Annotated in this window: 50 protein-coding genes and 1 riboswitch; of the genes, 21 read left to right on the top strand and 29 right to left on the bottom strand. The window is 67.9% G+C overall.

The genetic code is table 11. The annotated features are described in order from the left end of the window. Positions 1–9 precede the first annotated feature (9 nt). The 3 genes from rpsU to SNOV_RS03225 all read left to right on the top strand — a co-directional run bounded on the left by rpsU (position 10) and on the right by SNOV_RS03225 (position 1028). Positions 10–285, top strand: coding sequence for a 30S ribosomal protein S21 (gene rpsU / locus SNOV_RS03235; RefSeq protein WP_013165479.1), 276 nt, complete (start codon positions 10–12; stop codon positions 283–285). A 182-nt stretch (positions 286–467) separates the two neighbouring features. After that, positions 468–677, top strand: a complete 210-nt coding sequence (locus SNOV_RS03230; RefSeq protein ID WP_013165478.1) for a cold-shock protein — start codon at positions 468–470, stop codon at positions 675–677. A 126-nt stretch (positions 678–803) separates the two neighbouring features. After that, a complete protein-coding gene (locus tag SNOV_RS03225; protein ID WP_013165477.1) occupies positions 804–1028 on the top strand; it encodes a hypothetical protein in 225 nt (74 codons plus the stop codon). A 2-nt stretch (positions 1029–1030) separates the two neighbouring features. Here the strand turns inward: SNOV_RS03225 and SNOV_RS03220 are convergent, their stop codons facing one another. The 3 genes from SNOV_RS03220 to SNOV_RS03210 form a co-directional block, all read right to left on the bottom strand. After that, positions 1031–1180: a hypothetical protein gene (locus SNOV_RS03220; RefSeq protein WP_013165476.1), complete on the bottom strand. Its 150-nt coding sequence runs from the start codon at positions 1178–1180 to the stop codon at positions 1031–1033. Positions 1181–1292: 112 nt separating this feature from the next. After that, the gene (locus SNOV_RS03215) at positions 1293–1673 is read right to left on the bottom strand and encodes a lysozyme inhibitor LprI family protein (RefSeq protein WP_013165475.1); all 381 of its coding nucleotides are present in this window, start codon (positions 1671–1673) and stop codon (positions 1293–1295) included. Between the two features lie 96 nt (positions 1674–1769). After that, complete coding sequence (locus tag SNOV_RS03210; protein WP_013165474.1) at positions 1770–2603, bottom strand: universal stress protein; 834 nt, start codon at positions 2601–2603, stop codon at positions 1770–1772. A gap of 165 nt (positions 2604–2768) precedes the next feature. Here SNOV_RS03210 and SNOV_RS03205 point away from each other — a divergent pair, with 165 nt between their 5' ends. The 6 genes from SNOV_RS03205 (at position 2769) to clcA (ending at position 9351) form a co-directional block, all read left to right on the top strand. Next, a complete protein-coding gene (locus SNOV_RS03205) occupies positions 2769–3521 on the top strand; it encodes an ABC transporter permease (protein WP_013165473.1) in 753 nt (250 codons plus the stop codon). 91 nt (positions 3522–3612) lie between these two features. Further along, the gene (locus SNOV_RS03200; protein ID WP_013165472.1) at positions 3613–4515 is read left to right on the top strand and encodes a sensor domain-containing diguanylate cyclase; all 903 of its coding nucleotides are present in this window, start codon (positions 3613–3615) and stop codon (positions 4513–4515) included. Beyond that, on the top strand, positions 4512–5702 hold the full coding sequence (locus tag SNOV_RS03195; RefSeq protein WP_013165471.1) for a winged helix-turn-helix domain-containing protein: 1191 nt from the start codon (positions 4512–4514) through the stop codon (positions 5700–5702). The genes SNOV_RS03200 and SNOV_RS03195 overlap by 4 nt, the downstream gene beginning before the upstream one ends. 50 nt (positions 5703–5752) lie before the next feature. Then, positions 5753–5868, top strand: a riboswitch (TPP riboswitch). Between the two features lie 65 nt (positions 5869–5933). After that, a complete protein-coding gene (locus tag SNOV_RS03190) occupies positions 5934–6884 on the top strand; it encodes an ABC transporter substrate-binding protein (RefSeq protein ID WP_013165470.1) in 951 nt (316 codons plus the stop codon). Positions 6885–7086: 202 nt separating this feature from the next. Then, complete coding sequence (locus tag SNOV_RS03185) at positions 7087–7887, top strand: phytanoyl-CoA dioxygenase family protein (protein ID WP_013165469.1); 801 nt, start codon at positions 7087–7089, stop codon at positions 7885–7887. A gap of 171 nt (positions 7888–8058) precedes the next feature. Next, positions 8059–9351 carry a H(+)/Cl(-) exchange transporter ClcA gene (gene clcA / locus SNOV_RS03180; protein WP_244412843.1) on the top strand — a complete coding sequence of 431 codons (1293 nt, stop codon included), beginning with the start codon at positions 8059–8061 and terminating at the stop codon, positions 9349–9351. Positions 9352–9357: 6 nt separating this feature from the next. On the opposite strand, the gene SNOV_RS03175 is transcribed toward clcA, so the two are convergent. The 4 genes from SNOV_RS03175 to phnC form a co-directional block, all read right to left on the bottom strand. Then, entirely contained in the window at positions 9358–11109 is a 1752-nt protein-coding gene (locus SNOV_RS03175) for an ABC transporter ATP-binding protein/permease (protein ID WP_013165467.1), read from the bottom strand. A 266-nt stretch (positions 11110–11375) separates the two neighbouring features. Further along, on the bottom strand, positions 11376–12197 hold the full coding sequence (phnE, locus tag SNOV_RS03170; RefSeq protein ID WP_013165466.1) for a phosphonate ABC transporter, permease protein PhnE: 822 nt from the start codon (positions 12195–12197) through the stop codon (positions 11376–11378). 144 nt (positions 12198–12341) lie between these two features. After that, complete coding sequence (gene phnD / locus SNOV_RS03165; protein WP_013165465.1) at positions 12342–13343, bottom strand: phosphonate ABC transporter substrate-binding protein; 1002 nt, start codon at positions 13341–13343, stop codon at positions 12342–12344. Between the two features lie 15 nt (positions 13344–13358). Continuing rightward, positions 13359–14216 carry a phosphonate ABC transporter ATP-binding protein gene (gene phnC, locus SNOV_RS03160; protein WP_013165464.1) on the bottom strand — a complete coding sequence of 286 codons (858 nt, stop codon included), beginning with the start codon at positions 14214–14216 and terminating at the stop codon, positions 13359–13361. 322 nt (positions 14217–14538) lie between these two features. Here phnC and SNOV_RS03155 point away from each other — a divergent pair, with 322 nt between their 5' ends. Next, the gene (locus SNOV_RS03155) at positions 14539–15000 is read left to right on the top strand and encodes a DUF6790 family protein (protein WP_013165463.1); all 462 of its coding nucleotides are present in this window, start codon (positions 14539–14541) and stop codon (positions 14998–15000) included. Here the strand turns inward: SNOV_RS03155 and SNOV_RS03150 are convergent. From SNOV_RS03150 to SNOV_RS03140, 3 genes are read right to left on the bottom strand one after another with little or no spacing between them, the layout of a single operon-like run. Next, entirely contained in the window at positions 14997–15878 is an 882-nt protein-coding gene (locus SNOV_RS03150) for an alpha/beta hydrolase (protein ID WP_013165462.1), read from the bottom strand. The genes SNOV_RS03155 and SNOV_RS03150 overlap by 4 nt on opposite strands. Before the next feature lie 60 nt (positions 15879–15938). Further along, positions 15939–16961 (bottom strand): hypothetical protein, encoded by a 1023-nt coding sequence (locus SNOV_RS24000; RefSeq protein WP_013165461.1) that lies wholly within the window; start codon positions 16959–16961, stop codon positions 15939–15941. Positions 16962–16968: 7 nt separating this feature from the next. Next, positions 16969–18654 carry an electron transfer flavoprotein-ubiquinone oxidoreductase gene (locus tag SNOV_RS03140; protein WP_013165460.1) on the bottom strand — a complete coding sequence of 562 codons (1686 nt, stop codon included), beginning with the start codon at positions 18652–18654 and terminating at the stop codon, positions 16969–16971. A 101-nt stretch (positions 18655–18755) separates the two neighbouring features. On the opposite strand from SNOV_RS03140, the gene SNOV_RS03135 reads away from it, so the two are divergent. The 4 genes from SNOV_RS03135 to SNOV_RS03120 all read left to right on the top strand — a co-directional run bounded on the left by SNOV_RS03135 (position 18756) and on the right by SNOV_RS03120 (position 22962). Continuing rightward, positions 18756–19643 carry a uracil-DNA glycosylase gene (locus tag SNOV_RS03135; protein WP_013165459.1) on the top strand — a complete coding sequence of 296 codons (888 nt, stop codon included), beginning with the start codon at positions 18756–18758 and terminating at the stop codon, positions 19641–19643. Between the two features lie 315 nt (positions 19644–19958). Then, a complete protein-coding gene (locus tag SNOV_RS03130) occupies positions 19959–21368 on the top strand; it encodes a cytochrome ubiquinol oxidase subunit I (protein ID WP_013165458.1) in 1410 nt (469 codons plus the stop codon). A 3-nt stretch (positions 21369–21371) separates the two neighbouring features. Next, positions 21372–22394 carry a cytochrome d ubiquinol oxidase subunit II gene (gene cydB, locus SNOV_RS03125; RefSeq protein WP_013165457.1) on the top strand — a complete coding sequence of 341 codons (1023 nt, stop codon included), beginning with the start codon at positions 21372–21374 and terminating at the stop codon, positions 22392–22394. A 124-nt stretch (positions 22395–22518) separates the two neighbouring features. Continuing rightward, positions 22519–22962: an SRPBCC family protein gene (locus tag SNOV_RS03120; RefSeq protein ID WP_013165456.1), complete on the top strand. Its 444-nt coding sequence runs from the start codon at positions 22519–22521 to the stop codon at positions 22960–22962. Between the two features lie 3 nt (positions 22963–22965). Here SNOV_RS03120 and SNOV_RS03115 read toward each other — a convergent pair whose 3' ends face one another. Next, positions 22966–23631, bottom strand: a complete 666-nt coding sequence (locus SNOV_RS03115; protein ID WP_013165455.1) for a ribonuclease HII — start codon at positions 23629–23631, stop codon at positions 22966–22968. Positions 23632–23784: 153 nt separating this feature from the next. Here SNOV_RS03115 and SNOV_RS03110 point away from each other — a divergent pair, with 153 nt between their 5' ends. Continuing rightward, the gene (locus tag SNOV_RS03110) at positions 23785–24408 is read left to right on the top strand and encodes a MarC family protein (protein WP_013165454.1); all 624 of its coding nucleotides are present in this window, start codon (positions 23785–23787) and stop codon (positions 24406–24408) included. 6 nt (positions 24409–24414) lie between these two features. Here SNOV_RS03110 and SNOV_RS03105 read toward each other — a convergent pair whose 3' ends face one another. From SNOV_RS03105 to SNOV_RS03085, 5 genes are all read right to left on the bottom strand, one after another. Beyond that, entirely contained in the window at positions 24415–25296 is an 882-nt protein-coding gene (locus tag SNOV_RS03105) for a dienelactone hydrolase family protein (RefSeq protein WP_013165453.1), read from the bottom strand. 718 nt (positions 25297–26014) lie between these two features. Continuing rightward, complete coding sequence (gene groL, locus SNOV_RS03100) at positions 26015–27652, bottom strand: chaperonin GroEL (protein ID WP_013165452.1); 1638 nt, start codon at positions 27650–27652, stop codon at positions 26015–26017. Positions 27653–27698: 46 nt separating this feature from the next. Further along, a complete protein-coding gene (gene groES / locus SNOV_RS03095; RefSeq protein ID WP_013165451.1) occupies positions 27699–27995 on the bottom strand; it encodes a co-chaperone GroES in 297 nt (98 codons plus the stop codon). Between the two features lie 235 nt (positions 27996–28230). Then, positions 28231–28740, bottom strand: coding sequence for a phasin (locus tag SNOV_RS03090; protein ID WP_013165450.1), 510 nt, complete (start codon positions 28738–28740; stop codon positions 28231–28233). Between the two features lie 235 nt (positions 28741–28975). Continuing rightward, on the bottom strand, positions 28976–29344 hold the full coding sequence (locus SNOV_RS03085) for a phasin family protein (protein WP_013165449.1): 369 nt from the start codon (positions 29342–29344) through the stop codon (positions 28976–28978). A 330-nt stretch (positions 29345–29674) separates the two neighbouring features. Here SNOV_RS03085 and SNOV_RS03080 point away from each other — a divergent pair, with 330 nt between their 5' ends. Beyond that, positions 29675–32299, top strand: a complete 2625-nt coding sequence (locus SNOV_RS03080; protein WP_013165448.1) for a PAS domain-containing sensor histidine kinase — start codon at positions 29675–29677, stop codon at positions 32297–32299. Positions 32300–32368: 69 nt separating this feature from the next. Further along, positions 32369–33985 carry a DUF6538 domain-containing protein gene (locus SNOV_RS22505; protein WP_013165447.1) on the top strand — a complete coding sequence of 539 codons (1617 nt, stop codon included), beginning with the start codon at positions 32369–32371 and terminating at the stop codon, positions 33983–33985. 159 nt (positions 33986–34144) lie between these two features. Here the strand turns inward: SNOV_RS22505 and SNOV_RS03070 are convergent, their stop codons facing one another. From SNOV_RS03070 to SNOV_RS03055, 4 genes are all read right to left on the bottom strand, one after another. Then, positions 34145–34972, bottom strand: coding sequence for a ParB/RepB/Spo0J family partition protein (locus SNOV_RS03070; RefSeq protein WP_013165446.1), 828 nt, complete (start codon positions 34970–34972; stop codon positions 34145–34147). Continuing rightward, a complete protein-coding gene (locus SNOV_RS23705) occupies positions 34969–35628 on the bottom strand; it encodes a hypothetical protein (protein WP_013165445.1) in 660 nt (219 codons plus the stop codon). The genes SNOV_RS03070 and SNOV_RS23705 overlap by 4 nt, the downstream gene beginning before the upstream one ends. A gap of 93 nt (positions 35629–35721) precedes the next feature. After that, positions 35722–39192: a class I SAM-dependent DNA methyltransferase gene (locus SNOV_RS03060; protein ID WP_013165444.1), complete on the bottom strand. Its 3471-nt coding sequence runs from the start codon at positions 39190–39192 to the stop codon at positions 35722–35724. A 44-nt stretch (positions 39193–39236) separates the two neighbouring features. After that, positions 39237–39998, bottom strand: a complete 762-nt coding sequence (locus tag SNOV_RS03055; protein WP_335328977.1) for a recombinase family protein — start codon at positions 39996–39998, stop codon at positions 39237–39239. 106 nt (positions 39999–40104) lie between these two features. Here SNOV_RS03055 and SNOV_RS03050 point away from each other — a divergent pair, with 106 nt between their 5' ends. Together SNOV_RS03050 and SNOV_RS03045 are read left to right on the top strand one after the other, a co-directional pair. After that, entirely contained in the window at positions 40105–40947 is an 843-nt protein-coding gene (locus SNOV_RS03050; RefSeq protein ID WP_144295931.1) for a hypothetical protein, read from the top strand. A 277-nt stretch (positions 40948–41224) separates the two neighbouring features. Further along, positions 41225–41665 carry a YqaA family protein gene (locus SNOV_RS03045; protein WP_041782770.1) on the top strand — a complete coding sequence of 147 codons (441 nt, stop codon included), beginning with the start codon at positions 41225–41227 and terminating at the stop codon, positions 41663–41665. 13 nt (positions 41666–41678) lie between these two features. Here the strand turns inward: SNOV_RS03045 and SNOV_RS03040 are convergent, their stop codons facing one another. After that, the gene (locus SNOV_RS03040; RefSeq protein ID WP_013165440.1) at positions 41679–42341 is read right to left on the bottom strand and encodes a methyltransferase family protein; all 663 of its coding nucleotides are present in this window, start codon (positions 42339–42341) and stop codon (positions 41679–41681) included. Between the two features lie 145 nt (positions 42342–42486). Between SNOV_RS03040 and SNOV_RS03035 the strand changes: the two genes are divergently transcribed. Further along, positions 42487–43338, top strand: coding sequence for a LytTR family DNA-binding domain-containing protein (locus SNOV_RS03035; protein WP_013165439.1), 852 nt, complete (start codon positions 42487–42489; stop codon positions 43336–43338). A gap of 219 nt (positions 43339–43557) precedes the next feature. Here SNOV_RS03035 and SNOV_RS03030 read toward each other — a convergent pair whose 3' ends face one another. Then, positions 43558–45402 (bottom strand): AsmA family protein, encoded by a 1845-nt coding sequence (locus tag SNOV_RS03030; RefSeq protein WP_013165438.1) that lies wholly within the window; start codon positions 45400–45402, stop codon positions 43558–43560. Between the two features lie 224 nt (positions 45403–45626). On the opposite strand from SNOV_RS03030, the gene SNOV_RS03025 reads away from it, so the two are divergent. After that, positions 45627–47594 (top strand): acetoacetate--CoA ligase, encoded by a 1968-nt coding sequence (locus SNOV_RS03025; RefSeq protein ID WP_013165437.1) that lies wholly within the window; start codon positions 45627–45629, stop codon positions 47592–47594. Between the two features lie 138 nt (positions 47595–47732). Here the strand turns inward: SNOV_RS03025 and SNOV_RS03020 are convergent, their stop codons facing one another. The 7 genes from SNOV_RS03020 to thrC all read right to left on the bottom strand — a co-directional run bounded on the left by SNOV_RS03020 (position 47733) and on the right by thrC (position 55334). Beyond that, a complete protein-coding gene (locus tag SNOV_RS03020) occupies positions 47733–49397 on the bottom strand; it encodes an ABC transporter permease (RefSeq protein WP_013165436.1) in 1665 nt (554 codons plus the stop codon). A gap of 73 nt (positions 49398–49470) precedes the next feature. Further along, complete coding sequence (locus SNOV_RS03015; RefSeq protein ID WP_013165435.1) at positions 49471–50520, bottom strand: extracellular solute-binding protein; 1050 nt, start codon at positions 50518–50520, stop codon at positions 49471–49473. 268 nt (positions 50521–50788) lie between these two features. Continuing rightward, entirely contained in the window at positions 50789–51268 is a 480-nt protein-coding gene (gene bfr, locus SNOV_RS03010) for a bacterioferritin (RefSeq protein ID WP_013165434.1), read from the bottom strand. Positions 51269–51566: 298 nt separating this feature from the next. Next, positions 51567–51797 carry a (2Fe-2S)-binding protein gene (locus tag SNOV_RS03005; protein ID WP_013165433.1) on the bottom strand — a complete coding sequence of 77 codons (231 nt, stop codon included), beginning with the start codon at positions 51795–51797 and terminating at the stop codon, positions 51567–51569. A 167-nt stretch (positions 51798–51964) separates the two neighbouring features. After that, the gene (locus SNOV_RS03000) at positions 51965–52621 is read right to left on the bottom strand and encodes a GNAT family N-acetyltransferase (protein WP_013165432.1); all 657 of its coding nucleotides are present in this window, start codon (positions 52619–52621) and stop codon (positions 51965–51967) included. Between the two features lie 20 nt (positions 52622–52641). Further along, positions 52642–53928: a M16 family metallopeptidase gene (locus SNOV_RS02995; protein WP_013165431.1), complete on the bottom strand. Its 1287-nt coding sequence runs from the start codon at positions 53926–53928 to the stop codon at positions 52642–52644. Continuing rightward, positions 53925–55334 (bottom strand): threonine synthase, encoded by a 1410-nt coding sequence (thrC, locus tag SNOV_RS02990; protein ID WP_013165430.1) that lies wholly within the window; start codon positions 55332–55334, stop codon positions 53925–53927. Before thrC ends, SNOV_RS02995 begins: the two co-directional genes overlap by 4 nt. Between the last annotated feature and the right edge of the window lie 114 nt (positions 55335–55448).

Raw genomic sequence — 55448 nt, 5'->3', positions numbered from 1 at the left:
GGATGTAGTTTGCAAGTTCTGGTACGCGACAACAATGTCGATCAGGCACTGCGAGTGCTGAAGAAGAAGATGCAGCGCGAGGGCGTCTTTCGCGAGATGAAGGCACGTCGTGCCTATGAGAAGCCCTCCGAGCGCAAGACGCGGGAGAAGGCCGAGGCGGTTCGCCGGGCGCGCAAGGCCGCGCGCAAGCAGGCCGTCCGCGAAGGCCTCATCGCCGCGCCGAAGAAGCGGGTCGTTGCCGGTCGCCCGGCGCCGCGCGGCACGGAACAGACCGCTGCGAAATGATATTTCGCGCCTCCCTTGAAGGAAGCGCGTGAATACCCTATGTTGAAGACATCGATCTTGGACGTTGAAATTTGTCCTGCGCCATGTGCGCCGTTGCGAACTTCCTCTCAAATCGATGCAAAATGAGCGTTCGTCGACGTGGCGGACGATCGGTTATCTATGTCGACTGAAAGGATTTCGTCATGGCGACAGGTACTGTGAAGTGGTTCAACAGCCAGAAGGGCTACGGCTTCATTCAGCCGGACGCGGGCAGCAGCGATGTGTTCGTGCACATCTCGGCGGTGGAACGCGCCGGCCTGAGCACGCTCAACGAGGGCCAGAAGGTTTCCTACGAGGTCGAAGCCGACCGTCGTACCGGCAAGTCTTCCGCCGCCAATCTTCGGGCGCTCTGAACGGCTGCTTCCGGCCTTTGACCACGGATGTACTGGCATTGGCCGTGTAGGCGATCTGGAGCGTTAGGCTCTTGCGAGAAGGTCGGGGGAACCCGGCCTTTTTTCGTTTCGAAGGAGACAGACATTATGGAGAAGATCACCCGGGAGACCGCTTTCAAGCCCGCGCCGTCGAAGAGTGAAAGCAAGGCCGACGCGATCTCCAAGGCCGCGCTCGCCATCATCGACCAGGAAGTCGCGGCCCGCGACGAGAAGACTGCCCGGCTGCGTGAGGCCCGGCTGGCCAAGGAAGCCGCCGAACGCGCCGCCGAGACCGCCGCCAAGCGCCCGCACAAGGCCGTGAGACCGCGCTGAGCCTATCGCGCGTCGCAGATGTAGAGCGCCATGTCGGCGCCCGCCTCGCGCAACTCCGTCCATACATCCGGACGCACGCGGATGCGCGTGCCCATCTTGCGCGCATAGGCCATGGCGAACCTGTCCGCCGCCCGCGCCCTTTCCACCGACATGATCGATCTCCCTCTTCCGGCGAGAGGGTCCATGCAAGCACGCGGCCAGCGCCGGTGGCGGCTCAGTTCGCCGACGGGATGCGGGCGAGCAGCTCCTGCCTGCGCGATTGCGTCAGCGCCAGCACGCATTGCTGCTACGCGGCCGTGGTGCCGCTGCCGAAATGCCATTCCGCACCGATAGGTCGAACTTGCAGTTGGCGTCGCGGTAAGCGATCCAGGCGCGCTGGGCGGCGACGAGATTGTCGCGCCAGGTCGCCTTCGGGTCGGACGGTGTCGCGTCCTGGTCGATCGCCGCCAGCATCTTCTGATAGGCGGCGTTCAGCGCCTTGTCGGCCTCCGCCGCCTCCTTGGTGAGGCAATCCTCCATGGCGTAGCCGTCGAGCTTGTCGCAGTTCGTTTGCGGGTTCCACTGCGCCCATACCGGGCGCGGCGCCGCCCATGCGAGCATCGCCGCAGCGGCAAGGCAGCACAAGCGCGACAGATGGCCGGACATTCTTCCCTCCCCAAACGCGAACGGGCCGGTCACACGGACCGGCCCGCCAGAACCAACCGCTTCCGGTGTCAGCGCAACAACGCGCTGCAACCGCCATCAGTGCGCCAGGAAGAGCGGCACCGTCATGCGCTCGAGGATGTCGCGCGTGACGCCGCCGAGCACGAATTCGCGCAGGCGCGAATGGCCGTAGCCGCCCATCACCACGAGGTCGATGTCGCGCGCCGCCACTTCCTTGAGCAGCACGTCGACGATGCCCTCGTCGCCCGACGGCACCAGCCGGCGCAGCTCGACCGTCTTCTCGTGCCGCGCCAGATGGCGGGCGAGGTCGGCGCCGGGCAGCTCATCGGCCTTCTTCTTGCCGGTGACGACCACCGCCGCCTCGACGAGGTTGGCATGGGCGAGCAGCGGACGCGCCTCGGCTACCGCCCGTGCTGCGGCGCGGCCGCCGTCCCAGGCGACGAGGATGCGCTTGGCCGAGAACGGCTTCTGATAATTGCGCGGCACCAGCAGCACCGGCCGGCCGGAATCGAACAACACGGCCTCGGTGATCACCTCCTCCGCGCCCATGCGCTCGGGATCGGCCTGGCTGACGATGGCGAGGTCGTAGAGCCGCGCCATCACACCGATCTGCTCCGCCGCGCCGCCCGGCGTGCCGTCGACCGTGCGGATCTCGCCGGGCAAGCCGAGCGAACGCGCCGCCTCGCCGAAACGCTCCACCGCCAGCTGCGCCAGCCGCTGGCTTTCCACCCGCTGCGCCTCGATGAAATCGGTCGAGAAGGCCTCGGTGTAGACCGGCGGCACGTCGATCTCGTAGCTGACGGCGACGCCGGTAAGGTGCGCGCCGAGCGCCGCGGCGGCCGAGGCGGCATAATCCACCGCCGTGTCCGGGCCTTCGCCGATGCGCAGGCTGACGAGAATGTCCTTGATCATCTGTTTCCTCCACTCATTACCTTCGACCACGCTGCTCATAGACAAGTGTGGCCGCATTGACGGGCGTCAAGTAGTACCGCGGCTCGGCGGCGGGCATAGCGGCAACGGTCGCGCAGCCGCGGCCTCGCGGCTATAAGGGCGGAAACGGATGCAGGGATTCACCGGATGGCCGCCATAGGGCGCGCGTTCGCCGTTACCGCCCTTCTGCTCGGCCTATGGGAGGCGGCGGTACGACTTCTCAATGTGCCGGCCTATATCCTGCCGGGCCCGCTACGCATCGGCGCGGCTCTCTGGGACAATGCCGCCATCCTCGCCCACAACGCCGCCATCACGCTCGGCGAGATGCTGCTCGGACTCGTCTGCGGCTCGGTGCTCGGCATCGCCTGCGCGCTCGCCATGGCGGCCTCGCCGCTGGCACGCCGCATGATGCGCCCGGTGCTGCTGGTGGCCCAGGCTCTGCCCGTCTTCGCCATCGCGCCGCTCTTGGTGATCTGGTTCGGCTTCGGCCTCGCCTCCAAGATCGTCATGGCGAGCCTGATCATCTTCTTCCCCGTCGCCTCCGCCTTCCATGACGGGCTCGCCCGCGCCGAGCAGAGCCTCGTCGACATCGCCCGGCTGCACGGGGCCGGCACGCTGGCGACGCTGCGCTACATCCGCATCCCCTCCGCCCTGCCCGCTCTCGCTTCTGGCCTGCGCGTCGCCACCGCCGTCGCGCCCATCGGCGCGGTGGTCGGCGAATGGGTCGGCGCGTCGGCGGGGCTCGGCTATCTGATGATCTATTCCAACGCCCGCATGCAGACCGACATGGTGTTCGCGGCCCTCGCCATATTGCTCGCCGTCGCGCTGCTGCTCTTCGCCTTCGTCGACAAGGCGCTGACCCGCCTCGTGCCCTGGGCGCCGGAGACCGTGCCGGCCTGAGAAGCGCACATATGAGGAGCGCAGAGCGGTGGGCTTGCACGGCATCGACCTTGCGTGGACGATATTGTCGTTGCCGATCCTGTGAGGATCCATGATCTCGCGCCAGGTCATCTATGAAGCGCTTGTCGACGTGTTCGAGCTCTCGCCGGTGGCCATCTGCATTTCGACGGCGGAACATGTCTCGCGCTACATCATGGCCAATCCGGCCTATCTCGCCATGATCGGACGAAGCTGGGAGGAGATCGCCGGCCAGCCCATGTATCTCGATACGGTGCGGGCCCTCGATGACCCGGCGCGGCTGCGCCGCATCCACGCGTTGGACACGGTGGGCCTGTACGAACTCGAGGAGGTCGACCTGCGGCATTCCTCCGGCCGCATCGTGCCGACGCTCATCTCGACGCAGCGCCGCACCATCGATGGCGAGCGGTTCGACATCGAGATCATCATCGACAACTCCCAGCGGAAGGCATTCGAGCGGAGCCTGCTCGAAGCCGCCTATACCGATGTGCTCACGGGCCTGCCGAACCGCGCCGCCTTCGACCACCGGCTGAGCACGTTGCTGGAGCAGCGACCGCCCGGCGAGGGCATCTGCCTCGCCTATATCGACCTCAACGGCTTCAAGTCGATCAATGACGGCCACGGCCACGCCACCGGCGACCGCGTCCTGCGCCAAATCGCCGACCGGCTGCGCTCCCATGCCGATCCGCAGCACTTCATGGCACGGATTGGCGGCGACGAGTTCGTGCTGCTCTCCACCTTCGCGCAAGAGAGCGCACCCTGCATCGAGGACATGCAGATCCTGGCCGAGGCGCTCTGCGCGGTGATGGACACGGACGGACAGCGGCTCGCCATCGGCGCCGCCATGGGTGTCGTCATCACCCGCGAGGCGATCGACGCCGATGCGCTGATGCGCGGGGCCGATGCGCTGATGTACGCCGCCAAGGCGACGGGCCGAACCGTCGCGGTGAACCTGAACTGGATCGGCAACGCGTGAGCCTGCACCTCTCCAACGTCGACGCCCGCCGCATCTTCCTCGCCAAGCAGGGCCTGAGCCGTCCCCGCGGCCCGCTCACCAAGGCGGGGCTGCTGGAGCTCATCACCGACCTCGGCTTCGTGCAGGTCGACAGCATCGCGACGGTCGAGCGCGCGCACCACCACATCCTGTTCGCCCGCAACCCGAACTACAGACGCGAGCAGCTTTCCCGCCTGATCGAGAAGGACGGAGAGCTTTTCGAGCATTGGACGCATGACGCGTCCATCATTCCCAGCGCCTTCTTCCCCTATTGGAAGCACCGCTTCGCCCGCTCCCGCGAGACGCTCGCCGCGCGCTGGCGTCAATGGCACGAGAACGGCTTCGAGACCTACATCGACCACGTATTCGAGCGGGTGAAGACCGAAGGCCGCCTGATGGCGCGCGACTTCGAAGCGGAAAAGCGCCCGCCCGGCGGATGGTGGAACTGGCACCCGGAGAAGACCGCGCTCGAATATCACTGGCGCACCGGCAATTTCGCCATCGCCGGCCGCGAGGGCTTCCAGAAGGTCTACGACCTCGCCGAGCGGGTCATCCCCGCACGCTATTATGCCGGCGAGGTCTCGCGCGAGGAGTTCGTCGACTGGGCCTGCACCTCGGCGCTGGAGCGGCTCGGCTTCGCCACCCATGGCGAGATCGCCGCCTTCTGGGGCCTGCTCACCCCGGATGAAGCGCGTGCCTGGGTGGCAGCGAATGCCAGGCGGCTTGAACCCGTGCTGATCGCCCCGGCCGACGGCACACGCCCGCGCGCCTCGCATGCGTTCAAAGGCAGCGGCGACGCCTTCGCCGCCCTGCCCGCGCCGCCGCCGCGTCTGCGGGTGCTCAACCCTTTCGACCCGCTGCTGCGCGATCGCAACCGCACGGAGCGCCTGTTCGGCTTCAACTACCGCATCGAGGTGTTCGTCCCCGCGGAAAAGCGGGTCTGGGGCTATTACGTCTTCCCGCTGCTGGAGGGTGACCGGCTGGTCGGGCGCATCGACATGAAGGCCGACCGCAAGGCCGGCACGCTCGACGTGCGCCGGCTCTGGCTGGAGAAGGGCGTGCGCGCCTCCAAGGCCCGCCTCGCCGCCCTCGACACTGAACTCGCCCGCCTCGGCACGTTCGCCGGGGTCGAGCGGACGGTGTATCTGGACGGGTGGCTGGGGGAGTAGCCCTCCCCTTAGCCGGCAATTGCCCTGGCATGTCAGCGATGCTAGCGTGCCGCGCATCCGAGGGGTGTCCCGCCGACCGCAAGGTCCAGGGGCTGAGATGGCATCCGCCAGACCCTTTGAACCTGATCCGGGTCATGCCGGCGAAGGGACGGAACGACGGCCGGGTCGCATCGCGCCCGAGCGGATTCCCCCGAAAGCTCATGCGCCGGATCTCCGAATGGGAGGAGATCCATGTTCAAGACCATCGCCCAGACCGCTGCGGGTTGCGCCGTGGCCCTCGCCTTGTCGCTCGCCCCCGCAAGTGCCGCCGACAAGCTCACCGTACTGCTCGACTGGTACATCAACCCCGACCACGCGCCGCTGATCGTCGCCAAGGAGAAGGGCTTCTTCCAGGCGCACGACCTCGACGTCGAGCTCGTCGCCCCGGCCGATCCCTCCGCCCCGCCGCGCCTCGTCGCCGCCGGACAGGCGGACGTCGCGGTGAGCTACCAGCCCAGCCTCTACCTCTCGGTGAAGGAAGGCCTGCCGCTGGTGCGCTTCGGCACGCTCGTCTCGACACCCCTCACGGCGCTCGTGGTGCTGAAGGACGGCCCGATCAAGTCCATCGCCGACCTCAAGGGCAAGACGGTCGGCTATTCGGTGGCGGGGCTGGAGGACGCGCTGCTCGGCACCATGCTGGCGAGCGCCGGGCTGAAGCCGACCGACGTCACCATGATCAACGTCAACTTCGCCCTCTCCCCGGCGCTCGCCGCCGGCAAGGTCGACGCCGTGATCGGCGCCTACCGCAATTTCGAGCTCACCCAGATCAAGCTTGAGGGCAAGGAGGGCCGCGCCTTCTTCCCCGAGGAGCACGGCGTGCCGGTGTTCGACGAACTGATCTATGTCGCCCACAAGGACAAGCTCGCCGATCCGCGGCTCAAGCGCTTCCTCGCCGCGGTCGAGGACGCGACCATCTATGTGCTCAACCACCCGGACGAGGCGTGGGGCGTGTTCGTGAAGGCCAACCCCAAGCTCGACGACGAACTCAACCGTACCGCCTGGACCGACACGCTGCGCCGCTTCGCCCATGCGCCGGCGGCGCTGGACGCTGGCCGTTATGCCCGCTTCGGCGAGTTCATGAAGAGCCATGGGCTGATCGACAAGGTCGAGCCGGTGGCGACCTACGCGCCGGCGCTGCCGTGAGCCGACCTCTGTTTCTCCCGGTTGCCCCAGCGGCAATCGGGAGCTAGGTTGCACCCGCCATGATGATGATCCGCAACATTCGCGCCGTCTTCCAGCTCGGCTGATCCCGCTTCTCCGCGCACCGAGAACCGGATCGGCGCGTCCTGCGCGCCGCGAATGCCGCCTGCCGCGCGCGCTGCGCCGGCACTCATCAGGTGATCTCATGCCGAACGACTTCTCTTGTCCCCGCCTCGGCGCGGCGGATATCGAACGCTTCATCGCGGACGGCCTCGTCCGCATCGACCACGCCTTCCCGACGGAATTGGCTGCCGATTGCCGCGCCATCCTCTGGCGTGCCACCGGCTGCGACCCGAACGACCCCACGAGCTGGACGCAGCCGGTCATCCGCATCGGCCACCTCGCACTGCCGCCCTTCCGCGCGGCGGTGAACACCCCGACACTGCACGCGGCCTTCGATGCCCTGGTCGGGCCGGGCCGCTGGCTGCCATGCGGCGGCCTCGGCACCTTCCCGATCCGCTTCCCCTCGCCCGACGATCCGGGCGACGACGGCTGGCACATCGATGTGAGCTTCGGCACCGAGGCGCCGGACTTCATGCAGTGGCGCGCCAATGTCCACTCGAAGGGACGGGCACTGCTCATGCTGTTCCTGCTCTCCGACGTCGGCGAGGCGGATGCGCCGACGCGCCTGCGCCCCGGTTCGCATCTCGACATCGCCCGCCGGCTCGCACCGCATGGCGAGGACGGGCTGACGCTCGGCGAGCTGGCGGCGAGCGGCTTCGAGGATGCGCCCGGCCATGGCGAGGTCCTCGCCACCGGTGCGGCGGGCACGGTCTATCTGTGCCATCCCTTCCTCGTCCACGCGGCACAACCACATCGGGGCATGCGGCCGCGCTTTCTCGCGCAGCCGCCGCTGCTGCCGGCGGCGGAGTTGCGGATCGACCGGGAGAGCGGCGATTTCTCGCCAGTCGAGCGGGCGACGCGGCGCGCGCTCGGCCTCGGCTGATGTCGTTGGAGGGCGCTCAGGCGCCCTCCACTTGGCTTCCCCAACGGATAGGGCGTTCCGATCGCCCGGAATGACCGTTGCGTGCTTCCGGCTCCCGCCCGCCGATGCTACCCATGGCCGAGGCTCGAACGACCGCGAGGGGCAGGAATGGGGAACGGGGGATATCATGTCGTGGCCGCGCTGGTCGGTGCGGCGGTCGGCGTCCTCGGCTCCGCCTTCCATCTCAGCGTCGAAGGCCTGATGACGGGCTGGCCCGCCTTCCTGCGCGACACGCTCCAGCTTTCCGGCCCGGGGCTCTATGTCGCCGGCGGCCTCGCCGCCGCCGCGATGACGGTCGTCGCGCTCTGGCTGGTGCGCGCCTTCGCACCCGAGGCGAGCGGCTCCGGCGTGCCGGAGATCGAAGGCGCGATGGAAGGGCTGCGCGAGGTCCGCTGGCATCGCGTGCTGCCGGTGAAGTTCGTCGGCGGCGTGCTCTCGCTCGGCTCCGGCCTCGTGCTCGGCCGCGAGGGGCCGACCATCCATATCGGCGCCTCCGTCGCCAAGGCCGCCGCCGATCTCTCGCGCCTGTCCGGCACCGACATGCGCGGCCTGCTCGCCGCCGGCGGCGCGGCGGGCCTCGCCGCCGCCTTCAACGCGCCGCTCGCCGCCGTGCTGTTCGTCATCGAGGAGACGCGCCGGCAGTTCCCCTATTCCTCGCGCACCTATATCGGCGTGGTGCTGGCCTCGCTCGCCAGCGCCATCGTCACCGAGTACCTGACCGGCAATGTGCCCTATATGGCGCTGCCGGTGTCGCAGATGCCCTATGGCGCGCTGCCGGCCTTCATCGGGCTGGGCGTCGTGCTCGGCGCGGTGGGCGTCGCCTTCAACCGCACGCTGGTCTGGTCGCTGGACCATGTGCGCCGTCTCGGCCAGCGCCGCTCCTTCTACATCTTCCCCGCCGTGGTTGGCCTCATCGTCGGTGTGCTGGTCTTCGCGCTGCCAGAGGCGACGCAGGGCGGCGAACTGCTCGCCGTCCATCTTGCGAAGGAAGCCCCAGGGCTCGCGCTGCTCGCCTTCATCGTGCTGCTGCGCTTCGTCATGACCATGGCGAGCTACTCCACCGGCGTCGCCGGCGGCATCTTCGCGCCGATCCTGGCGCTCGCCACCACGGTCGGCCTGCTCTACGGCTCGGCGCTGGAGACGATGGTCATGCTACCCGCCGATACGCTCACCGCCTTCGCCATCGCCGCCATGGGCGGGCTGTTCGCCGCCACCATCGGCGCGCCGCTGGTCGGCATGGTGCTGGTGATGGAGCTCACCGGCGCCTATGCGGTGCTGGTGCCAGTGATGCTCACCGCCATCTTCGCCAACATGGTGGCGCAGTGGCTCGGCGGGCGGCCGATCTACGAGATCCTGCTGGAGCGCACGCTTGCCATCGAGGCGGAGGCGCGCGCCGCGGAAGCCAACGCCGCCGCGGCGCGCTGAACCCGTCTATTCCGCCACCGCGAGCTGGCCCGGCGCGACCGCCAGCACCGCCGGTCCATCGGCGCCGCGCTTGAGCTCGATATGCCGCTCATGCAGGTCGAGCAGCGTAGAGCGGTGACCGATGGAGAGCATCGCCGTGTCCGGCAGGCGCGCCCGCAGCATGCGGTAGAGCGCCGCCTCGCCGGCCTCGTCGACCGCCGAAGTCGCTTCGTCGAGCAGCAGCACGTCCGGCTTCACCAGGAGCGCGCGGGCGATGGCGAGCCGCTGCTGCTCGCCGCCCGACAGGATCGCCGGCCACAGGCCGCGCTCGTCGAGCTGCCCGGAAAGGTCCGGCAGGCCCACCGCTTCCAGCGCCTCGCGCATCTCCTCGTCGGAATGCACCTCCATCGGGTCGGGATAGGCCAGCGCGCCGCGCAGCGAGCCGATCGGCAGATAGGGTCGCTGCGGCAGGACGAGTACCCGCGCGCCGTCCGCCACCGCCACCTCGCCATGGCCATAGGGCCAGATGCCGGCGATAGCGCGCAGCAGCGTGCTCTTGCCGCTGCCGGAGGCGCCGGTGAGCAGCACCCGCTCGCCGCGGCCGATCGCCAGCCCGTCGACGGTGAGCAGGGCGCGCCCGTCCGGCAAGCGCACCTCCATCTGCGCCACCGCGAGCGGCGCCCCGCCTTTGCCCGGTACGCGGGAAAAGTCGCTGGCGAGCGCCTGCGCCTGCGTCGCCATCACCGAGCGCTCGAAGCCGACGAGACGGTCGACGATGGATTTCCATTCGGCGATCTGTGCATAGGCGCTGATGAAGAAGGAGAACGAACCCTGCACCTGCCCGAAGGCGGAGCCGGTCTGCATCAGCTGGCCGAGCTGGATCGCGCCGGAGAAATAAGCCGGCGCCACCACGACGAAGGGGAAGATGGTCGAGAGCTGGCCATAGCCGGAGGTGAACCAGGTCAGCCGCTTCTGCGCGATCATGATGCCCCAGTAGTTGTTCACCACATGGGAGAAGCGGGCGAGCAGGCGCTCGCGCTCCACCGGCTCACCCTCCATCAGCGCGATCTGCTCGCCATTCTCGCGCACGCGCACCAGATCGACGCGGTAGTCCGCCTCGTAGCGCTGCTGGTCGAAATTCAGCTTCACCAGCACGCGGCCGATGAGATGCGCGAGCAGCGTGCCGAGCGCCGCATAGGCGAAGGCGGCCCAGACCAGATAGCCGGGGATGTTCCACGAGCCGCCGAACAGGTTGAAGGAGAAGCTGCCGGACAGGCCCCACAGGATGACGGCGAAGGAGGCGAGCGTCATCACCGCGTTGAGCAGGCCGAGAAACAGGCCGATGGTCTGGTTGATATAGGCGCGGATGTCCTCGGCGATGCGCTGGTCCGGGTTATCGGCCGCATCGCCCTTCAGCCGCATCCGGTAGTGGGTCTCATCGGCGAGCCAGGCGGTGAGGTATTTCTCCGTCATCCAGGTACGCCAGCGTATCTCCAGCCACTGCCGTAGATAGACCTGATACACCGCGACGGCGATGGCGCAGGCGGCGATGCCGGCGAAGACCCAGAGCTGATGGGTGAAGGCCGCATAGTCCTTGTTCTGGATGGCGTCGTAGAACACGGCGTTCCAACTGTTGATCAGCACGGTCGCATAGACCCAGCCGACCTCCATCGCCACCACCGCCGCCAGGAGCGCGAGCCCCCTCCATCGGTCCTCGCCACGGAAATAGGGGATGGAAAGCCGCCAGACATCGGCGATGAGGGTGACGATGGTGCGCAAGGAAGCCTCTCCGGAAGGCGGGACAGTGCGGCGGAGCATACGCCGCGCCAGGCTCGCCGGACGGTTTCCGGCAGATTAATCTTTGGAGAGGTTGGAGGCCGTTATCGCAGTGGCGCTGAGCGAGCGTGAGCCGCCACAGGGAACGTCATGGCCGGACTTGATCCGGCCATCCATGTCTTGGGCTTCAAGTTGGATCTCCGGGTCAAGCCCGGGGATGACGGCGGGCGCGTGGGCAGGGCGACGCGGATGCCGGTTCGCGACTCGCTTCAGATGAAGCGCTTGCGGACGCGCTGGCTCGCCATGTCGAGCACGGAAACCGTGACGATGACGATGATCAGGATCGCGGAAGCCTGCGAATACTGGAAGCTGCGCATCGTGTCGTTGAAGGTGAGCCCGATGCCGCCGCCGCCGACGATGCCGAGCACGGTCGCGGAGCGGACATTGGATTCGAAGCGGTAGAGCGCATAGGAGATCCACAGTGGCAGCACCTGCGGCAGCACGCCGTAGATGATCTCCTGCAGCCAGGTGCCGCCGGTGCCACGAATGCCTTCCACCGGCGCCGGGTCGATCGCCTCCACGGCTTCGGAGAACAGCTTCGCCACGATGCCGGTCGTGTGGACGAACAACGCGAGCACGCCGGCGAAGGGGCCGAGGCCGACCGCGGCAATGAAGATCAGCGCGAAGACCAGTTCGTTGATGGCGCGGCAGGCGTCCATCAGTCGGCGTACCGGAAAGACGATCCATGCCGGCGCGACATTGTCGGCGGACAGGATGCCGAGCGGGATGCCGGCGATGACGGCGAGCAGCGTACCCCAGATGGCGATGGCCAGCGTCTCGACCATGTCCTTGGCGTAGAGGTCCCAATAGGTGAAGTCGGGCCTCAGGAAATCGGCGCCGAGCGTGGCCATGTTGCCGGCGTCGCGCACCAGCTGCCCCGGATTCATCTCGGCCTCGTGCCAGGCATAGACCAGCACCACCACGGCCAGGGCAGCCAGCGCGAGGCGCACCAGGCGGGTGGCAAGCGGTGTCACGGGTGGCGGCGGCATGGTGCTCGTCGCGGCGCGGTGGACGGCATCGGTGGCGAACATGGAAGCCTCGCGGTTCGGCATTGCGGGCGACGGACGAGGTCGTGCCCGCGTCGTCTCGGCAGGCTCCCGGAGCCGCCGCGAGGGGCCGCTCCGGGATGCGTTCGGTCAGGCGAACGAGCGGCCCCAGCGGGCCGCCCATGGCAATCACATGCTCGGAACCTTCTTCATCTGCTCGTCGAGCGCGGCGAGCTTGGCATCGATTTCCTTGAGCTGCTTGGCCTTCTCGTCGGCCGAGAGCTTGTCGCTGGCCTCGACCTTCAGGCGGGTCTTGAACAGCTCGAGCTGGCGGATCGGGTAGAGCTGGGCGTTGGACGAGGGAACGAAGGTGCCCCAGCCGTCCGAGGTCTTGGCCAGGATCGCGCGCTGGCGGGCGACTTCCTCATCCGAGCCGAGGCGGCCATAGGTGAGGAAGAAGGTGTAGATCTTGGCCTTCATGTCAGCCGGCAGGTCAGTGCGCCACACCAGCGGGTCGGACGGGATGAGCGGCGAACGCCACACTTCCTTGAGCTTGGCGGCCTCGGCCGGGCGGACGTCCTTCAGACGGTCCATCGACTCGGTGTTGTTGGTGGCGATGTCGACCTGCTTGTTGGCGACCGCGAGGGCGTTGCCCTCATGGTTGGAGACTACGACGCGCTTGTAGCACTTGTTCGGGTCGACCTTGTTCAGCGCGAACACATAGTAGCTCGGCACGAGGTTGCCGGAGGTCGAGTTCGGATCGCCATTGCCGAAGGTCAGGCCCTTCGAGCAGTCGACCACGTCCTTGAGATTGTTGACGGCGTTGTTGTCGGCATTGGTGATGATGAGCGAGTAGTAGCCCTTGGTGCCGTCCGGCTTGGTCGTCTGGACGAAGATCTCGCCGCCGGCGCGGTCGACCGCTTCCATGGCCGACTTGTTGCCGTACCAGGCAAGGTCGACCTTCTTGAAGCGCATGCCCTCGATGACGCCGGCATAGTCCTGCGCGAAGAAGGCCTTCACCGGCACGCCAACGGCCTTTTCGAGGTCCTTCAGCATCGGCTCGAAGCTCTTGGCGAGGCCGGCCGAGGACTCGGTCGAGATGATGCCGAAGTTCAGCTCCTTGACTTCCTGCGCCGCCAGCGGGGCGGTCAGGCCAGCCAGCACGAGGCCGGCCGCGAGAATGCGCTTCATGGTCTTCGCTCCTGTCTAGGATACGGTCTGGGACGAGGGGATTTCCGCGGGCGCGCCCGTCCCGGGCGGCACGGTCACGGCAAACTGGCTCGGCAGGATCAGCTCCTCGGCGCTGGCGCCGTAGAGCTCAGTGAGGAAGGCGGCGTTGATCTGCGCGGCCGGGCCGTCGAACACCACGCGGCCGGCATTCATCGCGATCACGCGGTCGAAATAGGCGGTGGCGTAGTCCACCTGATGCAGCGAGACCACGAGGGCGATGCCGTGGTCGCGGCTCATCGTCACCAGCGTGTCCATCACCCGCTTGGCCGACTTGGGGTCGAGCGAGGCGATGGGCTCGTCGGCGAGCACGAGGCGGGCGCCCTGCACCAGCGCGCGGGCGATGGCGACGCGCTGCTGCTGGCCGCCGGAAAGCTCGCGGGCACGCTTGGCGGCATGCTGGGCGATGCCGACCTCGGCGAGCGCGGCATAGGCGGTACGGCGTTCGTCGGAATTGAACAGGCCGAGTGTTCCGCGCAGGGCGCTCATCCGCCCGAGCGCGCCAACCAGCACGTTGGTCATGACCGAGAGACGCCCGGCCAGGGCGAACTGCTGGAAGACGAGGCCGATATTGCGCCGCGCCGCACGCGCCTCGGCGGCGAGCTTGCCGCCTTCCTGCACCCTGAGGCCGTACGCCTGCACCGCGCCGGTGCCGCGGCCCTGCGCATCCGCGAGGATCAGGCCGGAGGCGAGACGGATCAGCGTGGACTTGCCGGAGCCCGAGGCGCCGATCAGCGCCACGCGCTCGCCCTCCCGGATCGTGAGCGAGACATTGTCCACGGCGCGCATGGCACCATAGGTCTTGGTCACGCGGTCGAGTTGAAGCGCTGCCGCCATCGGATCTCCCGCCGGCCATTGAAGGACCGGCTTGGGGTAACGGCGCGGCATGACGGGTGGATGAAGCTCAGATTACAATTCGATGACGTGTGGAGCGCAGACGGCGCATCGCTTTGGCGGGGGACGCGGCGAAACCACCGACACCGCTCCGGCACGCATCGGGTTTACCCAGCGATTTCAATGATGCCCGACGACCCCGATCCGACCCGCATCGTCACAATTGCAGGGGACGGTATCATCGCCCCGGCGACAGCCTCGTTGACTTCGCCGGTTCTCGCTCGCCACTCTGGCGGCGGGAACGGGAGAAGGGGTACAGGCGGCGATGTATTACGCGATCATAGTGCTGACGATGGTGGTAGCACCGCTCATCAGCATCGGTGCCGAGCTCGCCACCACCACGGGCCTCGGCGGCTTCCTAGTCGTCACCACCAAATGGTTCGCCTTCTGGGCGGTGGGCGTGCGCCTCCTGCTCGCCGGCGTCTCGCAGATCCTGCGCCCCGGCTTCACCGCCAAGGGCATACTCGGCGTCGACGATCCGCGTTCCCATGTGCTGGTGCAGGAACTCGGCTTCGCCAACAGCGCGATCGGCCTCGCCGGCCTGCTGTCGATCGTCTTCTCGATCTGGGCGCTGCCGGTCGCCTTCATTGGCGGCCTGTTCCTCGGCCTTGCCGGTATCAACCACATGATGCGCCCGGAGCGGAACCTGCGTGAGACCGTGGCGATGATCTCGGACCTGTGGGGCGCGGCCATCCTGCTGGCGGTCTTCGTGCTCAGCCTGTTCTAGGGCGCGAGCCTCTCGCGCAGCCAGGCGGCGGCGCGGGCGCTGCCGGCCCGGCCATCGGCAAGCCGCGACCACAGCATCCAGGCGTGGATCATGCGCGGCCACACCTCCAGCATGACCGGCACCTCGGCCGCGCCGAGCGCACGGGCGATGCCTACCGCATCGTCGAGCAGCGTCTCGCTGGAGCCGACCTGCACCAATGTCGGCGGCAGGCCGGACAGGTCGGCGAAGAGCGGCGAGACGGCGGGATCGGCGGCATCGCGACCGGCAAGGAAGGCTTGCGCGAGGCCGACCAGATAGTCGCGGCTGATCAGCGGATCGACCTCGGCCTTGAGGTCGAGCGAGGCGCCGCTCATCGTCAGGTCGGTCCAAGGCGACACGAGCCATGCGGCGGCCGGCAGCGCCTCCCCCTGTTGACGTAAGGCGAGCAACGTGGCGAGCGTCAGGTTGCCGCCGGCGCTGTCGCCGCCGATGGCGATGGACTGCGGGGCATAGCCCTCACCGCGCAGGAACCGCCAGGACGCGAGTGCATCCTCCAGCGCGGCGGGATAGGGATGCTCCGGCGAAAGCCGGTAGGCGACGGCGAGGGTGCGGATGCCGGCGAGTTTGCCGATGGTGCCGACCATGCCGCGATGGCTGGCGATCGAGCCGGCGCAATAGCCGCCGCCATGGAAATAGAGCAGCACCTTCTGCCCGTCGCTACCCGGCGCCAGCGACCATTCCGCCGGAACGGTGCCGATGTCGAAGGGCGTGAAGGCGATGTCCGCCGGCGGCAGATCGACCGCGCAAATCTCGTCCATCCGCTCGCGCCGCTCCGCCCATGAGGTCGGGCGCGGCTTGGCAGTGAAGAGTTTCTTCAGTTCGTCGATGTCACTGGTCATGGCAAGCCCCCACGCGCAGCCTAAAGGCCCGCCCTGCGAGGGTCCATGCGGGAACGCCGCTTAGCGCGACCTGAACCCGACATATCCGCCCTCGCCGTCGTACAGCACGTCGAAGCCGTTCAGCAGGTGAAAGCTGGTGTTGACGAACACCCGGTCCGGCGTCACCCGCAGATGGATGGTGCTCGGGGCCAGCGGGGAGCCGTCGTCGACTGAGAAGCTGTAGAGCGGGAAGACGCTCGCGCCCTCGCCGACGCTGATCGCCACCTGCGTGCCGGGCGGCAGCGTCCCCTCCGCTCCCTGCGCCTGCGCGGCCGGCACGGTCATGAACATGACCGACACGCCGGTATCGACCAGCACCGTGCCGCAGGCCGGCGGTGCGGCGCCGTTCAGCGAGATGCAGGCCGGCGTCGGCTGCCAATCGGCACCGTCCGGCCGGCGCGCCAGCTTCAGATAGCGGAAGCCGCCGGTGTTGGCAGGGGTGAGCCCGACATGCACGCCTTCGGGCGAGAGGATATACCCCTGTCGGCGCGGTCCCTCGCCGCCGGTGATACGCAGCAGCGGGTTCTTATCCGGCGTGCTCTGGCTCTGCTTGTCCGCCTCGCGGGCGAAGCCGACGCCGACCATGGCGATGTTGTGCGGGCTCGTGGTCGGCGTGCAGTCGCGGGCATAGTCGAGGCACTGCACCTCGGTGACGGCGAGCACCGGCATGGGCCCGGTCTCGACCGACGCGCCCTCGCGGCCGACCAGCGCGACGGGGACCACCACCCACTGGCCGAGCATCACCCGGCCGGAGCTCGTATAGGTCAGCTTTGCCGGCCCCTGCGACGGGAGCTGGTCGAAGCCGGGGATGTATTCCGCCGCCACCACGATGCCGGTCGAGCCGGAATCGAGCTCCGCCCGCAGCGGCCCGCTGCTGTTGAGCGACAGCCCAATGCGCGGCACCGCACCGATGCTACCCGGCTCGGCATTGAGGTAGCGCAGGAACAGGCCCTCGCGGTAGCGCGAATAATCCGGCGCCTCCTGCGCCTGCGCAGCGCCGGCGAGACCGGCAAGCAGAGCCGCCGCGAACAGCCCCTTCAGCATCGGCGCCTCACATGTTCGGGTAGTTCGGCCCGCCGCCGCCCTCCGGCGCAACCCAGTTGATGTTCTGGTTCGGATCCTTGATGTCGCAGGTCTTGCAGTGCACGCAGTTCTGCGCGTTGATCACATAGCGCTCGCCCTGCCCCGCCTCCTCCACCCATTCATAGACGCCAGCCGGGCAGTAGCGCGCCGACGGCCCGGCATAGACGTCGTGCTCGGATGACTTCTGCAGCGCCGGGTCGGCGACCTCCAGATGCACCGGCTGGTCTTCCTCGTGATTGGTGTTCGACAGGAACACCGAGGAGAGCCGGTCGAAGGAGACGATGCCGTCGGGCTTGGGGTACTCGATCTTCTTCGCCTGCGCCGCCGGCGTCAGCGTGGCGTAGTCCGGCTTGCCGTGCTTGAGCGTGCCGAAGGGCGAGAAGCCGAACAGCGTGTTGGCCCACATGTCGATCCCGCCCAGCGTTATGCCCACATAGGTGCCGAGCTTCGACCAGAGCGGCTTGGCGTTGCGCACCTTCCACAGGTCGCGGCCGATGGCCGAACCGCGCCAGGCGGCATCGTAGCCTTCCAGCTCGTCGTGTGCCCGTCCCGCCGCCAGTGCGTGGGCGACGTCCTCGGCAGCGAGGATGCCGGAGAGCACCGCATTGTGGCTGCCCTTGATGCGCGGCAGGTTGATGAAGCCGGCCGCGCAGCCGATCAGCGCCCCGCCGGGGAAGGCGAGCTTCGGCACCGACTGGTAGCCGCCCTCGGTGATCGCCCGCGCGCCATAGGAGATGCGCTTGCCGCCCTCCAGCGTGTCGCGCACCAGAGGATGCGTCTTGAAGCGCTGGAACTCCTCGAAGGGCGAGAGGTAGGGATTGGTGTAGTTGAGGTGGACGACGAAGCCCACCATCACCTGCCGGTCTTCCATGTGATAGAGGAAGGAGCCGCCGCCGGTGGCGTTGTCGAGCGGCCAGCCGAAAGAATGCTGCACCAGCCCCGGCCGGTGCTTCTCGGCCGGTACGGTCCAGAGCTCCTTCAGCCCGATGCCGAATTTCTGCGGCTCGCGCCCTTGGTCGAGCCTGTAGCGGGCGATGAGCTGCTTGGAGAGCGAGCCACGCGCCCCTTCCGCGAACAGCGTGTACTTGGCGCGCAGCTCCATGCCGCGGGCGAAGCGGTCGGTGATCTCGCCGTCGCGGCCGATCCCCATGTCGCCGGTGGCGATACCGACCACCCGGGTCCCGTCCGCCTCGTCATAGAGCACTTCGGCCGCGGCGAAGCCGGGGTAGATCTCCACGCCCAACGCCTCGGCCTTTGCAGCCAGCCAGCGGCAGACATTGCCGAGCGAGCCGATATAGGCGCCGTGATTGTTCATCAGCGGCGGCATCAGCGCGTTGGGCAGCCGCAGCGCGCCGGCGGGGCCGAGGAGATAGAAGCGGTCGTCCGTCACCGGCGTCTTCAGCGGCGCGTCCGGCTCCTCGCGCCAGTCGGGGAAGAGCCGGTCGAGGCCGATGGGATCGATCACCGCGCCGGAGAGGATGTGCGCGCCGACCTCCGAGCCCTTCTCGACCACGACGACGGAGAGGTTCTCGTCGAGCTGCTTCAGGCGGATGGCCGCGGCGAGGCCCGCCGGCCCGGCGCCGACGATCACCACATCGAATTCCATCGCCTCGCGTTCGACGGTTTCAATTGCCGGCATTTCCGCCGCGTCCATGCCTGCCTCCGCCGACGCCACTGCTGATTGGACTTCTTCCACGCTTGCCGCGACCTGACAACCGTCCCTCCAACGGATAGGATGGATCACCGACCCGATGAATGCTGCTGATGGCTCCGACACTTAACGACCGCGACGTACTGGCCGACATCCTTGCCTTCCATGTCGAGGCGGGGGTCGACGTCGCGCTCGGCGAGCAGCCGGTGGACCGCTTCACTGAGAGCGCGGCCGAGCGCAGTGCCGCCGCCGGCCGCGTGGTCCTCGCGCCGTCGGCCGAATCAGCGCCGGCGCCACGGCCCGCTCCGCCGGTCCCGGCCGCTCATCGACCGGCGACGCCGGCGCTGGCCGGCGAGGCCCCACCGCCGCCCGACCTCGCCGCCGTCGAAGCGCGCGAGGCGGCCGCCAGCGCGCCGACGCTGGAGGCGCTGGAGGCGCTGCTGGAGAAGTTCGACGGCTGCCCGCTCAAGCACACCGCTACCCGCCTCGTCTTCGCCGACGGCAACCCGCAGGCGCGGCTGATGCTGGTCGGCGAGGCGCCGGGCCGCGATGAGGACATCGAGGGCAAGCCCTTCGTCGGCCGCTCCGGCAAGCTGCTCGACCGCATGCTCGCGGCCATCGGCATCGATCGCACCACGGCCTATATCGCCAATGTCGTGCCCTGGCGTCCGCCGGGCAACCGCACGCCGACGCCGCAGGAGACGGCCATCTGCCTGCCCTTCATCTGCCGGCAGATCGAACTCGCCAATCCCGATGTGCTGGTGTGCCTCGGCGGTCCCTCGGCGCAGACGCTGCTCGGCATACGCGACGGCATCACCAAGGCACGCGGGCGCTGGATGGACTACGACACCGGCTCGCGCGTCATTCCGGCCCTCGCCACCTTCCACCCGGCCTACCTCCTGCGCTCGCCGCTCGGCAAGCGCATGGCCTGGCGCGACATGCTGGCGATCGAGGCGCGGCTGGCGGGGCTGCCGGAGCGAGCGCCGGACTGACACTTCGTACCCCTGGACGACCTCATCCTGAGGTGCCCGGCGAACGCCGGGCCTCGAAGGATGCTTATCCATGTGCTCTCTCACGAGCATCCTTCGAGGCTCGCTCCGCTCGCACCTCAGGATGAGGGCGCGAAAGAAATCGGCAGCGGCGCCACGCGGCATCCTGCCGCCGCGACAGGTGGTACCCTGCCCCCGCGGCCTCTCCCGGTGGACACTGCGCCGGCAAATCGTTTTGAGTCATTCCATCGTGACGAAGGCGGGCGTAGTCTTGCGCGCGTCACCCACCGTCAACGGTGAATGACACAGGGGAGTGCGATGGAATTCGATCCCGTCCTGCTGGCGCGCATCCAGTTCGCCTTTACCGTCTCCTTCCACATCATCTTTCCGAGCTTCACCATCGGCCTGGCGGCCTATATCGCGACGCTCGAGGTGCTGTGGATCACCACCGGGCATGAGCGCTACCACCGCATCGCCCGCTTCTTCACCAAGATCTTCGCCGTGTCCTTCGCCATGGGCGTGGTGTCGGGGATCGTGCTGTCCTACCAGTTCGGCACCAACTGGAGCCGCTTCTCGCATGTGGTCGGCAATGTCGTCGGCCCGCTGATCGGCTACGAGGTGCTGACCGCCTTCTTCCTGGAGGCGACCTTCCTCGGCATCATGCTGTTCGGCTGGAACCGGGTGCCGCGCGGGCTGCACGTCTTCGCCTGCGTGATGGTGGCGGTCGGCACCACGCTCTCCGCCTTCTGGATCCTCTCGGCCAATAGCTGGATGCAGACGCCAGCCGGCTACGAGATGATCGACGGCGTCGCCCACCCGACCGACTGGCTAGCGGCGATCTTCAATCCGAGCTTCCCCTACCGGCTCGCCCATATGGTGACGGCCTGCTACCTCACCACTGCCTTCGTCGTGCTGGCGGTCGGCGCGCGCTACGTCCATGCCGGGCGCTACCCGGAGGATTCGCGCACCATGATGCGCATGGCCATCGGGCTCATCGCCATCATGGCGCCGATCCAGGCCTTCATCGGCGACCAGCACGGGCTCAACACGCTCGAGTACCAGCCGGCCAAGGTCGCCGCCATCGAGGCGCATTGGCAGAACGAGCCGGGCGCCGAAGGCGTGCCGCTGGTGCTGTTCGCCATCCCCAACGAGGCGGAGGAGCGCAACGACTACCAGATCGCCATCCCGCACCTCGGCAGCCTCATCCTCACCCATAGCTGGCGCGACACCTTCAAGGGGCTGAAGGAATTCGCCCCCGAGGACCGCCCGCCCGTCGCCATCCCCTTCTTCGCCTTCCGCGTCATGGTCGGGCTCGGCCTGCTGATGATCGCGATCGGCTGGATCGGCGCCTGGCTGCTCTGGCGGCGCCGGCTGTTCGAGACCGACTGGTTCGTCGGACCGCTGCAATATGTCTGGCCGATCGGTTTCGTCACCATCCTCTCGGGCTGGTTCGTCACCGAGGTCGGCCGCCAGCCCTGGCTCGCCACCGGCGTGCTGCGCACCCTGGACGCGGCCTCGCCCATCGAAGGCTGGCAGGTGGCGACGACGCTGGCGCTGTTCGTCGTCGTCTACGGCATCGTGTTCTCCGGCGGCATCTACTACATCAACCGCCTGATCGTGAGAGGCCCGCAGGGTCCCGCCGTGGAGCCGCCCGAAGGCCTGCCGAACCGCCCGCTCGCCTCCGCCCACGAGGCGACGCGCGCGGCGATCAACGCACCGGGGGAATGAGCCATGGTCTTCAGCCTCGGCATGGAATACTACCTGCCCGTCATCTGGGCGCTGCTGCTGGCGGTCGCGATCGCCATGTATGTGGTGCTGGACGGCTTCGATCTCGGCATCGGCATCCTGTTCCCCTTCGCCAAGAGCGATGCGGAGAAGGACCAGATGATGAGCTCGGTCGCCCCGTTCTGGGACGGCAACGAGACCTGGCTCGTGCTCGGCGGCGGCGGGCTCTTCGTCGCCTTCCCCCTCGCCTATTCCGTGGTCATGCCGGCGCTCTACCTGCCGGTGATCTTCATGCTGCTGGCACTGGTGTTCCGCGGAGTGGCCTTCGAGTTCCGCCACGTCGCCGACACCAGCCGCTTCCTATGGAACATCGCCTTCGCCGGCGGCTCGACGCTCGCCGCCTTCTTCCAGGGGATGCTGCTCGGCGGCTTCGTGCAGGGCATCAAGGTGGAGAACAACGCCTTCGCCGGCGGACCGCTCGATTGGGCGACGCCCTTCGCCTTCATGTGCGGGATGGGCGTCGTTGCCGGCTATGCGCTGATCGGCAGCGTGTGGCTGGTGATGAAGACCGAAGGCATCGCCGCGGCGCAGGCGCGCGCCCATGCACGGCTGCTGCTGCCGGTGGTGCTGATCTTCATGGGTATCGTCAGCCTGTGGACGCCGATCGCCTTCCCGCGAATCGCCGAGCGCTGGTTCACTACGCCGAACCTGTTCTATCTGGCGCCGGTGCCGATCCTCACCCTCGTGCTCGCCTATGCGGTGTGGCGCTGGCTGGAGAAGGGGCATGAGCACCTGCCCTTCTTCGGCGTGATCGGCCTGTTCCTGCTCGGCTATATCGGCATCGGGATCTCGATCTTCCCCTATCTCGTGCCGCCGACGCTGACCGTCTGGCAGACCGCCGCAGCGCCGGCGAGCCAGGTGTTCATGCTGATCGGCACCATCTTCATGCTGCCGATCATCCTCGGCTACATCGCCTTCGTGTACTGGCTGTTCCGCGGCAAGGTGCACCAGGGCGAGGGCTACCACTAGGCGGGGCCGCGGCGGAAAATTTGCGGTCCGCTGTCGGATCGGCGAAGCCTCGTTCGTCCTCGTGGCATGGGTCGGTAGACGCCGGCTCGGCGATCCCTACCATCAGCCACGAGGACGAACGAGCATGCCCGGCACCGTAAATCTGCACCGCGTTTTCGCCACCAGCCCGGAGAAGGTCTACCGCGCCTTCATCGAGGGGGACGCGCTCGCCAAATGGCTGCCGCCCAACGGCTTCACCTGCACCGTGCATCATCTCGATGCCAAGGTCGGCGGCACGTTCCGCATGTCGTTCCGCAACTTCACCACGGGCGACAGCCACGCCTTCGGCGGCGAATATGTCGAGCTCGTCCCCGGCGAGCGGGTGGTCTACACGGACAAGTTCGACGATCCCAACCTGCCCGGCGAGATGCGGGTGACCGTGGCCTTGAAGAAGGTCTCGGTCGGCACGGACGTGAAGATCGAGCAGGCCGGCATCCCCGACCTCATCCCGCCGGAGGCCTGCTATCTCGGCTGGCAGGAATCGCTGAAGAACCTCGCACGGCTCATCGAGCCGGAGATCAACCAGTAGCTTCTATTCCGCCGCCTCCGGCGCGGGCACTTCCAGCGCCAGAACGCCTTGCGCCAGCCGCTCGCGCACCGGCGCGAAGGAGGTGCGGTGGTGGCGGCAGGCGCCGAGCGCGGCCAGCGCCTGCTGGTGCTCGGGCGTCGAGTAGCCCATGTGGCGCTCGAAGCCGTAGCCGGGATGGGCGAGGCCGAGCGAGGCCATCAGCCGGTCCCGCGTCACCTTGGCGACGATGGAGGCGGCGGCGATGGAGGCCACCAGCCCGTCGCCGCCGATGATCGCCCGCACCGCGCAGCCTATCGGCGGCGGGTCATTGCCGTCGACCAGCACGAGGCGCGGCGTGCAGGGCAGCCCCGCCACCGCCTTGGCCTGCGCCCACAGCGTCGCCTGCCGGATATTGTGACCGTCGATGCGGGCCGGCGGGGCGAAGGCGAGCGACACCTCGGCGGTGGCGCAGATCACCTCGAACAGCGCCTCACGCTGCACCGCCGTCAACTTCTTGGAATCGTCCAGCCCCTTGGGCACGCGCTTGGGATCGAGCACCACGGCGCAGGCCACCACCGGCCCGGCCAGCGGGCCGCGGCCGACCTCGTCAACGCCGGCTACCGGTACGTCACCCGCCTTCCAGGCGGCGCGCTCCGTTGAAAAGTCCGGCTTCTGACGTTCGGCGGCCACGATCGGGGCTTCTCTATGCGACTCGGCACCGCCCGAGGACGGCGGCGGACCGCAAGATGCCGGCGCGGCGGCGGGGACGCAACCCGCTCCGTGCCCGGCCTGTGGGCAATTGGGCGGGCGTGTCGAGGCGGATGTTTCGAGGTCGGTCGAGCGATGAACTGGTCGGAACGCGTTCAAGAGTTCGTCACTCTCTGGGTCGTCATCGACCCGCTCGGCACCCTCCCCGTCTTCCTCGCCGTCACCACCGGCCTCGACGCCGCCGACCGCAGCCAGGCGGCGGTGCTGTCGATCATCGTCTCCTTCGGCGTGCTGACCTTCTTCTCGCTGGCCGGACACTGGCTGCTGAAGACGATGGAGATATCCATCGAGTCCTTCCAGATCGCCGGCGGCATCGTGCTGTTCCTGTTCGCGCTGACCATGATCAACGGCACCAGCCACGCCGACACGGTGGCACCGGCCGAGACCAATCCGGTCGAGATCGCCATCCATCCGCTCGCCATCCCCTCCATCGCCAGCCCAGGCGCGATGCTCGCCGCCGTGGTGCTGACCGACAATGCCCGGCACGACGTGCCGGACCTGATGATGACCATCGCCACCTTCGGCCTGGTGCTGCTGGCCACCCTCGCCATCATGCTGGCGGGGAGCCGGCTGGTGCATGTCATCGGCCGCGGCGGCACCTCGATCATCAGCCGGGTGATGGGCATGATCCTCGCGGCGCTGGCGGTGGACCTGGTGCTCAGCGCCACCGCGCAATGGCTGCATCTGCCGCCGATCTGAGGCCGATCACGTCTCCACCGGCGGCGGCGCACCGAGATGCTCGGCGAGGAAGGCACTGGTGCGGCTCCACGCCAGCTCCGCCGCCTTGGGGTCGTAGCGCGAGGGGCTCGTGTCGTTGTTGAAGGCGTGGTTAGCGCCGTCATAGACGTAGACCTGGTAGGTCTTGCCAGCCTGCTTCAGCGCCGCCTCATAGGCGGCGATGCCCTCGTTGATGCGGGTGTCGAGCCCGGCATAGTGCAGCAGCAGCGCCGCCTTGATGCGGTCGACCTTCTCCAGCGGCGGCTGCATGCCGTAATAGGCAACGCCGGCCTTGAGCTGCTCGCTCTCCTCGGCGAGCAGGTTCACCATGCCGCCGCCCCAGCAGAAGCCGACCGCCCCCACGGATCCGGTGGAAAGCGGATGCCTGGCGAGGAACGCCACCGCGTCGGCCGCGCGCGCCACCGTCGCCTGCCGGTCGAGCGCGCCGATCATGTCGCGGGCCTTGTCCTCGTCCTGCGGCGTGCCGCCGTCGGGCGAGAGGAGATCGACGCCATAGGCGAGGAATCCCTCCAGCGCGAGGCGGCGGGTGACGTCCTTGATGTGCGGGTTGAGGCCGCGGTTCTCATGGATCACCAGCACCGCCGGCCGCTTGGCGTCGACGCGCTTGGCGCGCACCAGATAGCCGTCCACCTCGCCGGCGCCGGAAGGATACCGGGCGCGCGACACGTCGATGCGCGCATCGTTTTCCTCGACCACGGCGGCGCGGGCATAGTCGTTGGCGAGCAGCGGCAGCAGCGCGCTCGCGGCCGCCGCCGAGCCGGCGATTGTCGCGAGCTTCTCCATGAAGTCCCGCCGGCCGATCTGGCCGTGGGTGAAACGGTCGTAGAGGTCGATGATGCGCTGATCCATGGACGTCCTCCCGATGTTCGCGCGCACGATGGACCTCGCGGACGGCAAGCGCACATCAGAAATGAGGGAGCGGCGGCCCGGTTCGGCCGCCGGGCGACGGCCGCCATGGCTCCAGCACGAAACGCCCCGCGCCGGAATCCGGCCGGGGATTTGAGGCAGTCCCCGCCCCCGAGAAGGGGCGTGCGGGGCGCCGGAGCGGACACTCCGGCGGTCGCCTGCACCGATTGTGAAAAGGTGGTGCAAGCCTTCATTCAACCAACCGACGCGCCGATCTCCGGCGCCCCGCACACGGTGTTTTCGGGCTTGCTCCATGCGGCCCCCGGAGGAACTACCGTTGCTATCCTCCGCTGGGGGGCTGCACGCGCCCCGGCGAACCGGTTTGCGCCAGCCGCGGTGACTCGCGGAAAGTGCGAGCCGGGAACGCACGGCTTGGGCCGCCGCCCGGACGAGGTGCGTTATCCCCGCCAGACGGCCACCGCCCCCCGTCCCGCGCGAGCCGGCCGCTCCGGTTGCGCCCCCTCATCGGGACGAGGTGGAGCAAGGATGGCAGAGGGAAGGGTCTTTGTCTAGGATTATATTCCTCTGGCCTATCGAGGTCGTCCCTTCCCCCTGCCGTCGGCTTCGCCTACGGCCGGGATGACGACTTAGCGGCGGCCGCCAAAAGAAAAGGGCGCGGCTCGCGCCACGCCCCTTCTTGTTCAGAAGCGGTTGGACTTCCTCAGAAGTCCATGCCGCCCATGCCGCCACCCGGCATGGCCGGGGCGGCCGCGGCGGGCTTCGGCAGGTCGGCGATCATCGCCTCGGTGGTGATGAGCAGGCCGGACACGGAGGCCGCGTCCTGCAGAGCGGTGCGCACCACCTTGGCCGGGTCGACGATGCCGGAGGCGATCATGTCGACGAACTGCTCGGACTGGGCGTTGAAGCCGAAGTTCTGGTCCTTCGACTCCAGCACCTTGCCGACCACGATCGAGCCCTCGACGCCCGAGTTCTCGGCGATCTGGCGGATCGGCGCCTCGAGCGCGCGCAGCACGATCTTGATGCCGGCGGCGATGTCCGGGTTCTCGGAGGTGAGCTTCTCGACCGCCTTCTTGGCGCGCAGCAGGGCGATGCCGCCGCCGGGGACGATGCCTTCTTCCACCGCGGCGCGGGTGGCGTTGAGCGCGTCGTCAACGCGGTCCTTCTTCTCCTTGACCTCGATCTCGGTCGCGCCGCCGACGCGGATCACCGCGACGCCGCCCGCCAGCTTGGCCAGACGCTCCTGCAGCTTCTCGCGGTCGTAGTCCGAGGTGGTCTCCTCGATCTGCTGCTTGATCTGGGCGACGCGGCCCTCGATGTCCTTCTTCTTGCCGACGCCGTCGACAAGGGTGGTCTTTTCCTTCTCGATGATCACCTTCTTGGCGCGGCCGAGCATGGCGAGATTGACGCTCTCCAGCTTGATGCCGAGCTCTTCCGAGATCACCTGGCCGCCGGTGAGGATGGCGATGTCCTCGAGCATGGCCTTGCGGCGGTCACCGAAGCCCGGCGCCTTCACGGCCGCGACCTTGAGGCCGCCGCGCAGCTTGTTGACGACGAGCGTGGCCAGGGCCTCGCCCTCGACGTCCTCGGCGACGATCAGCAGCGGCTTGCCCGACTGCACGATCTGCTCCAGCACCGGGAGGATCGGCTGCAGGCCCGACAGCTTCTTGTCGAAGATCAGCAGGAAGGGATCTTCCAGATCGACGATCATCTTCTCGGCGTTGGTGATGAAGTACGGCGAGAGATAGCCGCGGTCGAACTGCATGCCCTCGACGACCTCGAGCTCGGTCTCGGCGGTCTTGGCTTCCTCGACGGTGATCACGCCCTCATTGCCGACCTTCTGCATCGCGCCGGCGATCATCTGGCCGATCGAGGCGTCGCCATTGGCGGAGATGGTGCCGACCTGCGCGACTTCGTCGGTGTTCTTCACCTTCTTGGCGCGCTTGCTGATGTCCTTGATCGCCTCGACGACCGCGAGGTCGACGCCGCGCTTCAGGTCCATCGGGTTCATGCCGGCGGCAACCGCCTTGGCGCCTTCCTTGACGATGGCCTGGGCCAGCACGGTGGCGGTGGTGGTGCCGTCGCCGGCGAGGTCATTGGTCTTCGAGGCCACTTCGCGCACCATCTGGGCGCCCATGTTCTCGAACTTGTCCTCGAGCTCGATCTCCTTGGCGACGGTGACGCCGTCCTTGGTGATGCGGGGAGCGCCGAAGCTCTTCTCGATGACGACGTTGCGGCCCTTCGGACCGAGGGTCACCTTCACCGCGTTGGCGAGGATGTCGACGCCGCGCAGCATGCGCTCGCGGGCGTCACCGGCGAATTTTACTTCCTTGGCAGCCATGTGGCCTACTCCTGAATGGGGTTGCGTCGGGGGTGTTCAGCCGGCCTCAGCCGACGATGCCCATGACGTCGGATTCCTTCATGATCAGCAGGTCCTGACCGTCGATCTTCACTTCGGTGCCGGACCACTTGCCGAACAGCACCTTGTCGCCGGCCTTGACGTCGAGCGGGACCAGCTTGCCGGCCTCATCGCGGCCACCCGGGCCGACGGCGACGACTTCGCCCTGCGAGGGCTTTTCCTTGGCGCTGTCGGGAATGATGATGCCGCCCGCAGTCTTCTCCTCGGCATCCAGGCGCTTGACCACGATGCGATCATGCAGGGGGCGGAACTTCAGCTTGGCCATCGGTTGATCCTCGGTCTTCCTGTCTCGCGCCGGCATGGCGCTCATGGGCAGCGTTTGCTGGTATCACTGGCACTCATCCTGGGAGAGTGCCAAACCGCCGCGAGATAGGCAGGTCGCCGGGATCGAGTCAAGCACCGACAGGCTCCCGGCGGCGGCGACGGGCGGGAGCGCGGGCACGAAAAAACCCGGTCCGCGAGCGCGGACCGGGTCTTAGCGATTGTTCAAAAACCGGCGATCAGACCGACTTCTTGATGGTCTTCTCGACCGAGGCCTTGATCGGCTCGGCGGTGTCGGTCGCCACCTTCTGGGCGAGGGTGGAGAGCTCCTTGGCCTGCGCCGAGAGCACGTCGAACTGCTTGCGCATGTGGCCGGTCGAAAGCTCGACCGCCTCGGAGACGCTCTTGGCGCCGAACAGCGCGCCGACATAGTCGAACGCGGCGTTCACATTGGTGCGCAGCGACTCCAGCGCGACGGCGTTGTATTCGGCGACGCCCTTGGAGGCGGTCGAATAGGTGTCCTCGAGGAGATCGGTCGTCTCCTCGGCGCTCGTCTTCATCTTCTCATAGGCCTCACGCGCGCTCTGCACGCTCTTCTCGGCCATTTCGCGCATCACGGCGGGCACTTCCATGCTCGCGGGGATGTCGAACTTGGGAATGTCGAACTTCGGCATCGCCGCCTCGAAAGCCGAGGTGGCAGCCTTGGCGGCCTTCTTCGGCGAAGGCGGAACGGTGGTGGCCTCAACCATGCGTTTTCTCCTCGCATTCGCGGCTCGGGTTCAACAAGGCATGGCCGCGCTCCGCGCTCGCGCGACCCTGCGTTGACCGGCAGACGCGGCCCCCGGAAGCGTTCCGGTTCACCCTGCCTGATCTCTACGCTGTAATTGTGCACTGCAATATCATATTGCAATGCACAATCAACCCGGATGCGCAAATTTTTTCGCCGGCGCGGCACGAGGCCCGCTTCAGGCGCGCTTGGTCCGCTTATTTGTGCCCGCCGAAGCCGGCGCCGCCGGCATGCTCGCCGAGCGCCTTCGCCTGCTCGGTCAGCCGGGCGGCCTGTTCCTTCACGTAGTCGGCGTGCAGGCGCGTCCACTCCTCCACCGTCGACGCCTTGGCGAGACGGGTGGCGAAATCGAAGCCGGCGGCGATGTTGGCCTCGGTGAACTCCAGCGTGGTGCGGCCGAGGTCGCGGACATTCTCATGCGCCGCGTCGAGTTGGCGGCCGGCGTCGTCCAGCGCCTTGTGCGTCGCGCTCAGGAAGCCGTCGAACGCCGCGCGGGCCTGGTCCACGCCCTGCTCGGCGATGGTTCGCAGTTCCGGAGGGACTTCGAGCTTCGGATCGTCGGCCATGGCACAACTCCCTCCCGTTGACGGCATCGGATCTTAGGTTCCGCCAGCGGGCGATGCATCCGCACTGACGCCTAAATCGAAAGTAGAAGCTGCGCTGCGAAAGGCAATCGAATTTGCGCCTTTTTTCGCGCGCCCGGTTGCATCCGGTTAACCGGTATCGGTGGCATCCGATTAACCGGAAATGATGAAGCTGGAACGACGAGGGCCGCTCCTCATGGCATAGGGCGCCGGCCCGCACTATTGTTACGTTCCGGCGGCATGCCCCATCGGCAGGCCGTCCTGAATTCGCAAAGGGCTGGCGGTATTGCCGGCGGGGTCATTCTGGGGACGATGAACACACCCACGGACGGTTTCGGCAGCGCGGCGCTCGACGCCCTGCGCGCCCAGGCGGCAACCGTCCTCGCGGCGGCGGCGCCGGCCGTGCTGGTGCATGCCGACGGCACGCTGATCGCCGCCAACCCGGCCGGCCGCGCCGTGCTCGACCCGGCCATGGCCGCGGGGCTCGCCGCCCGCCTCGCGCCCGGGCTGCGCCCAAACCGTCCGCCGCGACTGGAGCGCGTGCGCCTCGCCGGGCGGCTGACGCCGGCGACCTTCGCCTGCACGCTCGTCGCCGCCGGCTCCGCGCGGGCGGTGCTGCTGGTCGGCCTCGACATCGCGCCCGTGGGCATGCCCGCCGAGGCTGCCCCTGCCGCCCCCTCGCCGGCCGAGGAGCCGCACGACGCCCCCACCCGCTTCACCTGGCGCACCGGCCTCGATGCCCGGATCGGCCATGTCGACCCGCGCCTCGCCTCTGCGCTCGGCCGTGTCCCGGAAGAGATCGCTGGCCTCGACTGGCAGGCGCTCGGCGCCCCCGGCGCCCATCGCGCCGCGCTGGAAGGGCTGAGCTTCTCCCGCCTGCCGGTGCTGCTGCCCACCGCGCGCGGCGACGCGCTCGACATCGAGCTCGGCGGCGCACCGATCCGCGGCGAGGGCATGCGCGGCTTCGGCCTGATCAAGGGCCGCCGCGCCTCGCCCGAGCGGCCGGTGCAGGCGCCCGCTCCCCGGCCCGCCGCACCACCTATCGTGCCGCCCGTCGCGCCTCCGATCCCGCCCCGCGCGGCCGAGCCGCCGCCTGCGCCCGCCGCGCCGACGGCCCCCGCGGCGGCCGAGCCGACGTCGCCGGTGCGCGTCACGCTCAGCCTCGTCCCCTCCGCGCCGAACGTCGTGCCGCTGCGCGGCAATGGCGAGAACGGCGTGCGCGCCTCCTGGGAAGGCCTGTCCAACGGCGAGCGCAACGCCTTCCGCGAGATCGCCCGCGCGCTCGGTGCCAAACTGGAAGGCGTCGACGACGACTTCCCCCCGCCGGCCGAGCCCGCTCCGGCCGAACCGGCGGCGGCGCCCGCCCCCACTGCGTCGGTCGCCATTCCGCCCGCCGCCGAGCTCCCGGCCGCAGTTCCGCCGCTCCCTCCCCGGCCCGAGCCGGAGGGCTTGCAGCGCGTGCTCAGCGACGGCGAGCGGCCCGTTCTCGACCGGCTGCCGCTCGCCATGCTTGCGTTCCGCGGCGACCACCTGCTCTACGCCAACCGCGCGCTGCTGGAATGGACCGGCCACGCCGACCTCGCCGCGCTGGAGGCCGCCGGCGGCCTCGCCACGCTGTTCGGCGCGCAGCGGGCCGGCGGTGACGAAGAAAGCCGCGCCCTGACCCTCCTCACCGCCACCGGCCACGGCATCACCGTCGAGGCGCGACTGATGTCCGCCCCCTGGGAGGGCGGCACGGCGATGCTCTATGTGCTGCACCGCCTCGACGCCGTGACCGACGAGCGGATCCGCCAGGCCGAGCTCGCCCTGCGCCAGGCGGAGAATGCCGAGCGCGAGTTGCGCGCCATCCTCGACACCGCCACCGACGGCGTGGTGCTGATCGACAAGGCCGGCACCATCCTCTCCATGAACCACCCGGCCGAGGCGCTGTTCGGCTTCAACGCCGGCGACGTACAGGGCGAGGCCATTACCCTGCTGCTGGCGCCCGAGAGCCACCGTGCAGCGATCGACTATCTCGACGGGCTCGCCTCAAACGGCGTCGCCAGCGTGCTGAACGACGGGCGCGAGGTGATCGGCCGCGTGCGCGAGGGCGGGCTGATCCCGCTGTTCATGACCATGGGCCGGATCGGCGACGACCCGACCAAGTTCTGCGCCGTGCTGCGCGACATCACCCAGTGGAAGAAGGCCGAGGAGGAGCTGACCGAGGCCAAGCACCTCGCCGAGCGCGCCAACCTCGCCAAGTCCGACTTCCTCGCCAAGATCAGCCACGAGATCCGCACCCCGCTCAACGCCATCATCGGCTTCTCGGAAGTCATGATGGAGGAGCGCTTCGGGGCGATCGAGAACCAGCGCTACCGCGACTATCTGCGCGACATCCACTCCTCCGGCGAGCACCTGATCTCGCTGATCAACGATCTTCTGGACCTCTCCAAGATCGAGGCCGGCAAGCTCGACCTCGCCTTCACCAGCGTGGCGCTCAACGAGATCGTGCAGCAGTGCATGGCGATCATGCAGCCGCAGGCGAACCGCGAGCGCATCGTGGTGCGCTCCTCGCTCGCCACCGACCTGCCGCCTGTGGTCGCGGATGCGCGCTCGATCCGCCAGATCGTGCTGAACCTCGTCTCCAACTCGGTGAAATTCACCCAGCCGGGCGGCCAGGTGATCCTGTCGACGACGCTGACCGAACAGGGCGAAGTGGTGCTGCGGGTGCGCGACACCGGCATCGGCATGTCGGAGGCGGACATCGCCATCGCCATGGAGCCGTTCCGCCAGATCGCCACTTCCGGCCGCGCCGGCTCGGGCGGCACCGGCCTCGGCCTGCCGCTGACCAAGGCGCTGGCGGAGGCCAACCGCGCCAGCTTCAACATCCGCAGCGCGGTGGATGTCGGCACCATCGTCGAGATCACCTTCCCCTCGACACGCGTGCTGGCGGAGTGATAGTTTCCAACAGGTTGTTGATCTAGAAGGAGTTTCGGCCGCCTCTTTGGTCCAGTGAGGCGACCCAATATGCGCATGGCCTACCCCTCTCCGAAGCTCAACCGGACGTCCGGACGCTGGCGTTTCCGGAAGGTCGTCCCCGAAGCTCTCCGTGCGCGCATCGGCAAGACGGAGATTGTGCGCTGGCTGGGCACTGACCGCGACGAGGCCCGCAGGCGGAACGCTGAACTACATGCCGAGTGGGAGGCGCGGTTCGCTGCGCTGGCGGACGGCATAACTGTTCTCTCGCGTAAGCAGGCTCTGGCGTTGGCTGGGCGGTGGTACCAGTGGTTCGTGGCACGCCATGACGATGATGCCAGCACCACACCCGAGGGCTGGCAGCTCTCCGTCGAAGCTCTTCAAGCGCTGGAGGCTACGGGCGGTCTGTTGGATGAACGTGACATCTCGCCTCTGGATGAGAGGCCGCGCGGGCCGAAGACGACCCAACGGGTGCATGCTTTCCTGCACGACCGGGGACACCTCGCTCAGTTCTTCTTGGACGAGGGCGTGACCCTCGCGCCGGCTTCACTCCCGCTGTTCATGGAGGCGATGGAGGACCAGTTCTATGCCGCTCACCAGCGGCTCATGCAGCTTGCGGAGGGCGACTACAGCGCCGATGAGCGCCCCGCGCGGTTCCCTGTGTGGGAGCGTACTGCGCCGGTCTCAAAGCCTTCTGGCGCCGCTGCTGCGTCAGGCGAGGCGCTGACGATTGCAGAGCTTTTCGAGCGGTGGAAGGCTGCGAACCCTGCCATCAAGCATGGCACGCTCAAAGTCTACGGCCCGCCCATCACCAAACTTGATGCCTTCATAGAAGGCAGGAGCGCGCGCGACATCACTGAAGACGATATCTGGCGGTGGGTGCAGCATTTGCAGGACATCGGCGGCATCGCGCCTAAGACAATTCGGGACAACTACCTCACGGCGCTCAAGTCGGTGCTGGGATGGGCTGCGTCATACCCCGGAGGCCGATTGTTGGCGGCTAATCCGGCCGCGAACGTCAAGCTGAAGGTTCCGAAGGCCGCCCGTGCGCGGCAACCGAATTTCCGCACGGACGAATCCAAGGCCATCCTTTCGGCCGCGCTGGCGGTTGCTGATGATCCGAAATACCCGGCACGTGCAGCAGCCCGCCGGTGGGTTCCGTGGCTTTGTGCCTACACGGGCGCCCGGGTACAGGAAATGACGCAACTTCGCGGCTGCGATATCCGCCAAGAAGACGGCGTGTGGGTGCTGGACATTGTTCCCGAAGCCGGCACGGTGAAGAGCGGCCAGAGCCGTCGCGCGTTCGTTCATGAGCACTTGGTGGAGCAGGGTTTCCCGGCCTTCGCCGCATCGAGAGGTCCCGGCCCGTTGTTCTATGACCCTACGCGCCGAAGGAAACCGGACGCGAAGGCGACGCAGGCCGAATTGGCGGCGAAGGACATCGGCTTGTGGGTACAGGAAACCGTAGGTCTGGACCCGCGCCTACAGCCAAACCACGCGTGGCGCCATACGTTGAAAACGCTTCTCCAACTTGCCCGTGTTGAGGAGTCTATCCGCGATGTTCTCGTTGGGCACACGGTCAAGGGGGTTGCCCGCACCTACGAGCATGCGAGCCCCACCGTGCTGGTGGCGGAACTGAACAAGGTGCCGCGCTACGAGACTGACTAGCGTCTGACGAGATGCCCGGCAGCGCCTCCAGAGCGCCGCAAGAACCCAAAAGTGGTCGGGTCTCGCTCCCGAGGCATTGAAATCAATGGCCCCGCAGCTCGTGGCAGTGCCCTAGAGGTGGTCAAATTGAACGGTATCGACCGAAAAGCATTGCCATTGCTAGAACGGACTTTCTCCTTCCGGCTCCTCCGGCTCCCAATGGGTTGAGGTGGCATCCTCCGCGCGGTGCTGCTCCTCCAGCGTCGTCAGCATGCTCCGCATCAGCCGCAGCATATCCTCCCGCGCCCAATAGTCCGGAGCGTCGCCGAAGGCCCTCTTGAGGTTCGCGAGGGCGTCGCGCGCTGCTTCAACCTCAACGTCGTAGCGCTTCGGGGCGGCGGGCGTCTGGCCTTCATTGGTCCATGGCTCCTCGACTCCGCCCATCTTGCGGAAGGTTGCGGGGAAATCCGCCTGCATCCAGTTCCGCACAGTGCCCTTGGACTTGCCGAGCCGCGCGCCGAGTTCGGCATAAGACATGAACTGTGCGCCGGCCTTCTGGCCGTCCTTGGTGTAGCCGGCCCTTGTGACGTGCCCGCCTGACCGGATGAATGTCCGGAACACCTCCCGCAACTCCGCGCTCTTGAGCTGGAGGCCGTGCTTCAGGTTCGCTTCGGCCGCCCGGCGCATCGCCTCCGGCTTCGACAGCACTGCCGCTTTGACCTCAACGGTGTCCTTGCCGGCCTCCATCGAGGCCTTATGGCGGTGGTGTCCGTCGATGATGACGGGGTAGAGGGCTTCCCCGCAGAAGGCCACAATGATCGGGGCGACCTCGGTGCCAGCCTTGTAGCAACTCGCCAGCCGACTGACGTTCCGTTCGTCCAGCTTCGCCCGAACCTGAAACACCGGGTTCCGCTCGATATCGTCCAGTTTGACCGTTAACGGCCCCACCTCCGCCCCCTTGGCCTCCACAGCCGCCTTGCGCAGGGCTTCCAAGCTCGTCACCGTCACGTCAAATCCTCCAGCGCGTTTCGGAAGGCGTCGCTCTTAGCGGCGGCCTCCTCCTGCTCGCGTCGTTCCAGTTCGGCCAAGCGCAGCCCCACCACACCCAGCGTCTCGACCAGCCATTGCGCGACGATGGCGGACACGGCGGGGGGAACGTCGCGATAGACGCGCTTCGTTCGGCCGCTCGCATGATCGAACCAGACGCCCGCATTGACCTCCGAGAGCCCCCGCACCCGGCGCACGAGCTGGGCATTAAAGGCGGCATCGGTGCGGAATTTGCGGGGGTCGGCGTCGCGCATCAGGTAGAGCGCCGCCACCGTTTCCACCACCGCCCGCGCCTCGATATCCACCAGCCGAAGCACCTCGCCGGCCGCCCGCAGCTCGAAGCGGTTCACCGCCCGGCCGCCCTGAAAGGCCGCGAGGATGCGCTGTGCGTGCTCCACGGTGGCGCGCCATCGCTCATCGCATTGCGACCAGAGCGGGCTCCCGGTGTTCTTGGCGATGCGGGCGCGCACGCGGTCGACATAGGGCGACAGCGCGGCCTTGGTGATGCCGAGCTGGGCAACGTCGCCGTGGCGGCGGACGCGGGACTTGTGGGTGGTGCAGTAATGCCCGAAGCGGGTCGCCTCAGCGCCGCATCCGGGGACGCGACAGAGTGCCATGCGAAACCCGAGAAATCTGCGTCCGTCCCCCGACAGACAGACGCGAATTAATTCACGCGGATGCGGTCCGCAACCCCATCACGCCGACGCGCCTCATGCCACGCGGCGGAACATGAAGCTGCGGCCGTCCGGGCTGCTGGCAAAGCCCATGCGGACCAGTGAGGCGAGGGTGGCCTGTATCTGCGGCTCGACACGCTTGCCCTGCCGGAAGCCCGCGGCGATGGCGGCGGCATCCACGGTGCCGGAGGCGTTGGCAAGCGCGGCCATGATGGCGGCGGTACGCTCCACCTCGTCCGCCGGGAATTGCGGCTTCTGCTCCCTAGCGGCGTCCACCACCAGTGCCATGCTGTCCTGCGTCTCTTCCGGCCGCACGGAGGTCGCGAGGCCGGCGCGGGCCTTCTGGTAGTCTGGCCGCAGCCAGCGGATCAGGCCCCGAGCCTCCTCCTTGGCGCGCTGCTTGTTGAGCGCCACGAGGCGGGCGATGATGTCCTCGTCGGAAAGGTTGTGCGGCCAGCCATAGGCATCCAACACCCGCGCGTCGAGCCGGTCGTGCAGCTCTTTCAGAACCAGCACCAATCCCTCGTCGCGGATGCGCTCGTCGTCCTCGTCGAGTGATGCGCCGACTCTCAGCTTCTCCAGCACATTGTACATCTGCGTGAGGGTCAGACGCGGATGCTCCACCTGCCGGGCCTTGCGGAAGGCGTCTAGTTCCTCAGCAACGGCGCGGATGTCGACTTTCAGTGGCTCGGAGGCGTCCGGGAAGGGGAAAGGGTCGAAGACCCGCGATTTGGAGTAACGCGGGTCATTGCCGATGCCGAGCCATCCACCGGCACGCAGAGCCCAAACGACGTGCGTCCGGGACGACAGAACGCCAAGAACAAACGCATCATCGCTGGCAATGCATACGAGCATATTGTCCGGAACGATATCCTCCGGCAGGAACTGGAAGACCCTGTGCTTCGATGTCTCAACCGTCGCAACGTAGCGGCGCAGCCCCCTCAGTGCTCCTCGCAGCTCCTGTCGCGGCTTTCCAAACACCCACCAGCGCTTAGCGTATTCGATTGCATCGGGCGTGTTCGACCGGAGGCATTGCTCATCTCGTGCGGCACGCACTGTCAACAAGCGCTGATATACCTCGGGGTAATCCCGACGCACCTCCTCTTCCTCCAACCCAAACAGGTCGATGACAAGGACGCCGCGCCCACGTGCTGCGAGGTCACGGCCATTCCGATACGGCCGCACAAATGCTTCTAGGCCCTCACGCTTGCCTAGACCCACAGCTTCGGCTTCGGCTGGGCTGATGATGAAGCCTGAACCGTGGAGCTTCATGCCGGGCGACGAAATGAAGTCGTTGGAGCGAAGGCCTGTCGCGCTTGTTACATCGGCGCCAACGGTCAGGTCAGGATTGATCTCGCCTCGGTAGTCCGCGTACTCGATTGTCGGTGCGTCGCCTTCCAGCCCCCCCTCGCGCACGACTTCGCTCAGCACGCCGTCGTGCTTGCCGGTCGACGCCACCGTCATGGCAATGCGCACCGCCGCCGCGTCGCGGGTGGCTTTGGTCCACGGGTGGTCCGGTATCGCCATCAGCAGCGAAATGGGCTTCTTCGCCTTCATCCGCGCCGCCATGACGCGGCGGGAAAACTCCTGCGTGATGGAATTGGTGGTGACGAACCCGAACCGCCGCAGCCGGGTTCCGCGACGGGTCAGCAAGTCGGCCGCGCGGTCCCACCAGTACATGACGAAATCGGCGCTCTCGTTCATGTGCGGGTGCGCCGCCCACAGCGCCTTGGCATAGCCATCGCCCAGCCGGCCGCGCACATCCTTCCCGCCGATGAAGGGCGGGTTGCCGACGATGTACTCCGCTTCCGGCCATGGCGGCAGGCGCGGGTTGCGGAAGGCGAGCACCGGCACGCGGCGCCCCTCCGCATCCATCTGCATCACCGGCCGGCTCGCCTCGTCCAGCGCCGGTTCGCTGCCGTCGTGCAGCAGCACCGCGTCCATCGCCTTGATGGTCTTGAAGTCGCGCAGAATAGGCTCGGTCGGCTGACCGCCCTGCGTGCGGAAAAACCATTGCAGGAAGCCGATCCACACCACCAGCTCGGCAATGGCGGCGGCGTGCGGGTTCAGCTCCATGCCGAGAAACTGGTGCGGGTCGATGGTGTGGCGGTCCAGACCTAGCGCTTCCTGCCCGCCAAGGTCAGCCACCGCTTCCAGCACCTCGCCTTCCAGCCGCTTCATCAGCTCCAGGGCGACATAGAGGAAGTTGCCGGTGCCGCAGGCGGGGTCCAGCACGCGCACGCCGCAAAGCTGCGCATGGAACTTCGTCACCTCCGCCAAAGCGGCTCCGGGATTGCCCTCGCTGCTCAGCCGCTCGGCGGTGGCGCGCACGAGGTCCCATTCCGCCCGCAGCGGTTCGATGACGGTAGCGACTACCAGCCGCTCGACATAGGCGCGCGGGGTGTAGTGCGCGCCGAGCTTACGCCGCTCCACCGGGTCTAATGCCTGCTCCAGCAGCGTGCCGAAGATGGCCGGTTCCACCTCGCGCCAGTTGGCCTTGGCGGCCTCGAACAGCTCGCCAATCTCCTCGCGCGGCAGCGGCAGCACCGTCCGATCCTTGAACAGGTAGCCGTTGAAGCGCTTCACCTTGGCCTCGATGGCGAAGGCGAAGGTGCCGGCGTCCATCGCTTCCCAGAGCTGCCCCACCAGCTCCGGCAGCAGTTCCGGGTTCGCCCGGCAGCGGTCCAGCACGCGCTTGAAGCTCTCCTTCGGAATAAGCTCCACGTCCTCCGCGAACATCGTAAACAGGCAGCGCATGAGGAAGGAGGCGATGGCCTCGCGCTTGTAGCGCGGTCTGCCGTCCGCCCCGCGCTGCTCCTCAAGGAACTTCGACACCTTGGCGAGGCGCTCGGCAATGTCGCGCGTGACCTTGGCGGCGCGCTTGGTCGGGTCGAGGCTGTGCGGGTCGGTCCAGACCTTTTTCAGCCGCTCCCGGACCTCTTCCGAGCGCAGGTCTTGGAGGAAGATGCGGAAGCCCTGCCGATCCGGAAACTGCGCATAGTTCTTCCCCTGCCCGGAGAAGTCCGCATACAGCTCGAAGCAGTTGCCGACATCGCAGACGATGAGGAAGGGCGGCCAGCCCTCGGCAGGCGGCAGCGCCTTGGCGTAGTCCTCCGCCTGACGGCGGGCGTTCATCATCAACACGTCCCAGCGGCGGCTCACGCGGCGCCCCTGCGGCGGCTCCTCAATTGGGAAGAGCGCCTGCTGCTGCTCCCCGCCCGCTGCGGCTTTCGGCCCCTCGCCCTGCCGGCTCTGCTTGGCCTCCAGCACGAAGCAGCCGCGCTTGTAGAGGTCGATGCGGCCTTTCGCGGTGGAGCCGTCCGGCTCGCGGAACGTCACAGCCCGCTCGAAGACATAGGCGTTCAGCTCGGTGGCGTGCGCAGCCGGCTCCGGCGACTCCACGCCTATCAAGCGGCAGAACTCTGTGAGGAACAGGGCGTAGTTGGCGCGCTCCTGCCCGCCGTCTCGGCCTGTCCAACGGGAAATGAAGCGCTCGACGTCGGTCATGCCGGCCCAAGTGACACGAGGAGAGCTGCGAGGCTAGCCTTCCGTCACGCGACCGGCAATGCGGTATCCTGTGCGGTCCCCGGCGCCGTCTCTAGCGCCCGATACACGCTTGCTCGGCCAATGCCGAGAGCCTTGGCTATCTCCGTCACGGTCTTGCCCTCGGCATGCAGGCGCCGTGCGTCATCCGCCTTCAGCCGCGCCGAAGGCTTGCGGCCGGTGTAGCGGCCTTCGGCTTTGGCCTTGGCGATGCCCTCCTTCTGGCGCTCCAGCATCATCTCGCGCTCGAACTGGGCAAACCCCGCGAAGATGTTGAGGATCAACCGCCCGGTGGCGCTGCGTGTGTCTACCATCTCGCCCCCGAGATTCAGCACCCGCAAGCTGACGCCCTTCATGTCGAGGTCGCGGACGATATCCCACAGGTGGATGGTGGAGCGCGCCAGCCGGTCAATCTTGGTGACGACCAGCGTGTCGCCCTCGCGCACGAAGTCCATCGCCCGCACCAGCTCCGCACGGCTGCCCACCGAAGACGCCTGCTCGCTGAACACCCGCCCGCACCCGGCTGCGCTAAGGTCCCGCTGCTGCGCTTCCAGCCCGGCCGCCTGCTCCGCCGTGGAGGTACGCGCATAGCCGACCAGCAGCGGCGCCGGGGGCGGCATGGGCGTGCCGTTGGGGCGAGGCTGGGGAGGCTCTTCGCCCGGCCGCATCCCGGCAAGGGCCGCCGCCTCGCGCTCCAGCCGCGCCCGCTGGCGTTCGAGCTTCTGCTGCTGCTTCAGCAGCCGTTCGAGCGGATCGACAATGCGCGCCATGCTCTGTCCTCGTGTCCAAAAGGTCAAGGCATGAGAGTCGAGCGCGCCCAAAATGTCAACACCCATCCTATTGGACGCACTTGGGCGCAGAAGCGGACGTGTCCGGATGGGCAAGGGCTATTGGACGGTTCATAGTGTTGCAGCGAGGGGCGCCGACATGACATGCATCGCCATCTGGTACGAGGCTTTCGACAAAGTCCTGTGGGCTGTAGGTGATACCCGGACGATCAATCACCTCAACGGGAGCCTTAGCGAAGCCTCAGCGAAGATATTTCCCCTAACCGTGAAGTGCTTTGTGCCGGGGACGAGTGGCTTCTTCGACAACCTACGCCTCAGCCGAACATTGGGGTTCGCCTTCGCGGGCAATACTTTCTCCGCGCTGCAAACGTACTCGGCGCTCAACGCAGCTCTACAACACATGATAGGGCTACCGGACCTCCCGCTCCCTTCCATGGCGGATGTAGCAATGCTTGCTCAGCGCCTTGGCACCCGCTACTTCGTTGAAACCTTGCGTCCCTTTGAGATGGCCGTCTTTGGGTGCTGTCCCGCCAGTAATACCCTCCAAGTCTTTCACCTAGAGTGGGACGCATCTCGGTTGATGTTCGACCTGCGAAGCCTCCCCGAAACGACCAGTGCCTCGCCCCTCCTGCTTGGCAGCCACAAGCCTGAAATTGCAGAAGCTATTGCCGAGCTGGACGCGAAGGCGGAGCACGCTCTGCGGCGCACCCCTTCAAGGGTACTGGCCAGCATTATCCGCGAAGGACGCTTTCCTGACGTCGGAGGGACGCTGCAAATCGGCACCACGCGCGGGCGGGAATTCGGTCTCATGAGCTACATGCAACCGAGTGGTAACGGTCCTCAGTGCGCGATGGTATTCCTCGGACTGGATGTCGAGACGGATTTGGGCCAAGTCGGCGCTTTCAAAGTGGCGCCGATGGGTACTATCTGAGAATTTGTCCACCGGCACGGGGGAAACGCTCATGGTTCTTGATTTCAGATGCGCGCTCACATTACTGCCGGAAAATATCGCGACCTCGCCTTGACGGCCCCAATCCTCTGGTCCAGTGTGACCATCAGCGGCTGAATAAAACTCTTGAATATCAATAATCTAGCTTCTTATCCGGCGAGCACCTTCCCCTCGACGCGCGTGCTGGCGGAGTGAGCGTCTCCGCCTCCCCGGCGCGGTGAAGCGGCCCCGTCATGCGCCCTTATCGATGATCGATACGATGCTTGTGGACGTGGCCGCCTATGCGGGTCTGTTCGTGACGGCGCTCGCCGCGGCGACGATCCTTCCGATGCAGTCGGAAGCGGCGCTCGTGGCGCTCCTGCTCACCGGCGCCTATCCGCCCTGGGCGCTCATAGCGGTGGCGAGCCTTGGCAACGTGCTCGGGTCGGTCATCAACTGGCTGCTGGGCCGCGGCATCGAGCGCTTCAGGAACCATCGCTGGTTTCCCGCCAATGCCCGCGCGCTGGAGCGCGCGCAGGGCTGGTATCGCCGCTATGGGAAATGGTCCCTGCTGTTGAGCTGGATGCCCATCATCGGCGACCCGCTCACCGTCGTCGCCGGCGTCCTGCGCGAGCCCTTCGGGATGTTCCTGGCGCTGGTCACGCTGGCGAAGGTCGGGCGCTACGTCGTCCTCGCCCTGCTGGTGTCCGGCGGGGGCTGAAAGGTCCGGCGCCTCAGAACAGCGGGAGCAGCCGCGGCAGCAGGCCGGCGGCCTTGGCGTAGCCGGCGAGCTCGGCGATCGGCAGCAGCAGCAGGAACAGCAGGCTGTCGCGCAAGGCGCGGCCGAGGGCGGACGGGCGGAAGCTCGGCTCCGTCGCATCCGCGTAGCCTGTGACGCGCGGCCAGAGCAGCGGGACACGCTCGGCATAATCGGCATAGGACGCCCCGAAACTGGCACCCAGCAGCTCGGCCTCGTCGCGCGCGGCGCGATCGAGCAGGAGCCAGGTCGCGCCGCCGAGGACGGTAGCGGCCACGAGGCTGCCGAAGACCAGCCCGGCGCCGACCGCGCCGAGGATCGAGAAGAAGTAGAGCGGGTTGCGCGAGAGCGAATACGGCCCCTTGGTGATGAGGCAGGCGTTCTTGCGCCCGCCAATGTAGAGCGTCGCCCACAGGCGCCCGAGCACGGCCGCTATGATCAGGCACTGGCCGGCGCTTTTCAGTACGGCTTCCATCAGGGAATCGCGGCCCCAGAGGCTGTCGGAGACGTAGAGGCCCCCGGCCGCCATGGCCGCGACGACGCCGATCAGGGCGATGCGCCGGCTCTGGTCGAGATAGGGCGCGGGCGGTGTGCGCAGGGCCGCGTGCGGGGCTTTTTCTTGGAAGGAGTGCAGTTTCACTGGTCAGCTCGGAAACACAACTGGACGGGCCTAGATATTCCGAGCCGTTCGTCGTCTTCCCCGCGCCGGAGAACCAGCACGGCTTCGTATTTGCGCCAGATTCTTCGCTACCGTGCCGTCAGGCATGGGCGGGGAGCTTTTCGCGATGCGCGAATTCGCGAACGGGATGCAGCAGGCGATGAGCGGGGCGATCAACGCTGCCTGGCTTCGGCATCGCTCGGGCGAGCTCTGCCTGGCACTGGCGCTTGCGCCCGTCTTCACCTGGGCGGAGCCGTTCGGCGTCGACGACGACCCCTTCCTGGCGCGGCTCGGCTTCTGGGGCGGCGTGCTGGCCTCGTGGTTCATCGTGACGGCGCTAACCGAGCCCTGGCTGGCACGCAGCGCGCTCTACAGGGATCTCGGCCCCAAGACCCGGCGCGCGGCGGTGATCGCGCTGGCAGCCCTGCCGATGATCCCCGTCACCGGGGCGGCCATCAATGCGCTGAACGGATGGGAGGCCTCCTTCGGCGAGGTCTCCGAGCTCTATTTCCAGATCATCATCGTCGGCTCGCTGGTCACCATGCTCGGGGACAAGCTGGTGCCCGTCCTCGTCCGGGACACGGCCCCCCGCGCGCTTCCCGTTACTGTCAGCGATCCTCCGTCCGCCGCCGCGGAGGATATACGGGCCGCCTCCCCGTCGGCCTGTCCGCTGATCGCGCGCCTGCCGACCGATCTGCGCGGCCCGGTCCTCTGCCTCGAGATGCAGGACCATTATGTGCGCGTGCATACCGGGCGCGGCGCGGCGCTGGTGCTGATGCGCCTGCGCGACGCGATCGCCGAGACGGCCCCGGTGGCGGGTCGGCAGGTGCACCGCTCCTGGTGGGTGGCTGATGAAGCGGTGGAGCGGTTCGAGCGGGCGGGCCGCGCCGGTTCGGTGCGGCTGAGGGACGGGCGGCGGGTGCCGGTGTCCCAGCGCTATCTGCAGGATGTCGAGCAGGCCTGGGGCACCGCGAGCTAGTCCGACCTTCAGGGTCCGGCTCGTAATTTCAGTTCGGCTCGACGACAGCCGCCCTCGTGGCCGGGCTTGACCCGAAGTCGGCATTTGCCGACTTCGGGCTCCCCAATGAGGAATTCGGGTAAGCCCGAGTTCCGGCCACCCAGTGGCCGGGTGCAGGCGGAAAGGCTGGGTCCCCGGATCAAGCCCGGGGATGAGGGAAAGTGAATTTACGAGCCGACTTCACGGCAACGGGCCGGCGACGCCCATCTTGTCGGGGCTGCCGAACAGCGGCCGGGCAGCGCCGGAGCGGCGGATCAGCGCCTGCGGGTCGGGCAGCACGATGGGCCGCTCCCAGTCGCCGCGCACGATGAAGGGCAGTTCGAAGGACGCCGGCGTGGCGACCGCCGCGTCCGGCTTGGTGCCCGCCTTCGGAGCTTCGGCAGGCGGGCCGACGAGCTGGGCGGTGCCGGCGAAATCGAGGTCGCGCGCGGCGATGGAAGTCTCGCCGGCGAGGCCGACGCGCAGCTTGGTGCTGGTGAGATCGACGCGGTCGAGCTTGGCGACGCCGTCCTCGATGCTGGCGTCGATGACGACGCTGTCATAGGGCGTGCGCCCGCCGCGCAGGTCGCCGGCGCCCGACAGCGGGCGCTTCTCCAGCCGCGCCAGGATACGCCCGACGTCGATGCCGACGAGGGCTCCCTGCTCGCCATTGAGCGTGAAGGCGCCGTTCAGATTGGCGACGATGTCCATGATGCTGGCGCCCGAGCCGCTCGCCGAGAGGCGGAAGGAGCCGTTCCCTTCCAGCCGCGGCATCCGGAACAGCTCGCCGAGCGCGCGCGCCAGCGCCACGTCGTCCGCCGACAGGTCGACGCGCACATCCGCTCCCGCGGCCTTGTCGAGCGGCGAGACGTGCAGCGCGGCGCGGAAGATGCCGCCCCAGGCCTCGGCCTCGCCGATGGTGAGGGAGAGCTTGCCGCCCTTCAGCGTCGCGCTCGCCGCCATGCGCTGGAGTTCCGCGTCGCCCGCGCGCACCTGCTGGGCGGAGAGCCGCAGGTCCACGTCGAGCGCGCGCGTGCGGTGCAGGTCGATGTCCTCGCTGTTCCAGCTACCGCCCTGCCCGCCGGAAAGCGCGAGCTGGCCATAGGGCGAGAGGTCGAGCTGCTCGCTCGCCAGCGAGCCCTGCACGATGGCGCGGCCGCCGTCGAAACGCAGGTTGAAGCCGCCGACGCCGGCATTGCCGTCGAGCTCGACGCGCGCCTCGCCCAGCACCACGCCCTGCGCGGAGAGCTGCGCGCTGCCGTTGAGGGCGAAGGCGCCGAAGCCGCGCTCAGTCGGCGCGTCGAAATCGAGCCATTCCAGAGCGTCGCGGAGCTGGCGCGAGGCCACGGCGAGCGTGCCGGTCACTACCGGCCCGCCGGCGAGCCGAGCGCCGCCCTGGAAGGAGAGCTCCGCCGGCGTGCCGGATACCGCGAGCTTCAGGCTACCGATGCCGCCGGAAGCGAGGGCCGAGAGGCCGGAGAGGTTGAGGTCGATGTCCAGCGGCTCGCCGCGCCAGGTCGCCCGGCCCTTGGCGGTCACGTCGCGGCCGCCACGCCAGCCGATGCGCATGTCGGCCTGCGGGATCAGCATCTCGCCGCCATTGCCGCGCGCGATCTTCACGCTGCCGTCGGTGACATAGAGATCGGCGTCGGATTCGGCAGTGCCGAGACCGGTGATCAGCGCGCCGAGCGCCTTGGTGCTGTCGCCCGGATCGGCGAGGGTGAGGTCGGCGTCGGTGAGCTCAATATAGTCCGGGCTCGCGCGCCCGGTCAGCAGCGGCAGCAGGTCGAGCACGATGCGCGCCTCGCCCACTTCGAGCCGCGCCCGCGGGTCGTCGATAGCCAGCCCATCCACCTCGATAGCCGGCCAAGGGAACACGGAGAAGGACACGTCGCCGGTAATGGCGGGCTGCCGGCCGATCGCGGCCTGCACCATGGTCTCCACCTCGTGCCGCAGCCTCTCCTGCGTCGCGAGCCGGGACGCGACGACGCCGGCGGCCAGCGCCGCCACGATGGGCAGGAGAAGGATCGGAACGAGTTTCTTCATCTAGGTTCGACGTGCCCCCGGCCCTCGCTACAGCATCGGGACGAAGCCGCGCAAGGTCAGGCCGCGTGGACGGCACTGATCCGTTTCAAAGCGGCTGGAACATCTGAGGCTTCTGTGTCTGTTTGATGGCCTGACAGGAAGCGAGCCGGGCGCTATGACTCAGCCAAACGGCCGAGCCGCCGGTGTGCCGGTCCGGGATAATGCAAGACGCAAGGGAGGCGAGGATGGGTGCGACGGACGGGGAACCTTTGTGGATTCCTTCCCCCGAGAGGGTTGCCCACACGGCCGTCGCGGCGCTCGTCAAGACGGTGAACGCCCGGCACGGCACGGCGCTCGCCGACTATCGCGACCTGCATCGCTGGTCGATCGAGCATCCCGGCGCCTTCTGGCAGGAAGTGTGGGAGCTCGGCGAGGTGATCGGCGAGCGTAGCGGCCCGGCGCTGGTCGACGGGAATCGGATGCCCGGCGCGACGTTCTTCCCGCAGGCGAGGCTGAACTACGCCGAGAACCTGCTGCGCCCGCGCGATCCCGCCAGCATCGCGCTCATTTTCCGCGGCGAGGACAAGGTCGAGCGGCAGGTGAGCTTCGGCGAACTGACCGAGCTCGTTTCCCGCCTGCAGCAGGCGCTGCGCGCGGCCGGCGTCGGCGTCGGCGACCGGGTGGCGGCGACCATGCCGAACATGCCCGAGACCATCGCCGTCATGCTGGCGACCACCTCGCTCGGGGCGATCTTCTCCTCCTGCTCGCCCGATTTCGGCGAGCGCGGCATCCTCGACCGCTTCGGCCAGATCGAGCCCAAGGTCTACGTCGCCTGCGACGGCTATTGGTACAATGGCAAGCGCGTCTCGATCGGCGACAAGCTCAGAAACGTCGTGCCGCACATGCCGAGCCTCGCGCGCACGGTGATCGTGCCCTATCTCGGCGAGGCCGAGGAGGTGGCGGCCGGCCTGCCGAACGGCGTCTCGCTCGACGGCTTCACCGCCGGCCTCAAACCGGCGCCGCTCGCTTTCGAGCGGCTGCCCTTCAACCATCCGGCCTTCATCCTGTTCTCCTCCGGCACCACCGGCGTGCCGAAATGCATCGTGCATGGCGCCGGCGGCACGCTGCTCCAGCACATCAAGGAGCACCGGCTGCAATGCGACCTGAAGCCGGGCGAGCGGCTGTTCTACTTCACCACCTGCGGCTGGATGATGTGGAACTGGCTGGTCACCGGCCTCGCCAGCAACCTTACGCTCTGCCTGTTCGACGGCTCGCCCTTCGCGCCATCGCCCGACGTGCTGTGGGACTATGCCGAAGCCGAGCGCTTCGCCCTGTTCGGCACCTCGGCGAAGTACATCGATTCGCTGCGCAAGGAGGGCGTGCGGCCGGGCGAGGCACATGACCTCTCGACGCTGAAGGCGATGACCTCGACCGGCTCGCCGCTGGCGCCGGCGGACTTCGCCTATGTCTACGAGGCGATCAAGCAGGACCTCCACCTCGCCTCCATCTCCGGCGGCACCGACATCGTCTCGTGCTTCGTGCTGGGCGATCCGACCGCGCCGGTCTGGCGCGGCGAGATCCAGGCGCCGGGGCTCGGCATGGCGGTGGAGGTGTGGTCGGACGAGGGCAGGCAGGTGTTCGGCGAGCGCGGCGAGCTGGTCTGCACCCGCCCCTTCCCCTGCATGCCGGTGATGTTCTGGAACGACCCGGAGGGTGCCAAGTACCGCGCCGCCTATTTCGAGCGCTTCCCGAATGTGTGGTGCCACGGCGACTTCGCCGAATGGACCGAGCATGGCGGCATCATCATCCACGGCCGCTCCGACGCGACGCTGAACCCGCAGGGGGTGCGCATCGGCACCGCCGAGATCTACGCCCAGGCCGAGCAGGTGCCGGAGATCGTCGAGGCCATCGCCATCGGCCAGGACTGGGACAACGACGTTCGGGTGGTGCTGTTCGTGCGGCTGAAGGAGGGCGTCGGCCTCGACGAGGCGTTGGAGAAGCGCATCAGGACGCAGATCCGCACCGGGGCGAGCCCGCGCCATGTGCCGGCCAAGATCGTCGCCGTGGCCGACATACCGCGCACGCGCTCGGGCAAGATCACCGAGCTCGCCGTGCGCGACGTCGTGCATGGCCGCCCGGTTAAGAACACCGAGGCGCTGGCCAACCCGGAAGCGCTGGAGCTCTACCGCGACCTGCCGCAGCTGGCGGTGTGAGAACGAGTCTCCACATTCCGCCGTCATCCCGGCCGAAGGCGAAGCCGTAGAGCCGGGATCGCTCTCCATTCGGCATGCGATCCCGGATCGGCCTGCGGCCGTCCGGGATGACGGAGAATGGAGCCGCTTGCCTCGAACTCAGTCGTGCTGCGGCCGGCTCAGCCGCGCCAGAAGGATGACCGGGGCGAGGCCAACCAGGACGATCAGCAATGCCGCCAGCGCGCCGTCCTCATAGGTGCCGCGCGCGGCCTCGGCATAGACGTGGCTCGCCAGCGTCTCGAAATTGAGCGGGCGCAGCATCAGCGTCGCCGGCAACTCCTTCATGCAGTCGACGAAGACCAGGAGTGCCGCCGCCCCGAGCGCGGGCCGCAGCAGCGGCAGGTGGATGCGCCTGATCACCCCGCCCGGCTTCTCGCCGAGGCTGCGCGCGGCCATGTCGAGCGAGGGGCCGATCTTGCCGTAGCCGGCTTCCAGCCCGCCGACCGGGATGGCGAGGAAGCGGATGACATAGGCGATGATCAGCGCCGCGCCGGAGCCCGACAGCAGCAGCCCGGTGGAGATGCCGGTGAGCTGCTGGCTGACATGCGAGACCATGTTGTCGAAGCCGGCGAGCGGCACCAGGAGGCCGACCGCCAGCACCGTGCCCGGCACGGCATAGCCGAGGCCGGCGAGGCGCAAGGCGAGGCCGGAGCGCAGCGCGCCGGTACGCAGCGTCACCACGACGAGGAAGCCGCAGGCGAGCGCCAGCGCCGTGCCGATGGCGGCGAACAGCGCGGTGTTCGCCGTCTCGACGAGGATAGTCTGCGGGATGCCGTGGAACTGAAGCCGCTTCCAGGCCGCCAAAGCGAGGTGGCCGGCCGGCATGAGGAAGCCGAGCAGCACCGGGACGAAGCAGGCCAGCAGCGCGAGCGCCCCCTGCCCGGCTGAGAGCGGGCGGCGCACCGGCGCATGCGAGCGCCCGCCTATGTTGGCGACACGCAGGTGCCGCCGGCCCCAGCGCTCCAGCAGCACGAGGCCGACCATCAGCGCCAGCATGAAGAGGGCGATCTGCGCCGCGCCGGGCAGGCTCGAGCGGTTGAGCCAAGTCGAATAGATCGACAGGGTGAGCGTCTGCACGCCGAGGAATTCGGAGGCGCCGATGTCGTTCACCGTCTCCATCAGCGCCAGCGTCACGCCCACCGCGATGGCGGGGCGGGCGAGCGGCAAAGCGATGCGGAAGAAGGCTTCCGTCGCGCCGACGCCAAGCGTGCGCGCCGCATCCAGCACCGAGGCGGTCTGCACCAGGAAGGCGGAGCGGGCGACGAGATAGACGTAGGGGTAGAGCACCAGCCCGAGGAGGAGGATGCAACCGGGCAGCGAGCGCACCTCCGGCAGCCAGAGGTCGCGCGGCGCGAGGCCGAAGGTGGTGCGGATCAGCGTCGGGATGGGGCCGAGCGGATGCACCGCGTCGACATAGACGAAGGCCTGGATGTAGGTCGGGATGGCGAGGGGTAGCAGCAGCGCCCATTCGAACACCGCCCGTCCGGGGAAGCGGCACACCGCCACCAGCCACGCCGTGCCGGTGCCGATCACCCCGGCGACGACGCCGACGCCGAGGACGAGCAGCGCCGTCTCGATCAGCGCGTGCGGGATGACGTTGGCGATCAGATGCGGCCAGAGATCGCCCGAGCCGTTCAGCGCCGCCCAGACGAGCGCGATGAGCGGCAGCAGCACCAGAAGCACGACCGCCCCCGTCGCCGCCCGCAGCAGCGGGTGGCCGGGGGCGCGCGGGGGCGCGGAACGGTCGCTAACAGTCAACGTCATGTCGCGGAACGTGCCGGGGCGGAAGCCGCTCCGGACGGAGGCGGACCGGGCGGCGCGAGGCCGCCCGTACCGCTCAGTTGTCGAAGCCGACCTTGTCGGCGAGGTTGGCCGCCGCCTTGCGCGCCTTGGCCACCGCGACGAGGTCGACATTGTCGACCTTGAGCGGGCCGAAAGCGGCGATGATCGGGTCGACCGGCGCCTCGGGCACCACCGGATATTCGTAATTGCCCTTGGCGTAGAGGTCCTGCGCTTCGGGCGAGACGAGATATTCCAGCAGCTTGACGGCGTTGCCCTTATTCGGCGCGTTCTTGGCGACGGTGGCGCCGGAGATGTTCACATGCGTGCCGCCGCCCTGGAAGGTGGGCAGCACGACGTTGATCGCCTTGGCCCATTCCTCCTGCTCGGGGCCGCCCTTGCCGGAGCGCATCAGGCCCACATAGTAGGAATTGGCGAGGCCGAGGTCGCAGATGTCGCCGAGGATATCGCGCGCCACTTCGCGGTCGCCACCGGCGGCCTTGCGGGCGAGGTTGGCCTTCACGCCCTTCAGCCATTCCTCCGCCTTCGCCTCGCCGTGATGGACGATGTAGGCGGCGATCAGCGCGGTGTTGTAGGGGTGCTTGCCGGAGCGGATGCAGACCTCGCCCTTGTACTTAGGATCGGCGAAGTCCTCATAGGTGATGGCGTCGAGCTTCACCCGGTCCTTGGAGAGATAGGCGACGCGGGCGCGCGCCGAGAGCGCGTACCACGAGCCGTCCGGGGCGCGCAGATTGGCGGGGATCGCCTTCTCCAGCACGTCCGACTTCACCGGCTGGGTGACGCCCTGGTCGACGAGGTCGAGCAGCGAGCCGATGTCGACGGTCATCAGCACGTCGGCGGGCGAGCCCTCGCCCTCGGCCTTCACGCGCTCGGCGAGGCCGTCCTTGACGAAGACGCTGTTGACCTTGACGCCGGTCTTCGCGGTGAAAGCGTCGAAGAGCGGCTTGGCGAGGCCCGGCTCGCGGGTGGTGTAGATGTTCACCACTTCCTCGGCCGAGGCGCCGAGCGGCGCGAGGGCCAGGCCGGCGGCGAGCGAGCCGGCGACGGCGAGGCGGCGGGCAAGGGAATTGGCGGCGGTCCTGACCATTCTCGTCTCCTGCGTGCAGCACCCGCCGGCCATGCCGATCACGGGTTGACGGTAGGTTCGCTGGAGGCGGTAGCCGAGCGCCGGCCGAGGGTCAAAGAAAAACTACGTTAGTTCAATAAGTTAGAATAAGTCTAATGCAAATCTAGCGAGCGCCGCCAGCGAAAAGCCGCGCGGACGCAGCGGCATGTGCCGCGTTGCGACCGGGAGCGCAACGAAAAAAGGCCGGTCTCGCGACCGACCTTTTATGGCTTCCCGAACGGGGCAGCACTCAGTCGTCGAGATCGCCGATATGGTGCTGGGCGTAGAGCTGCAGGCCGAGCTTGTCGATCAGGTCGAGCTGGGTCTCGAGGAAGTCGATATGGCCTTCCTCGTCCGCCATCAGCGCCTTGAACAGGTCGCGGCTCGGATAGTCCTGCACCGTCTCGCAATAGGTGGCGGCCTCCTGGTAGAGCGCGCGGGCCTCGACCTCGGCGGCGAGGTCGCACTCCACCACTTCCTTCACGTCCTGGCCGATGCGCAACGGGTCGAGCACCTGCAGGTTGGGGAAGCCGTCGAGGAAGAGGATGCGGTCGATGAAGCGATCCGCGTGGTGCATCTCCTCGATCGATTCCGCGCGCCACTTGGCGGCGAGCTTCTTGTAACCCCAGTTGTCGAGCATGCGGTAATGCAGCCAGTACTGGTTGATTGCGGTGAGCTCCGAGCGGACGCCGCGGTTGAGATATTCGATGACCTTGGGATCGCCCTTCATGGCTGCGGCCTCTCCTGTTCGCGATGAGCCGCCATTGTTTAGAATAGTTCCAATAATGGCGCAAGGCGCAAAGCGACGCCGGCGCGAGAGCGCGGGCGGTTTCAACAGGGATGGCTGGTTGCACATCAGCGCCGCCCCGCTCGGATGAACCTCATCCTGAGGTGCAAGCGCAGCGAGCCTCGAAGGATGGTCGTCCGGGTGCGCCAAGGCGAGCATCCTTCGAGGCCGCCTTTGGCGGCACCTCAGGATGAGGGTGCGCTACATGTTCTCAGGGATGGGCGCCCAGTAGACCGCGCCCTCACTCCGCCGGCATGGCGTGGGCGGAGACCGGACATTCGCGGGCGCAGCCGCCGCAGGCGGAGGCGTTCACGTCGTCGATGAGCTTGCGGATGGTGCGGGCGCAGCGGCCGCACTGGGCCGAGCAGCCGAGGCAGCGATAGACCTGACCCGCCGTGCGCACGGCCTGCGTCTCCGTCACCGCGTTGCGGATCTGACGGTCGGACAGCACATTACACGAGCAGACGATCATCGGAAGGCAGAACCAAAGTGACGGGCCACTTAGAATTATTCTAAATTTAGCTCTCGTCTTCTCTTTTCGCCCTATTCCGCCAGGCCGTCAATCGGCAAAACCCGATCTATCGATCACGTGATCCGATCTAAGCAGTCTTACCTAAGCTATCTTTTATGAATTCCAGACTAGCCGTCTCCGTTCAACTCTTTTCCACTTTCGAACGGCACTAAACTAGGCGCGGCGATACCCGCCACCGGTGCGATGGGGTCGCTGCCGAGGCGGGCATAGAGCAGGTGGTCCTGCCAGACGCCGTTGATGCAGAGATATTCCCGGCCATAACCCTCGCGACGGAAGCCGGTGCGCTCCAAGAGCTTTATCGAGGGCTCGTTGTGCGGCAGGCAGGCCGCCTCGATGCGCCGCAGTCCCAGCGTGCCATGGGCGAAGGGCAGCAGCGCTCGCACCGCCGCGCTCATATAGCCCTTGCCGGCGTGGGGCGCGCCCATCCAGTAGCCCAGACTCGCCGTCTGGGTGACACCGCGCCGCACATTGGACAGCGACAGCCCGCCGAGCAGCGCCCGGTCGGTACGGCGGAAGACGAGGAAGGGATAGGCGCTGTCCTCGCGCACGTCGCGCGCATAGCGGCGCATGCGGCGGCGGAAGGAGCCGCGGGTGAGGTCATAGGGCGGCCAGATCGGCTCCCACGGCGTGAGGAAGCCGCGGCTTTCCTCGCGCAGGGACGCCCAGGCGGTGAAATCCGACATCTGCGGCATGCGCAGCACCACCCGCTCGCCTTCGATGAGCGACGGCGGCTCATGCCAGGAAACAGTGCGGAACAGGGCCATTAGGTGTGCCGTGAGGCGGGTTATGCTGCGGATAGACGTTCCGCGATGCGCGCCGCCGATTCAAGAGGCTTTGCAGGGCCGAGCGCCGCAAAGGTCGGCCGGCCGCGCGCGATCAGCGCCCTGCCCGCCGCCTTGGCGCCCTCCAGCGTCACCGCCTCGACCTTGGCGACGATCTCCTCCAGCGGGATCGGCCGGCCGAAGGCGAGCATCTGCCGGGCGAGCTGGTCGGCGCGCGCGCCGGAGCTCTCCAGCGCCGCCAACAGCCCTACCTTGGCCTGCGCCTTGGAGCGGGCGAGCTCGACCTCGGTCATGGTGTCGATGGCGCCGGCGATCTCATCCACTACCACGTCGACCAGCTCGTCGACGTCGCCGCCATCGGTGCCGGCATAGACGCCGAACAGGCCCGTGTCGGCATAGCCCCAGTGGAAGGAATAGACCGCGTAGCAGAGGCCGCGCGCCTCGCGCACCTCCTGGAACAGGCGCGAGGACATGCCCCCGCCCAGCACGTTGGTGAACACCTGCAGCGCGTGGAAGCCGGGATCGCGGTAGGACAGGCCCGGCAGGCCGATCAGGAGATGCGCCTGCTCAAGGTCACGCCCGCCGCCGATCTCGACGCCGCCCTGGTAATGCCCCGCCACCGGCGCCGGCTTGTCCTCGCGGCCGAAGCCGCCAAGGCGCCGGTCCACCTCGGCGACGATGGAATCGTGGTCGACCGCGCCGGCGGCGGCGACGATCAGCTTCGGCGCGCGGTAGTTGCGCGCGAGATAGGCGCGCAGCCGGTCCGGGCCGAAGGAGCGCACGCTCTGCGGCGTGCCGAGGATGGAGCGACCGATCGGCTGGCCGGGGAAGGCGCGCTCCTGGAACAGGTCGAAGACGAGATCGTCCGGCGTGTCGAGCGCGGCGCCGATCTCCTGCACGATGACATTGTGCTCGCGCGTCAGCTCCTCCGGATCGAAGGCCGGCTCGGCGAGGATGTCGGACAGCACGTCGATGGCGAGCGGCACGTCCTCGGCCAGCACGCGGGCATTGTAGGTGGTGTGCTCGACACTGGTGGCAGCGTTGATGTCACCGCCGACCGCCTCGATCTCCTCGGCGATGGCGCGGGCGGAGCGGCGCTTCGTGCCCTTGAACGCCATGTGCTCGAGAAGGTGCGAGATGCCGTGCTCGTCCGGCTCCTCGTCGCGCGAGCCGGCGCCGGCCCAGATGCCGAGCGAGGCGGTGGCGAGGTGGGGCATCGCGTCGGTGACGACGGTGACACCGGAGTCGAGCTTGGTGATGCGCGGGCCTGCCGGCGTATCGGCACTCACAGGGCGGGCTCCGCGGCGCGGGCGTGGCGGGAGATATAGGCCTCGATGGCGGCGATGTCGTTGGGCAGGGTCGGCGTGCGCTCCTCACGCTCCATCAGATCGGCGAGGTGCGGCGGCAGCGCCGGACGCTCGCCGCAGGCGCGCTCCACCGCGTCGGGGAACTTCGCCGGATGGGCGGTCGAGAGCACCACCTGCGGCACGCGCGGGTCGTGCTGGATGCGCTCGGCGACCGAGACGGCGACGGCCGAATGCGGGTCGAGCAGGTAGCTGGTCTCGCGGCGCACGCGGGCGATGGTCTCGGCGGTCTGCGCCTCGTCGGTGCGGCCGGCGTCGAAATCGGCGCGGATCGCCTCCAGCGCCCGGTTGGACGGCGAGAAGGCGCCGGACTGGTTCAATGCCGCCATCAGGCCCCGCAGCGCGCCGGCGTCGCGGTCCAGCGCCTCGAACAGCACGCGCTCGAAATTCGACGAGACCTGGATGTCCATCGACGGCGAGGAGGACGGCACCACGCCGGTCACCTCGTAGCGGCCGGAGGCCAGCGTGCGGGCGAGGATGTCGTTGACATTGGTAGCGATCACCAGCCGGTCGACGGTGAGGCCCATGCGCTTGGCGACGAAGCCGGCGAGCACGTCGCCGAAATTGCCGGTCGGCACCACGAAGGAGACCGGCCGATGCGGCGCGCCGAGCGCGGCGCCGGCGACGAAATAGTAGACGACCTGCGCGACGATGCGCGCCCAGTTGATCGAGTTCACGCCGGCGAGGCGCAGCCGGTCGCGGAAGGCGTGATGGTTGAACATCCCCTTCACATGCGCCTGGCAGTCGTCGAAGGTGCCCTCGACGGCGATGGCGTGGACATTGGCGTCCGGCACCGTCGTCATCTGCCGGCGCTGCACCTCGGAGACGCGGCCGGCGGGATAGAGGATGAACACGTCGGTGCGGGCGCGTCCGCGGAACGCCTCGATGGCGGCGCTGCCCGTATCGCCGGAGGTGGCGCCGACTATTGTGGCGCGCTGATCGCGCTGGGTCAGCACATGATCCATCATGCGCCCGAGCAGCTGCATCGCCACGTCCTTGAAGGCGAGCGTCGGACCGTGGAACAGCTCCAGCACGAAGCGGTTGGGGGCGATCTGCACCAGCGGCGTCGTCGCCGGGTGGCGGAAGCTCGCATAGGCCTCGTCGAGCATCGGGCGCAGCACCTCCGGGGTGAACACCTCGTCGACGAAGGGCGTGATCACCTTGCACGCTGCCTCGGCATAGGGCCGGCCGGCGAGGCGCGCTATGTCGGCCGGCGCGAGCGCCGGGAAGGTCTCGGGCACATAGAGGCCGCCGTCGCGCGCAAGGCCGGCGAGCAGCGCGTCGGAGAAGGCGAGCACGGGGGCTTCGCCGCGGGTCGAGATGTAGCGCACGCGCGCCTCCGGCTTAAGAAATCGGCGGCAAACTAGTGGCGGGGGCGGGCGGAGGCAAGCAAGCGATGGCGGCGGACGACCATGGGTGCCAGCAAGCCGGCGAAAAAGGTAGCG

The sequence above is a fragment of the Ancylobacter novellus DSM 506 genome, from assembly GCF_000092925.1.
In the GTDB taxonomy this organism is placed as follows: domain Bacteria; phylum Pseudomonadota; class Alphaproteobacteria; order Rhizobiales; family Xanthobacteraceae; genus Ancylobacter; species Ancylobacter novellus.
Note: the sequence above shows the minus strand (reverse complement) of the source record. Positions and strands in the feature narration are given on the sequence as shown.

What these genes read in the sequence shown, in the direction of transcription:
- SNOV_RS03230 (WP_013165478.1), top strand. Translation starts at nt 468, where the DNA reads ATGGCGACAGGTACTGTGAAGTGGTTCAACAGCCAGAAGGGCTACGGC.
- SNOV_RS03225 (WP_013165477.1), top strand. Translation starts at nt 804, where the DNA reads ATGGAGAAGATCACCCGGGAGACCGCTTTCAAGCCCGCGCCGTCGAAG.
- SNOV_RS03220 (WP_013165476.1), bottom strand. Translation starts at nt 1,180, where the DNA reads ATGTCGGTGGAAAGGGCGCGGGCGGCGGACAGGTTCGCCATGGCCTAT.
- SNOV_RS03215 (WP_013165475.1), bottom strand. Translation starts at nt 1,673, where the DNA reads ATGTCCGGCCATCTGTCGCGCTTGTGCTGCCTTGCCGCTGCGGCGATG.
- SNOV_RS03210 (WP_013165474.1), bottom strand. Translation starts at nt 2,603, where the DNA reads ATGATCAAGGACATTCTCGTCAGCCTGCGCATCGGCGAAGGCCCGGAC.
- SNOV_RS03205 (WP_013165473.1), top strand. Translation starts at nt 2,769, where the DNA reads ATGGCCGCCATAGGGCGCGCGTTCGCCGTTACCGCCCTTCTGCTCGGC.
- SNOV_RS03200 (WP_013165472.1), top strand. Translation starts at nt 3,613, where the DNA reads ATGATCTCGCGCCAGGTCATCTATGAAGCGCTTGTCGACGTGTTCGAG.
- SNOV_RS03190 (WP_013165470.1), top strand. Translation starts at nt 5,934, where the DNA reads ATGTTCAAGACCATCGCCCAGACCGCTGCGGGTTGCGCCGTGGCCCTC.
- SNOV_RS03185 (WP_013165469.1), top strand. Translation starts at nt 7,087, where the DNA reads ATGCCGAACGACTTCTCTTGTCCCCGCCTCGGCGCGGCGGATATCGAA.
- phnE (WP_013165466.1), bottom strand. Translation starts at nt 12,197, where the DNA reads ATGTTCGCCACCGATGCCGTCCACCGCGCCGCGACGAGCACCATGCCG.
- phnD (WP_013165465.1), bottom strand. Translation starts at nt 13,343, where the DNA reads ATGAAGCGCATTCTCGCGGCCGGCCTCGTGCTGGCTGGCCTGACCGCC.
- phnC (WP_013165464.1), bottom strand. Translation starts at nt 14,216, where the DNA reads ATGGCGGCAGCGCTTCAACTCGACCGCGTGACCAAGACCTATGGTGCC.
- SNOV_RS03155 (WP_013165463.1), top strand. Translation starts at nt 14,539, where the DNA reads ATGTATTACGCGATCATAGTGCTGACGATGGTGGTAGCACCGCTCATC.
- SNOV_RS03150 (WP_013165462.1), bottom strand. Translation starts at nt 15,878, where the DNA reads ATGACCAGTGACATCGACGAACTGAAGAAACTCTTCACTGCCAAGCCG.
- SNOV_RS24000 (WP_013165461.1), bottom strand. Translation starts at nt 16,961, where the DNA reads ATGCTGAAGGGGCTGTTCGCGGCGGCTCTGCTTGCCGGTCTCGCCGGC.
- SNOV_RS03140 (WP_013165460.1), bottom strand. Translation starts at nt 18,654, where the DNA reads ATGGACGCGGCGGAAATGCCGGCAATTGAAACCGTCGAACGCGAGGCG.
- SNOV_RS03135 (WP_013165459.1), top strand. Translation starts at nt 18,756, where the DNA reads ATGCTGCTGATGGCTCCGACACTTAACGACCGCGACGTACTGGCCGAC.
- SNOV_RS03130 (WP_013165458.1), top strand. Translation starts at nt 19,959, where the DNA reads ATGGAATTCGATCCCGTCCTGCTGGCGCGCATCCAGTTCGCCTTTACC.
- cydB (WP_013165457.1), top strand. Translation starts at nt 21,372, where the DNA reads ATGGTCTTCAGCCTCGGCATGGAATACTACCTGCCCGTCATCTGGGCG.
- SNOV_RS03120 (WP_013165456.1), top strand. Translation starts at nt 22,519, where the DNA reads ATGCCCGGCACCGTAAATCTGCACCGCGTTTTCGCCACCAGCCCGGAG.
- SNOV_RS03110 (WP_013165454.1), top strand. Translation starts at nt 23,785, where the DNA reads ATGAACTGGTCGGAACGCGTTCAAGAGTTCGTCACTCTCTGGGTCGTC.
- SNOV_RS03105 (WP_013165453.1), bottom strand. Translation starts at nt 25,296, where the DNA reads ATGGATCAGCGCATCATCGACCTCTACGACCGTTTCACCCACGGCCAG.
- groL (WP_013165452.1), bottom strand. Translation starts at nt 27,652, where the DNA reads ATGGCTGCCAAGGAAGTAAAATTCGCCGGTGACGCCCGCGAGCGCATG.
- groES (WP_013165451.1), bottom strand. Translation starts at nt 27,995, where the DNA reads ATGGCCAAGCTGAAGTTCCGCCCCCTGCATGATCGCATCGTGGTCAAG.
- SNOV_RS03090 (WP_013165450.1), bottom strand. Translation starts at nt 28,740, where the DNA reads ATGGTTGAGGCCACCACCGTTCCGCCTTCGCCGAAGAAGGCCGCCAAG.
- SNOV_RS03085 (WP_013165449.1), bottom strand. Translation starts at nt 29,344, where the DNA reads ATGGCCGACGATCCGAAGCTCGAAGTCCCTCCGGAACTGCGAACCATC.
- SNOV_RS03080 (WP_013165448.1), top strand. Translation starts at nt 29,675, where the DNA reads ATGAACACACCCACGGACGGTTTCGGCAGCGCGGCGCTCGACGCCCTG.
- SNOV_RS22505 (WP_013165447.1), top strand. Translation starts at nt 32,369, where the DNA reads ATGCGCATGGCCTACCCCTCTCCGAAGCTCAACCGGACGTCCGGACGC.
- SNOV_RS23705 (WP_013165445.1), bottom strand. Translation starts at nt 35,628, where the DNA reads ATGGCACTCTGTCGCGTCCCCGGATGCGGCGCTGAGGCGACCCGCTTC.
- SNOV_RS03060 (WP_013165444.1), bottom strand. Translation starts at nt 39,192, where the DNA reads ATGACCGACGTCGAGCGCTTCATTTCCCGTTGGACAGGCCGAGACGGC.
- SNOV_RS03055 (WP_335328977.1), bottom strand. Translation starts at nt 39,998, where the DNA reads ATGGCGCGCATTGTCGATCCGCTCGAACGGCTGCTGAAGCAGCAGCAG.
- SNOV_RS03050 (WP_144295931.1), top strand. Translation starts at nt 40,105, where the DNA reads ATGGGCAAGGGCTATTGGACGGTTCATAGTGTTGCAGCGAGGGGCGCC.
- SNOV_RS03045 (WP_041782770.1), top strand. Translation starts at nt 41,225, where the DNA reads ATGCTTGTGGACGTGGCCGCCTATGCGGGTCTGTTCGTGACGGCGCTC.
- SNOV_RS03035 (WP_013165439.1), top strand. Translation starts at nt 42,487, where the DNA reads ATGCGCGAATTCGCGAACGGGATGCAGCAGGCGATGAGCGGGGCGATC.
- SNOV_RS03030 (WP_013165438.1), bottom strand. Translation starts at nt 45,402, where the DNA reads ATGAAGAAACTCGTTCCGATCCTTCTCCTGCCCATCGTGGCGGCGCTG.
- SNOV_RS03025 (WP_013165437.1), top strand. Translation starts at nt 45,627, where the DNA reads ATGGGTGCGACGGACGGGGAACCTTTGTGGATTCCTTCCCCCGAGAGG.
- SNOV_RS03020 (WP_013165436.1), bottom strand. Translation starts at nt 49,397, where the DNA reads ATGACGTTGACTGTTAGCGACCGTTCCGCGCCCCCGCGCGCCCCCGGC.
- SNOV_RS03015 (WP_013165435.1), bottom strand. Translation starts at nt 50,520, where the DNA reads ATGGTCAGGACCGCCGCCAATTCCCTTGCCCGCCGCCTCGCCGTCGCC.
- bfr (WP_013165434.1), bottom strand. Translation starts at nt 51,268, where the DNA reads ATGAAGGGCGATCCCAAGGTCATCGAATATCTCAACCGCGGCGTCCGC.
- SNOV_RS03005 (WP_013165433.1), bottom strand. Translation starts at nt 51,797, where the DNA reads ATGATCGTCTGCTCGTGTAATGTGCTGTCCGACCGTCAGATCCGCAAC.
- SNOV_RS03000 (WP_013165432.1), bottom strand. Translation starts at nt 52,621, where the DNA reads ATGGCCCTGTTCCGCACTGTTTCCTGGCATGAGCCGCCGTCGCTCATC.